This is a genomic window from Leifsonia sp. 10N434, from assembly GCF_056394405.1.
This window is the reverse complement of the sequence record NZ_JBFTHV010000001.1, coordinates 56,128-113,798: the sequence shown is the minus strand read 5'-3', so window position 1 is coordinate 113,798 and position 57,671 is coordinate 56,128. Positions and strand designations below refer to the sequence as shown.

The window sequence follows — 57,671 nt, the reverse complement described above, 5'->3', positions numbered from 1 at the left end:
CGTCGGTGCCGACGAGGATGTCCACCCCCGCCTCTCGAAGTGCCTGGACGGACGCGAGAACCGCTTCCAGGTCGCCGCTCGGGAACCGGTCGTAGCTACTCTCGAGCGTGGCAATCCATTGATCGTCCAGCTTCGTCCGGATCCGTGGGTCGGCCGCCAGGTCAGTTGCGGGAATTCCCATCATCGACGCATTCAGGACGACGCACGGAACCACGAACGCTCCCGATCGAGCGACGGCGTCGATGATGTCCGGAGTGTGCGGCTTATCCATGAAGAGGTGCACGAGCCCGTCGATCCCAGATGCAACGGCCGATGCGGTGGCGTCGATGGTGAGGGTGTGGGCAACAGTGAGAAGCCCTTCGCGCCGTGCCGCTTCCACACCAGCCTTGATCGTCGCGTCGTCGAGCATGGGCAGCCCCGGCGCTCCCTCGACGCTGCCGTCGTCGATCATGAACTTGATGTAGTCCGAGCCCGCCGCCTTGAGCTGAGGGACGAACGCAGCGGCTTCTGCCGGTGTCGACGCGAAAGGCATCACGACACCCGACCAGTCCGCGTGTTCGTCGCCGTCCTCCCAGGGGGCTTCCCCGTCGTCCGCGCCACCATCGCCCATCAGTTCACTCGGATGCCCGCCAGGAGGCGTGATCCCGAAGCCGGCCGATCGCACATCCGCCACCCGGTCGTTGTCGGTGACCTCGGCTCGCATTCCCTTGGTGAACACGCCCTGCATTTCCAGCTCTGTTGTCACACCGAAGGTGAGGGCAAGCTCGAGGCCCTCCATCGAGGTGTGAACGTGGGAGTCGATGAGACCCGGGAGCAGGAACGAACCGGCTGCATCGACGACTCGGGCGTCCGGGGGGACTGCGCCTCCGACTGAAGCGATCTGGCTTCCATCGATCACCACCGTGGTGGCGTCGACGACGTCGATCCCGTCGAAAACCCGCGCGTTCGCGATTGCTGTTTTGCCCATTGCGTGCTCCTTATTCGTCGATAGTCGACGCTATCACCATTCTGCAGTCACTACGGAATTGGTATGAATACTTTTCCGAGTCCGATACAGATTGAGATACACTAAGCCAATGGCAGCGGGAACCGGTCTCCGAGAGCGCAAGAAGGCTCAGAATCGTCAGTCACTACATCTGGCGGCATTGCGCCTGTTCCTCGAACACGGGTTCGACGACGTCACGGTCGCTCAGATCGCCGAAGAAGCGAACGTGGCGCTGACCACACTGTTCACGTACTTCCCCGCTGGCAAGGTCGCACTGGTCTTCGAGCAAGACGAAGACCGGTCTGCCGCCCTCAGGCATGCTGTCGAGAATCGCGCCGCGGGGACGGACGTGATCCGGGCGATCGAGGAGTTCATGAACAGTCGGCTGCCATTCGACACCGAGGACAAGCACTCCAGGGACGTGCTCGAGTTGATCTACTCCACCCCGCAGCTCCGGTCCTACGTCCGAGCGAAATGGACGGACTGTGAAGACGACGTCGCGTCGATGCTCGCCCCATGTCAGCCGACCGCCCCAGCGGCCAGCCTGCACGCCCTTGCGCTGTTCATCCTCGAATGCCCCGACCTAGCCGCGCGCGAACCCTCACCCCATGAAGCGCTGTCGATGCTGCTGGACAACCTACGCCGTGGATGGGGACTCGAAGCCAGCTCGAGTTGATAGCTGGCGATTTATGAGCGTCAGCGACGAAAATCAACCCTCTCCACAACGTCGAACACGACGCGACGCGCGCCAGCCAAATCGGTTCGTTTTGCTACCCGACGGGGACTCCGATCCGGTCCCGTTCCAGCGCCGCGCGCAGAGTTGCAAGCGCTGCCCCAACGGTGGCCACCTGGTCGGGCGTGAGCGTTGAGGACACGAGGTCGGACAGGCGCTTATGGAAGGTGGTCTCAGCGTCCGCGACGACCTCGCTGCCTGCATGAGTGAGGGTCACAAGAGAAGAGCGTCCGTCTGCGGGATTTGGGTACCGAATGACAAGGCCCCGCGCCTCGAGGCGGTCGACGCCTTTGCTGATGGCGCCAATGCCGGCGGCGAAGTTGAACGCGACATCGGCCACGCGCGACCCCGGATGGTCCCGGAAGTAGCGCAGGAACTCGACCTGGGAGGTTGCGAGGCCGTGCTCTCGACTCAGGCTGTCGCCCAGCGCGTTATAGAGACGCGTCTCAGCACGCACGAGATCGTCGAAGAAGGCGCCGAGCGCATCAGTTGTCGATTTGGTTGCCACGGCATGTAGTGTACAACTACATGCCGCGGCATGTAGTTCAGGTGTCGAGAGGGAGAACCGATGAGCAGGGAACAACGGCGCGCGCTCGACGCTCGCCTCCGGTCAGCGCCGCAGGTGAGCGGCCCAGTGCCCGTGAAGCAGATGCGGGAGGGGTTCGCGCGTTTCATGAGCACGTTTCCGGTCCCGCCTGGCGTCACCCGCACCCGGGTGGAGGTGGGCGGTCGACCGGCGGTGCGGGTGGATCCGGTCGGCGAGGGACTCCCCGGCACGATCCTGTACTTCCACGGCGGCTCGTTCTCGCTTGGATCTCCCGAGACGGCGATGGCGCTGACAGCGCACCTTGTTGAGCGGACAGGCGTCCGGGCGATCTCGATCGACTATCGACTGGCTCCGGAGCACCCGTTCCCTGCCGCCATCGACGACTGCCTCGCTGCGTACCGCGCCCTCCTCGCCGAGGGCGTCGCAGCACAGTCGATCGTCTTCGCCGGAGACTCAGCTGGGGGCGGGCTCGCCGTCACGACGACACTCGCCGCACGCGACGCGGGGCTGCCGATGCCGGCCGGGATCCTCGGCTTCTCGCCCGGTCTCGACCACACCCGGTCCGGTGAATCAATGACCACGAAGGAACGTGTCGACCCGCTCTTCACCGGGGACGGGATGAGGCGCACCGGAGATCTCTACCTCAACGGTCAAGACCCCGCCCAGCCCCTCCTCGCGCCTGCCGTCCTCGCGGACCTCACAGGATTTCCCCCGATCATGCTCCAAGTGGGCACCAACGAGCTCCTGCTCGACGACTCCGTTCGCCTGGCGGAGCGCGCACGCGAAGCCGACGTCGATGTGATCCTCGACATCACCGCCGACGTACCACACGTCTTCCCCGCCTTCATCGGCGTGATCGACGAAGCCGACGAAGCCGTGGACCGAGCCGCCCTATTCATCACGCAGCGAATTCGGCACAAGGAAGCTCGGAACCCTGGATGAAACGTCCTCCTGACAACAGCGAGCATCGGGCACCGCCCGATAGCCGACGGTCAATGGGTCTTCGGTGTCGTGTGCGTGGTCGCGCAGCACTCGGCGTACCGATTCAGGTGCCGACGCCGAGCGTCGTCGTTCGTTTCTCGAGTCGGGGGAGTGTCACACTGATCAAGATGCCGGGTAGGGCTCATGACGGAGAAGATGGGTGGCTTGTGGCGGGCACGGGTGAGCGGGTTGTGGTTGTGGGTGCCGGTATTACTGGTTCGTCGATCGCATATCACCTTGCCGAGCGGGGTGCGGACGTGGTTGTGCTTGATCAGGGCCTTCCAGCTAGCGGGGCCACGGGGTCATCTTTCGGGTGGGTTGGTCGGCCGGTCTCAAGCCGCCTTCCGTCTGCTCCGCTTCGCTATCTCGCCATCGATGACTGGCACCGTATCGCTCAGGCGCTTCCTGATTTCCCGATCTCCTGGCAAGGTTCCCTGGTGTGGGGTCACGAGGACCCCGACGAAATGGGCCTCGTGAACACGGTCGATGACACGTCGGAGCTTGAGCCATCTCTTCGGGTTGCGGCTCGCGATGTTCAGTACCGAGAGCAGGATGGCAGCATCGAACCTGTCGCGGCGACCGAATTAATGCTTGAAGAAGCCGCGAAACTCGGTGCGGATGTGCGGCTCGGGCAGGTGGTCGTCGGTCTCATCGAAGACGAGGGCGTCGTGCGAGGTGTGCAGACAGCATCGGAAGTGATCAGCGCATCGGTGGTGGTCCTCGCCTGCGGGCTCGGCAGTGTCGCGCTGTGCCGCGGGGTTGGGTTCGATCTTCCCGTGGATGCGTCCCCGACAGTTCTGGTCCGTCTAGACGCGCCCGCGGGACTCGTCCAACACGTACTGATGTCCCCGGACGTAGAAGTACGCCAACTTCCAAACGGTCAGCTTCTTGCGCCGGTCGACTACTCGGGCGAGCGATCCCGAGGCGACCTGACAGAAACCGCAACCGAGGCAGAACGACGGATCAACACCATGCTGGACAGCAACGACGAGGTCCGGGCACGCTCGGCCGAGATCGGATGGCGGCCCATGCCAGCAGATGGAGAGCCCATCATCGGACCGGTACCCGGCACCCCGGGCCTGTACGTCGCGGTTATGCACTCAGCCATAACGCTCGCGGCATCCGTTGGACGGTTAGTCACCGCCGAACTCCTCGACGGGCTCATGGCACGCGAACTCGAACACAGCCGCCCGGCACGATTCAGAACACGGTAAGTCCTCACGACCCAGGCAGCGGAGGGATCGGCTAGCGGTCAGTGTCCGCCTCTTGAAGGAGTCTCCGCATGTTTTCATGGGCTTCAGCCATCCCGGAGTTCCTTACTCGGGCGTCGTCGGATGTCCCTCGGCGTGACAGCTCATCGATGTAGCGGCGGTCTGCGTCTAGGCGAGCCCGCGCGTCGTTTCCAACGTTGCCATGGCCGGGGACAACGACCTTGGCTTGTTCGACGATCGGCGAGAGCAGATCCAGAGCATCGACGTACAACGGAAGGTTGTCCGGATGGTACGGCAGTGGTAGCTCCACATCGCTGAGCATGTCGCCGGCGATGAGCACCCGCTGCCGTGGCAGCCAAAGGGCGGTGTGGCCAGGGGCGTGGGCATCGTGGACGATGAGTTCGACTTCGAAGCCGTCAGGAACGGAGGCTGCCGGGATGCGGTCGTCGACCGCCCGAACCCTTCCCATCACAGTGACGAGCTGCCGGGGAAATCCCGCGCCGAGCTGCTTGACCAGCGCTGGTCGCTCGAGGTCTGCGAGTTGTGCGGTCGTGGCCGAAGCCCAACGTGGTGCCTCTCCGAACCCCGGGTGCCAGAGTAGGTGGTCGTAGTGAGCGTGGGTGGCGAAGCCGCCGACAACGTTGAGCTGTCGTTCGCGGATGCTCGCCGCGATCGCATCGAGTTCGTCGGGTAGCCACGCCGGATCGATGAGCAAGGCGTCGCCCTGCCCGACCAGCATGGTCGAAGTGGTCAACATCTTTCGACTGGTCGCGACGAACACCCCGGGCGCGACTTCACTGCAGCGCTTCATCCGTCCTCCTCGTCGAACGCCTCAACACTACCGACGCATTTCCAACACCTTCACCTCGTGCACCGTCGGCCCACGACCGGATGGTCATCAGTCGCCCGTCGTCAGAGTTCGCAGCAGTCGGAGGAGGGTCGCACGGTCCTCTTCAGCGAGCGGGCTGAAGAGGTCGGCAAGCACGCTGCCTGCGATAGCGTGCCCGTCTACGAGTATCTGGCGGCCCTCGTCCGTAAGGGTGTGCTCGATGCGCCGCCCGTGCCCGGCGGTCCTCGCGATCAACCCACGTTGGTCGAGCCGATTCGCTAGAGTCCCGAACGCCTGGTCGCTCTGGAACGTCGCAACAGCGAGGTCGTGACCGGAGGCGCCGGGCATCCGCTCGATCGCGCGCAGGGCGTCCCACTGTACGAGGGTCACCCCCAGCTCCCGCAGGGCCGCATCCATCGTCCGGTGGTTACGATACTGCGCCCGCTTGATCGTCTGCCCGAGCATTTCCAGACTTATCGCCATGGTGCTACTGTATCAACATTGTTAGATAAACATGTTTAGTTAGGTTGAATTCTCATGGCCCCTTCTATTCTCGACAGCCTCGAAGTCCTCCAGGTCGGTGACCCCGATGCCCGCATCGCGCTTGTCCTGCACGGCGGCGGCGGCCCCCAAACCATCGCTCCGATCGTCGGCCACCTCGCGCCCTCGTTCCACACCCTCGCGCCGACGCACCCAGGCTGGAACGGCACGTCTCGGCCAGACGACATCGACTCTGTCGCGGCCATCGCTGCCGCGTACCTCGACCGTCTCCTCGCCGAGGGCGGCCGCGACGTGACCCTGGTCGGCTCGTCCATCGGCGGATGGATCGCGCTCGAGATGGCCGCGCAGGCTGCCGCGGACGACAAGTACACGGGCGTGATACGTGCCGTGGTCGACATCGACGGCGTCGGTGTCGTCGTCGAGGGCGAACCGATCGCGGATTTCTTCGCCCTCGACGCCCGCGGACTCGCGGAGATCGCCTGGCACGACCCCGACCGCGGCTACCTGGACCCTGCCGGGTTCACCGAGCAGCAACGGGCGATGCAGCAGGCGAACGGCCAGACCATGGCCGCCGTCGCGGGACGGGAGATGAGCGACCCGTCACTGCTCGAAAGGCTCCGCACGATCAACGTCCCGACCCTCGTTGTGTTCGGCGAAAGCGACCGAGTCGTCGCCCCCGCCTACGGACGCGCCGTAAGCGAAGCGATCCCGGGTGCAGAATTCGCCGAGGTGCCCGCTGCCGGGCACCTGCCCCACCTCGAGAACCCCGAGGCGACCTGGGCGGCTATTGACCCCTTCTTGATTCGGGTCGGATGACTACGAGCAGAGAACACCGATGAGCGCTCAACGAACATCACCGGCCGCTGTGTCCTGATACATGAACTGTCAGGAACGTCCTGATGCAGAATCGTCAGAGATGTCTTGATACATCACGCGGATACGACGTCACAGGACGCGTGAGCGAAGAGCGAAGGCCCCGACTTCCGCATGATCACGCGGGTTTCAGGGCCTTCAACATCTACGAAAATTGGCGGAGAATGGGGGATTCGAACCCCCGAGGGCTTGCACCCAACACGCTTTCCAAGCGTGCGCCATAGGCCACTAGGCGAATTCTCCAGGCGTGTGCCGAACCTCGCGGAACGACGGCCACGAAGAATCTTACCGGGTCCCGGAGGCGCCTCGTGCCACGAGCATCCAGGTTCGTTCGGTATGCTGTTTTCCGGCTCCTCACGTGGCGCCATCCAGGCCAACTCCCCCAGGGCGGAAACGCAGCAAGGGTAACCGGGCTCTGGCGGGTGCGTGAGGGGTCTTTTCTTTTGCGCACGTAGATTCCCGACCGCTTGCTGTGGATCGGATTCCCGCGCGTAGCCTGACGGTAGGTTTGTGGGGATCACCACCGATACCGGAGGGGGCACGATGGCTCTTCAGCTCGCTGAGCTGGCGTCCGAGGCGTACGTCTTCGGCTTCCCCCTCGTGTTCGATCTCGAGCAGGTCGAGCGCTTCACCACCACCGGTCTCGGCAGCCTTGCGCCGGCCCCGTTCAACGTCTTCAGCCACGCACGCACCTTGGCCGGTCCCGACGACCGCTTCGTCTCGATCAACAACGACACCGTGTATTCGATCGCCCAGCTCGATCTCGGTGCCGGGCCGGTGCTCCTGAGCGTCCCCGAGGCATCCGACCGCTATCACGTGCTGCAGTTCGTCGATGCCTGGACCAACAACTTCGCCTACGTCGGAACCCGCGCGACCGGCGGACATGCCGGCGACTACCTCCTCGTTCCGCCGGGCTGGCAGCCCGACGCCGACGACGCCTCCGATCCTGAAGGAGACAACGCGACGGTCATCCGGTTCCCCACGCGCGTCGGCACCATCGTCGGTCGCTGGGCCGTCGAGGGCGAAGCCGACCTTCCCGCGGTCCGCGCGCTCCAGGATGCCCTCACACTCACTCCCGTGCTGCAGACCCTCGCGCCGCCCGAGGGACTCCCGGTCGTCGAGCTCTCGGCCGGTGGCAGCGAGGCCCTCGACTTCTTCGAGCGGCTCCGGGTCTGGTCTCAGGCATTCCCGCCAGCCGACCGCGACCGCGACGCTCTCGACTCGTACGCCGCGCTCGGGCTCACCGGTGCGCTCCCGCTCGCCGAGGCTCCGCCCGAGGTGATGGACGCGCTCGAAGAGGGGTATGCGGCGGGCAAGGAAGCGCTGCTCTCCGCCATGCGGTCGGGCAAGCAGATGCCTGAGGTGAACGGCTGGCTCGACACGCTTCACGTGTTCGACTACAACCTCGACTTCTTCGAGATCGGCACGATCGACAGTCCTCAGTGGAAGGCCGACGACCCCCGCACCCGTTACGCGCAGCGGGCGGCGGCGGCACTCGGCGGACTCTGGGGCAACCACGGTTACGAAGCCTCGTATCCGATGACCTACACCGATGCGGCGGGCGAGGCCCTCACCGGCGAGCATGTCTACACGCTCCGTCTGCATCCCACGCCGCCCGTCGGCGCCTTCTGGTCCCTCACCATGTACGACCTGCCCGAGTTCTATCTCGTCGACAACGAGCTGGCGCGGTATTCGGTCGGCGACAGGACGCGAGGGATCGTGTACGACGACGACGGAGGATTGACGATCACCATGAGCACCACCAGGCCGAGCGACCCGACGGCAGCCGCCAACTGGCTGCCGGCGCCGAAGGGGGCCTTCCGGCCCATCCTCCGCATGTATGCCCCGGGGGCGCAGGTCCTCGACGGGCACTACCTTCTCCCGGCGATCGAGCGGGCCGCCTGAACGTGGCGCGATCGATCTACATCACGTCCGCCGAAGGTCACACCGGCAAGTCGTCCGTCGCTCTCGGCGTCGTCGAGGCTCTGCGTCACGCCGTCGGGCGCGTCGGTGTGTTCCGGCCCATCGCCCGTTCCACACAGGAACGGGACTACGTGCTCGAACTCTTGCTCCAGCGCGTGACGGTGCCGCTCGACTACGAGCAGACGATCGGCGTCACCTACGACGACGTGCACGCGGATGCGGACGCAGCCCTCTCCGAGATCGTCCGTCGATTCCGTGCAGTCGAGGCGGAATGCGACACCGTGGTCATCCTCGGCTCCGACTACACGGATGTCGGCAGCCCGACCGAACTCGGCTACAACGCACGCATCGCGGCCAACCTGGGAGCGCCGGTGCTGCTCGTGCTCGGCGGGCGGGTCGGGCAGGGCCTCGGTGAGCGTCTCGGCCAGGCCGAACCGCGAACGGCGGACGACCTGCGCCAGCTCACCGAGATCGCGATGACAGAGCTCCGCGACGAACATGCAGCCCTCCTCGCCGTGATCGTGAACCGAGCCGACGAGTCGGAGCTCGACGCGATCGTAGCCACGGTCGCGACCTCGGTCGCCGCAACGGCGGCACCGGGAGCGGGCGGGGCGCCGGTCTGGGCCATTCCCGAAGACCCGTTCCTCGTCGCCCCGAGCATGCGCTCCATCATGGAGGCCACGGGCGCCACGCTGCTGGCCGGCGACGAGACGCTGCTCGCCCGCGAAGCCCTCGGCGTGGTCGTGGCGGCGATGTCGATGGACAACGTGCTCCCGCGACTGATCGAGGGATCGGTCGTCGTGGTGCCCGGCGATCGCACCGAAGTGCTGCTCGCCGTGCTGATGGCCAATGCGGCCGGCACTTTCCCGTCGATCACGGGCATCGTGCTGAACGGCGGATTCGAACTGCCGGAGCCGATCGACCGCCTTATCTCCGGCCTGCGTTCCACCGTCCCGGTCGTGAAGACCGCGCTCGGCACCTACGACGCCGTGGTGCGCATCACGCATGCCCGCGGTCGTCTCGCCGCGGATTCGCAGCGCAAGTACGACACGGCGCTCGCTCTGTTCGAGCGTCACGTCGACGCCAAGATCCTGCTCGATCGACTCGACGTGAGCCCGCGCGATGTCGTCACGCCGCTCATGTTCGAGTACGACCTCCTCGAGCGCGCACGGGCGGCCGACAAGCACATCGTGTTGCCCGAGGGCGAAGACGACCGCATCCTGCGCGCGGCCGCGACCCTTCTCTCGCGCGGTGTCGCTCGGCTGACGATCCTGGGCGAGCCGATCGAGGTGCGCGCCCGCGCGGTCGAGCTCGGCCTCGACCTCTCGGGAGCCGAGGTGCTCAGCCCGTTCGACGACGTGCTGCGGTTCCGGTTCGCCGAGGAGTACGCCCGACTCCGGGCTCACAAGGGGATCACGCTCGACCAGGCATCCGACACGGTGACCGACTCCTCGTACTTCGGCACCATGATGGTGCATCTCGGACTCGCAGACGGCATGGTCTCCGGTGCGGCGCACACGACAGCGCACACCATCCGGCCGGCGTTCGAGATCATCAAGACCCGGCCGGAGGTGTCGGTCGTCTCCAGCGTGTTCCTGATGGCGCTCGCCGACCGCGTGCTCGTCTACGGCGACTGCGCGGTCATCCCGGACCCGACGGCGGAGCAGCTGGCCGACATCGCGATCTCATCGGCCGAGACGGCGTCGCAGTTCGGCATCGAGCCGCGCGTTGCGATGCTGTCGTACTCCACCGGTGACTCGGGGGCCGGAGCTGACGTCGAGAAGGTGCGCGCTGCCACCGCGCTCGTTCACGAGCGGAGCCCGCAGCTCGCCGTCGACGGGCCGATCCAGTACGACGCCGCGGCGGACGCCGCCGTCGGGGCGGCCAAGCTGCCGGGCTCGGCGGTGGCCGGTCGGGCGACGGTGTTCATCTTCCCCGACCTCAATACGGGCAACAACACCTACAAGGCGGTGCAGCGCAGTGCTGGCGCCGTCGCGATCGGGCCGGTCCTCCAAGGATTGCGGAAGCCGATCAACGACCTCTCGCGCGGTGCGCTGGTCGAGGACATCGTCAACACGGTGGCCATCACGGCGATCCAGGCTGCGCTGTCATGAGCGCGGTGCTGGTGGTCAACAGCGGTTCATCGTCGTTCAAGTACCAGTTGATCGATTTGGACACGGAGGAGGCGCTCGCGAGCGGGTTGGTCGAGCGCATCGGCGACGCGTCCGGGCAGACGACCCATCACGGCCCGCACGGAACCAGCGAGCGCACGCTCGCGATCCCGGATCACACGGCCGGATTCCGCGCGATGCTCGACGCTTTCGACGCCGACGGCCCGAGCCTGACCGAATACCCGCCCGTCGCGGTCGGCCACCGCGTCGTGCACGGCGGAAAGCGGTTCTTCGAGCCGACGGTCGTCACGCCGCTGGTCGAGATCAATATCGAAGACCTCGCCGATCTCGCTCCGCTGCACAACCCGGCCAACCTGCAAGGGATCCGCGCGGCCGAGAAGGCGTTCCCCGACGTTCCGCATGTCGCGGTCTTCGACACGGCCTTCCACCGGACGCTCCCTCCGGCGGCCTACACGTACGCGATCGACGCGGAGCTCGCCGAGAGGCACCGCGTGCGCCGCTACGGCTTCCACGGCACGTCGCACAAGTACGTCTCCGAGACGGTGGCGCAGTACCTCGACCGCCCGCTCGGCGATCTCAAGCAGATCGTGCTCCATCTCGGAAACGGGGCCTCGGCCTGCGCTGTCGACGGCGGTCGTTCGGTCGACACCTCCATGGGGCTGACGCCGCTCGAGGGGCTGGTGATGGGAACCCGGTCGGGCGACCTCGATCCGGCCGTCCTGGTGCACCTCTCCCGCCGCGCCCAGCTCTCCACCGACGAGCTCGACGAGCTCCTCAACCGACGCAGCGGCATATTCGGGCTCTCGGGGCACCGGGACATGCGGGATCTGCACGCAGCCATCGTCGACGGCGACCAGGGTGCCCGGCTAGCGCTCGACACGTACCTGCACCGACTCAAGCACTACATCGGCGCATACGCTGCCCTGCTCGGCGGACTCGACGTGGTGACCTTCACCGCCGGTGTCGGCGAGAACGACGCGGCGGTGCGGGCCGGTGCGCTTGCCGGCCTCGAATTCCTGGGCATCCGCATCGATGAAGGACGCAACGCCGAACGGTCGAAGAATACGCGGATCATCTCCGCCGACGACTCGGCGGTGACAGTGCTGGTGGTTCCGACCAACGAGGAACTGGAGATCGCGCGGCAGACGCTCGCGGCGATCGGGGAGAGCGCGGCCGCCGGGTGACCTCCGGCCGGTGAGGATGACGGTGAAGTCATGCGGTGGCGACGGCGCAACGGTCGAACGGCGATCCTGGTCGCCTGCGCGCTGACCGTCGCCGCGCTGCTCGGCGGTTGCGGCGCCTCGCCGGGCCCGGACGTGGGGCCGCACTTCGTGACCCCGCCGCTCATCCGCTACACCACCGTGCTCTGGCCGGTTCCACTCCAGCTCGTCGGAGCGGAGCCGGGAAGTCGGCTCCGGCTGGTGGCGACGGTCCCGACGAAGCGCGGAGTGTGGAGTTCGAGCGCGACCTACACGGTGCCGGGCACGGGCACGGTGGACCTGGCCATCGAGCGCCCGCAGCTCGCCCGGTTCACCGAGCCCGACTCCGCCGGACTCTTCTGGTCGTTGCGCGGACCGAGCCTGACGCCATCGGAGGTTCTGAAACTCTGGATGCGCACGACTCTTCCGGTGACGATCGATGTGTACGACGCGGGGCGGGTCGTGGCGAGCAGGGTCTTCCGCCTCGACGGTCTCGGCACGACGCGTGGTCCCATCACGGTCTACAGCAGCGATCTCGACGCCGCGTCCGCCCGGGCAGGCGACCGGCGACCGCCGCTCGGCCTGCCCGACCCGCCCCCGCCCACGACCCACGAGAACGGTCCCATCGGCCGGTTCTACAGTGCCACCTCCATCGAAAGGCCCCGCACGCCGGCGGTCGTCGTGTTCGATGATCCGGCCCTTGGCGCCTCGGCCGACTACGTCGCGCCGCTGCTGGCCCAATTCGGGGCATCCGTCTTCATGCTCCCGATGGCGCGCGACGCCGATGGGCTGCACGCGGCCGGGGCGATCGACTCCTCGACGGTCGCCGCCGTGCTCGACTGGCTGCAATCGCGCCCCGATGTGAATGCGCGCAGCATCTTCGCGTACGGAACGTCGCAGTCCGAGCAGTTCGCGCTCTGGGCGGCGGCGCGGTTCGGCGGCCGGTTCGCGGGCGCGATCGGGGCGGGAGGGGTCTCGGCGCACCTCTGCCTCGCAGCCGGCGACTTCGCCCCGGTCTTCGAGAACGGCGTCGGTCTCCGGTGCGTTCGCGACGCGACGCAGGTCGATGCGCGCTCGGTCATCCCGCTCGGGTCGGTGAGGGGTCCGGTCGTCCTGGGCTGCGCGGGTCACGACGCCGTCCTTCCGAACTCGTGCGCGTGGCAGCGCGCCGTGCTCGCCACGCACACCGCCCGAGCCTCCGATCGCCTCGTGGAGGCGCCGGCCTCCACCCACGCCATGACCGTGCCGCCCGGCCTGCCGATCGCTCTCCCGTCCGGCGACGGACAGTCGACCCAGAAGGCGCGCATCGCGTTCTGGGATGCGGTGGGCGCCGTGCTGCTGAGAGCCGCGCGTCAATGACCGGCGGCATCCAGAGCCGGCATATCCGATGGCGTCGTGCCTCGACGATCGCAGCCTCGGCGGTCGCGATCGTGCTCACGTCGGCGCTCGCCGGTTGCGTCGGGGGCTCGGCATCCGTTCCCGCCCACTTCGTCATCGATCAGCCGCGCTCAGGCATCACCGACCCGGTCGCGATCTCGCTGGTCGGCCTGCAGCCGGACGAGACCGTGGTGCTCACCGCGACGACCAGGACGACGACCGGTCCGTGGGAGTCGCGCGCGGTGTACTCCGTGCCGCCCTCCGGCATCGTCGACCTCCACTCCGATAAACCGCTCATCGCGCCCTATGCGCGCGCCGACCAGGCGGGCCTGCTGTGGACGATGCAGGGGCCGTCTCTGAGCCAGGTGCAGCTCGAAGACGTGTGGGCGATCAGCGACAGGGACATCCGGCTGGTTGCCACGCAGGGCGGACGGGAGGTCGCCGCCACCACCGTCTACCGCACGGGCTTCGGCCACCAGGTGTCGGTGCAGTTCGTGTTCGCCGGCGACCTCATCCGCGGCGCGCAGAACACGGCGCCGGGCGGCACCACCTTCGACGTCAGGATCGGCACCTTCTACGATCCAGACCCGCGGCTCGTCTCCCGGAGGCCGGCCGTGCTGCTGATCGACGGAGACGACGGTGGCGGGAGCGCCGCCTTCGTCGCCTCGCAGCTGGCGAGTTCCGGATACCCGACGTTCGTCGTCACGGCGTTCGGGCCGGAGGGGCAGATCCCGGGGTCGGCGGCGCTCTCGGCCGAGAACCTGGACAACGGCCTCACCTGGCTGCAACGCCAGCACGACGTCGATCCCGCGCGCGTCTTCACGTACGGCACCTGGCGTGCCTCGCAGCTCGCGCTCTGGTACGCGACGCACCGGCCGGGAGCCGTCTTCGGGGCGTTCGCGGCGAGCGGGACGACCGCCCTCCTCTGCACGTCTTCGGCGGGATCGGCCGTGCTCACGGAGGACGGCGAACCAGTGCCGTGCGAAGACCCGCAGCGCACGATCGCCGACACGGCGCAACTGCGACTCGACCGCATCCCGGGCCCGTTGCTGCTGGCTTGCGGGGAGCGCGACGAGATCCTCGCCAATGCGTGCGAGTGGCTCGGTGCCGGCCGCATCGCCCGCGGCGAGCGGCCGGGCGATATCTACCTCGTCGCCCGGGGAGCGGCCCACTCCATCTCCACACCGCCGGTCGTCCCCGTCGGCCTGCAGGGACTCTCGCCGGCGGTCGCACAGGCGACGGAGGACGCGCGCGCGCAGTTCTGGGCCGACGTGCGGGGCATCCTCAGTGCGGAGACGCGCCGATGACCGGGGGAGTACTGACCGGGGGCGTGCGCCGCATGCTGTCCCGGGTCGCCGGGGCCGCGGCACTGGCCCTTGTCGCGCTCGCCGCATTGTCCGGATGCTCGGTGCCGGGGAACGCGTCGCACGGCGTGGGGCCGCGGTTCTCGCTGAGCAGCGACCCGAGCCCCGTGTGGCAGCCGGTGGGCATCCGGATGCTGGCGCTGCCGCCGGGGGAGCACGTGACGGTGACCGCCACGGTCACGTCGGGAGCGGTGTGGACGTCGCGAGCGGTGTACGCCGTGCCGCCCGACGGCGAGGTCGACCTGGCCACCCAGGCGCCGCTCTCCGCCGCTTTCCACGGCGCGGATGGGATGGGACTGTTCTGGTCGCTCGCTAACAGCGCCGGAACCCAGGCGACCTCGGACGAGACCTGGGGCGAATCCGGGATGGCGGTCGCGCTGTCCGCCCTGATCGACGGACGCAGGGTCGCGCACACGACCGTGCACCGCACGGGGCTCGCCTCTGCCGCCCCCTCGCGCGCCGTATTCGACGACGGCATCAGCGGGGACTTCTTCGAGCCGAAGACCTCGTCGGCCGGGCTGCGGCCGGCCGTGATCGTCTTCGACGGAACCGACAGCGGAACCCCCACCGGAGTGCTGGCCGCATCGGAGATCGCAGCGCTCGGCTATCCGGCGCTCGCGCTCTCGGCCTTCGGATCGGCCGGTCAGGTCGATCTCACGCACGTCTTCCCGGCGGAACGGTTCGTGTCGGCGCTCAGCTGGCTGCGCGCGCAACCCGGTGTCGATCCCGAACGCATCCTGACGTTCGGCACGTCCCGCGGCGCACAGCTCGCGCTCTGGACGGCGGTGGCCTACTCGGACACGGTGTACGGCGCGATCGCCCCGGCCGGGACGACCGGGCTGATCTGCAATTCACCCGTCCCGAACCCGTCGGTGACGATCAACGGCAGCTGGGTGCCGTGCAACTCCGGGACGCGCACCGTGAATGCGGCGGCCGTGCTCGATCTGTCGGGCATCCGGGGGCCGCTCGTGCTCGGCTGCGCAGGCCACGACGAGCAGCTCGACAACGGATGCGCGTGGCTGGCCGCCGGCGCGAAGGCGCGCGGTCAGCACCCGGGCGACACGATGCTGGTCGCACCCGACGCGACCCACCTCTTCTACGTGCCGCCGTACACGCCGCTGTACCTGCCGGGCACGCCCTATGCGCAGGCCACCGAGAACGCTCGCGTGCGATTGTGGACGGCGATCGCCGCCACACTGCGCGCCTCCCGTGAAGGCTGAACGGACCGGACCGACTGTCAGTGGGGACAAGTAGCATGAGGGGGTGGTTACCGCACTGTATCGCCGCTATCGGCCAGACACCTTCGCCGAGATGATCGGGCAGTCGCAGGTGACCGAGCCGCTGATGACGGCACTGCGCACCAACCGGGTCAATCACGCCTATCTGTTCAGCGGTCCACGCGGATGCGGCAAGACGACGTCGGCGCGCATCCTGGCCCGCTGCCTCAACTGCGCGGAGGGGCCGACGGACACCCCGTGCGGCAAATGCTCGAGCTGCATCGAGCTGAGCCGCGACGGCAGCGGATCGCTCGACGTGGTCGAGATCGACGCGGCCAGCCACAACGGCGTCGACGACGCCCGCGACATCCGGGAGCGCGCCATCTTCGCCCCCGCCCGCGACCGCTACAAGATCTTCATCCTCGACGAGGCGCACATGGTGACGCCGCAGGGCTTCAACGCGCTGCTCAAGATCGTCGAGGAGCCGCCGGAGCACGTCAAGTTCATCTTCGCCACCACGGAGCCGGAGAAGGTCATCGGCACCATCCGGTCGCGCACGCACCACTACCCGTTCCGCCTGGTTCCGCCGGCGCAGATGCTGGAGTACGTGCAGACCCTCTGCGACAGCGAGGGCGTCACCGTCGCGCCCGGCGTGCTGCCGCTGGTCGTGCGGGCCGGAGGCGGCTCGCCGCGCGACACCCTCTCGCTGCTCGACCAGCTCATGGCGGGCTCCGACAACAACACGGTCGACTACGAGCGCGCGGTCGCGCTGCTCGGGTACACGCACGCCGCCCTCCTCGACGAGGTCATCGACGCGATCGCCGCACGGGATGCCGCGGGAGCGTTCGCCGCTGTCGACCGCGTCGTGCAGACGGGGCAGGACCCGCGACGGTTCGTCGAAGACCTCCTCGAGCGCCTGCGCGACCTCATCGTCGTCGCCGCGACCAGCGCGGAGGGCGCCGCTGCGGTGCTGCGCGGGGTGCCCCAGGACGAACTCGACCACATGAGCATGCAGGCCATGAAGTTCGGTGCCGCTGAGCTCTCCCGGTCCGCCGACATCGTGAACGCCGCGCTCACCGAGATGACCGGCGCCACGTCGCCGCGACTCCACCTCGAACTCATGATCGCGCGCGTGCTCGTGCCGTCGAGCGACGAGTCCGAGCGCGGGGCGCTCGCGCGCGTCGAGCGTCTCGAGCGCCGGGTCGGCGTCAGCGACGCGGTGTCCGGTGACTCCACGGCGGCACCGGAGGCTGCGCGTATCGCTACGCGGGCCACGCCGGCACCGGCCGCTGCGCCGGCAGCCGGGGCGTCCGCCCGTGCCGAGGCCACTCCTGCTGCCGCGCCGACCCCCGCTCCGACGGCCGCGACGTCGACGACTTCCGAACCGGGAGCGGCGCCGGAGTCCGCACCCGCCGATGTCACACCCACCGACTCCGCGGAGCCGACCGCCGCTCCCTCTCCGTCCGCCGCCGCTGCGGCGCCCGCTGCATCCGTCGCGCCCGTCGGCCCGGTCAGCACGCAGCAGGTCAAAGACGCGTGGCCCCAGATCCTCGACGCGGTGCAGCGGGCCAAGCGCAGCGCCTGGATGGTCGTGTTCACCGCCCAGGTGCGCTCGCTCGTCGACGACGTTCTCACCCTGTCGTTCCCGAGCGACAACGATGTGGCCGGGTTCCGGCAGCAGCAGACGGGCGACGCGCTCGGCGTGAGCGAATACCTGCGTCAGGCGATCGTCGACGTGCTCGGCATCCGGGTCAAGTTCATCGCCCGCGCCGACGGAGCGGCCTCGAGCGGCCCGTCTGCGCCGACGCAGACTCCGCTTGCGGGCTCGACGCCGGCACCGCAACCTGCCGCCTCGCGCGGTGGCGCCGTATCCGGGGACTCGGGAGCGTCGGGCGCATCCGGTGGCTCCGCCGCCGCGGGATCGCCTGCCTCCGCGCCAGCTGCTGCGGCACCAGCGGCGGCTCGCGCCTCGGCGCCGTCGTCGCCGGCTGCTTCGGCGTCCGCTTCGGCATCCACCTCGGCCGCATCCACCACCGAATGGGCGACCGTCGCCATCCCCGGCGCCGGTGACGCGGCAGCCTCCGCGGCCCCGCTGCCGCCGTCGGCGGTCGAGGCACCCGCGGGAGCATCCGCCCGATCGTCGGCACCGGCCGGCGCGGTCGCGACCCTCGAGCGGGAAGTTCCTTACGACGACGTGCCGCCGCCCGAGATCGAGCCGCCCTACGAGCCGCCGCTGCCGCCCGAGCCGGAAGGCGAATGGGCAGAGCCGACCGACGACGGAGGAATCCCGCCCCGCGCATCCGCAGCGGGCACTCCCTCCACGTCGGCACCGGCCTCGGCCGCACCGTCGGCCGCCGCAGCAGCGCCGGCACCGGCCGCCCGCGCCCAGCGCACTCCCGCGTCGGCGTCGTCGAACTCCGCTCCGGCATCCGGCGCGCGAACCCCCACCTTCCAGGCGCCGCAGCGCTACGGGGAGGCCGTGGTGCGTGAGATCCTCGGCGCCACATTCATCGAAGAGCAGGCGGCACCGCCTGCCGGGTCGAGGTAATACGTGTACGAAGGAATCGTCCAGGAACTCATCGACGAACTGGGCCGCCTTCCCGGCATCGGGCCGAAGTCGGCGCAGCGCATCGCGTTCCACATCCTGCAGACGGAGACGTTCGACGTCACCCGTCTCGCCGAGGTGCTCCTCGAGGTGCGCGACAAGGTGCGGTTCTGCGAGATCTGCGGCAACGTCTCCGAGCAGGAGACCTGCACGATCTGCCGGGACCCCCGCCGTGATCCCGCCCTCATCTGCGTCGTCGAAGAGGCGAAAGACGTGGTCGCCATCGAGCGCACCCGCGAGTTCCGTGGGCTCTACCACGTGCTCGGGGGAGCGATCAGCCCGATCGACGGCGTCGGACCCGACGACCTGCGCATCCGGCAGCTGATGCAGCGCCTCGCCGACGGCACGGTGCAAGAGGTCATCATCGCCACCGACCCCAACCTCGAAGGCGAGGCGACGGCCACCTATCTGAGCCGCCTCCTCACCACGCTCGAGATCCGCGTCACCCGCCTCGCCTCCGGCCTGCCCGTCGGCGGCGACCTCGAGTACGCCGATGAGGTCACACTCGGCCGCGCGTTCGAGGGCCGGCGCATCGTCTCCTGAGGCCCGTCCCGCGTCCACGTCATATTCCGGAGCCAGCAAGCGACGCCGGATAGAATGGACGCTCCGGCTTCTCAGCCGCCGATCCCAGGAGTGTTCGTGGCCCTAATCGTGCAGAAGTTCGGCGGGTCCTCCGTCGCCAACGCCGAGAGCATCAAGCGCGTCGCCAAACGCATCGTCGAGACCCGCAAGGGCGGGAACGAAGTGGTCGTCGCGGTCTCCGCCATGGGCGACACCACCGACGAACTGCTCGACCTCGCGCACGACGTCACGCCCATCCCGGCGCCGCGCGAACTCGACATGCTGCTGACCGCCGGCGAGCGCATCTCGATGGCCCTGCTCGCCATGGCGATCCGCAGCATGGGCTACGACGCCCGGTCGTTCACGGGCAGCCAGGCCGGCATGATCACCGACGCCCAGCACGGTGCCGCCCGCATCGTCGACGTCACCCCCGGCCGTATCCGCGATGCCCTCGACGAAGGCGCCATCGCGATCGTCGCCGGGTTCCAGGGGTTCAACCGCGACACCCGCGACATCACCACGCTGGGTCGCGGCGGCTCCGACACGACCGCCGTCGCCCTCGCGGCCGCCCTCGGCGCCGAGGTGTGCGAGATCTACACCGACGTCGACGGCGTCTTCACCTCCGACCCCCGGGTCGTGCCCAGCGCGCGCAAGATCGACCGGATCAGCAGCGAAGAGATGCTCGAGCTGGCCGCAGCGGGCGCGAAGGTGCTGTATATCCGCGCGGTGGAATATGCGCGCCGCCACAACGTGACACTCCACGTGCGCTCGTCGTTCAACAACAACGAGGGAACGCTCGTGCTCAACGAAGCAGCGGTCGAGGCCGCGAAGAAGAAGGATGGAACCGTGGAAGAGCCCATCATCGCCGGTATCGCCACTGACCTCAGCGAGGCCAAGATCACGGTCGTCGGTGTTCCCGACGTGCCGGGCAAGGCGGCACAGATCTTCAAGATCGTCGCCAAGACCGAGGCCAACGTCGACATGATCGTCCAGAACGTCTCTGCTGCGGCGACCGGTCTCACCGACATCTCGTTCACCCTCCCGAAGTCGGAGGGCCAGCGGGTGCTGACCGCCCTCAAGGCGGAGCAGCAGGACGTGGGCTTCCAGTCGCTGCAGTACGACGACCAGATCGGCAAGCTCGCTCTCGTCGGCGCAGGCATGCGCACCAACACCGGCGTCTCCGCGAAGCTGTTCGAGGCGCTGTTCGACGCGGGCATCAATATCGAGATGATCTCCACGAGCGAGATCCGCATCTCGGTCGTCACCCGCGCCGACAGCGTCAACGAGGCCGCGCGGGTCGTGCACTCCGCCTTCGGTCTCGACGGCGACACCCAGGCCATCGTCTACGCCGGCACCGGCCGCTAGGCGTCAAGCGGCGCCGGCGGGGAATGGCCGGCGTCCTCCCATCGTTCGACTCATCAACACCATCCACCGGAAGGGCCCATCGTGACCGAGACACCCGCGTTCACCGTTGCCGTCGTCGGCGCCACCGGCCAGGTCGGAAGCGTCATGCGCCGCCTGCTCGAAGAGCGCGATTTCCCCGTGAAGGCGATCCGCTTCTTCGCCTCCGCGCGTTCGGCCGGCACGACCCTCCCGTTCAAGGGCGAGAGCATCGTGGTCGAGGACGCAGCGACGGCAGATGTCTCCGGCATCGACATCGCGCTCTTCTCCGCGGGCGCCACCGGTGCCAAGGCACAGGCCCCGCGGTTCGCCGAGGCGGGTGCGATCGTGATCGACAACTCGAGCGGCTGGCGCATGGACCCCGACGTCCCGCTGGTGGTCAGCGAGGTGAACCCCGAGGCGATCGCGGATGCGCGCAAGGGCATCATCGCCAACCCGAACTGCACCACGATGGCGGCTATGCCCGTTCTCAAGGTGCTGCACGAGGAGGCCGGCCTCGAGCGCCTCATCGTGAGCACGTACCAGGCGGTCTCCGGTTCGGGCCTCGCCGGCGCCGAGGAGCTGGCCGGCCAGATCCGCACCGCGGTCGCCGACGAGAACCTCCTCCAGCTGGTGCACGACGGCTCGGCTGTGGCCATGCCCGAGCCGGTGAAGTACGTGCGCCCGATCGCCTTCGATGTCATCCCGCTCGCGGGATCGATCGTCGACGACGGCGCCAACGAGACCGATGAAGAGAAGAAGCTCCGCAACGAGAGCCGCAAGATCCTCGGTCTCCCCGACCTCCTTGTGAGCGGAACCTGCGTGCGCGTCCCTGTGTTCACCGGCCACTCGCTCTCGATCAACGCCGAGTTCTCGCGCCCGCTATCAGCAACCCGCGCCGAGGAGCTGCTGTCGAACGCACCCGGCGTGGTGCTCACCGACGTGCCGACCCCGCTCGAGGCCGCAGGAAAGGACCCGAGCTTCGTCGGCCGCATCCGTCAGGACGAGGGCGTGCCGAACGGCCGTGGCATCGCGCTGTTCATCAGCAACGACAACCTGCGCAAGGGTGCGGCGCTGAACGCCGTGCAGATCGCCGAGCTGGTCGCCGAACGTCTCGCGTCGCCTGTCTCGGCGTAGCGTTCACTCCTCTAGCGTTCACTCCTCCGGCGTTCACTCCTCCGGCGTGAGCATCCGGGCAGCGATGTCCTGGTGCGCAAGACGGCGGAGCGCGGCGACGATCGGTTCGTAGAGGGCGGTGCCGAGCACCGCGTACTCGACCGCCGCTTCGGCATCGGCCGGCATCTGCGCGAGGTCGTACGCCGCGATCGCCCGGAGATGCTCGGCATAGACCGACAGCCGATCGGACGTCATCGGGATGCCGGCGGTCTCCACCGCCTCGAGCGCGCGTTCGAGCTGCGCCACCGCGGCGTAATGAGGATCGAACACCTGGCCGACCTCCGCCAGCGCAGCCTGCGCCCGCGGATACGGCGGCGCGGTGTCGAGGTAGGGCGGAAGGGCGGCGACGGCTTCGCCGAGGGTGTCGAACAGCGAAGCATCCGGATGCTCGATCAGCGCGAGTACGACCTTCACCTTCTGCAGGGGGAGTCCGGCGACGTCGGAGAGCGCCCGGATGAGGGCGATACGTCTCTCGTGCGCCTCACCGTAGAGCGCCTGGGTCGCGCTGGTGGCCTCACCCTGCATGAGCATGCCCTCACGCAGGTAGAACTTGATCGTCGCGACGGGAACCCCGGTCGTCGATGACAACTGCGAGATCCGCATGCCCTGCTCCTCCGCCGCTCGATCGATGACGCGGCTCTTGACTTGGATAGTAACACTATCTACGCTACTGGATACCAACACTATCCAGTAGGAGGACGTCATGCTGCAGCCCGCCAGCGCCATCACCGCCGGAATCGTCGTGCTCGCGGTCATCACCATCGCGTACGGCGGAACCTTCATGCTCCGCGTCGTCACCGGCAAGCAGGGGGCGAACGATCTGCAGAAGAGCTTCTTCCGCGCGGGGCACGCCCACGCCGGCGTGCTCGTCATCCTCGGTCTCGTGGTGCTTCTGCTGCTCGATGCGGCCGGGATCACCGGCTGGGCCCATTTCGGCGCCGTCGGCGTGCTCGTGTCGGCCATCCTGATCCCCGCCGGGTTCTTCCTCTCAGTCATCGGCCACGACCCGCAGCGCCCGAACGGCGTCAAGGCGCTGATCTGGGTCGGGTTCGGACTGCTCACGGTGAGCCTGCTCGTCGCCGGCATCGGCCTGATCGTCGCCGGCGCGAACGCGCTCTCCTGACGAGAGCGAACGCTCTCCTGACGAGAGCCGTCCCGGACGGCGTGAGGGGCGGATCGCGGGTCGGGCAGGTGCACAGCGAGGGCACCGTAGGATTGTCTGGTGAGTAATTCTCCCATCGACGTCGTCCTGATCGGCGGGGGCATCATGAGCGCAACGCTCGGAGCCCTCATCCAGCGTGTACAGCCCGACTGGACCATCCGCCTCTACGAGAACCTGGGCGAAGTGGCCCAGGAGAGCTCGAACCCGTGGAACAACGCCGGGACGGGCCACGCCGCCCTCTGCGAGCTCAACTACATGCCGGAGGCGGCGGACGGCTCGGTCGACCCGGCCAAGGCGATCAGCATCAACGAGCAGTTCCAGCTGAGCCGTCAGTTCTGGGCGAGCCTGGTGACCGCCGGCGATCTGCCCGAACCGAACACGTTCATCAACTCGACCCCGCACATGACGTTCGTGCGCGGCCGTGACAACGTGCGCTATCTGCGCAAGCGCTACGAGGCGCTCAAGGACCAGCCGCTGTTCGCCGGCATGGAGTACAGCGAAGACCCCGCCGTCATCGGCGAGTGGACACCGTTGCTGACGAAGAAGCGGAACGCCAAGCAGCGCATCGCCGCGACTCGCGCCGCCTCCGGAACCGACGTCGACTTCGGCGCCCTGACCCGGGCGCTCGTCGACGACCTCTCGCGACGTGGCGCCGACATCGCCCTGAACCACAAGGTCCGCAGCATCAAGCGCACCAAAGACGGGCTCTGGCGGCTCAAGGTGCTCCACATGGTCGGCCACACGCCGCACGAGGTGAAGGCACGCTTCGTGTTCGTCGGGGCGGGCGGCGGCGCGCTGCACCTGCTGCAGAAGGCGGGCATCCCGGAGATCAAGGGGTTCGGCGGCTTCCCGATCTCGGGGCAGTTCCTCCGCACCAGCGACCCGAAGATCGTGGCGCAGCACCAGGCCAAGGTCTACGGAAAGGCAGCGGTCGGAGCGCCGCCGATGTCGGTGCCGCACCTCGACACCCGCGTCGTCGACGGCGAGGCGTCGCTGCTGTTCGGCCCGTACGCCGGGTTCAGCCCGAAGTTCCTCAAGACGGGCACCTGGTGGGACCTGCCCGGCTCCGTGCGCCCGAGCAACCTCATCCCCATGCTCGCCGTGGCGAAAGACAACTTCGACCTCATCAAGTACCTGGTCGGCGAGCTGCTCGCCAATCGCGCGAAGAAGATGAAGGCCCTGCAGGAGTTCATGCCCACCGCCAAGAGTGAGGACTGGGAGCTCATCACGGCCGGTCAGCGCGTGCAGGTGATGAAGAAGGACGCCAAGAAGGGCGGCGTGCTGCAGTTCGGCACCGAGGTCATCGCGTCGGCCGACGGCTCGATCGCGGGTCTGCTCGGAGCATCGCCGGGTGCGTCCACGGCGGTGCCGATCATGCTGGATGTCCTCAAGCGCTGCTTCCCGGAGCAGTACAACGGCTGGGTGCCGACGCTGACCGCGCTCATCCCCACGATGGGCAGCACGCTCAACGACCGTCCGAAGGACGCGCAGAGGGTCATGGCGTCCACAGCGGAGACCCTGCACCTGACGCAGTAACGCTGAAAACACGCCACCAGCATGCGAGTTCGGCGGGAATGCTGGACAGGTGCGTCGCGGGACTGCTAGCCTCGACGACGCTATGAAGTAGGAATCTCCTTTCGTCCCGCGCCCGAGGCTCGACCTGACGATGTCGCTCATGACATCGTGGCGCCGCCGACATAGCCAGATGGTCTTCCGATCATCGCTCTTCAGCGCTCCGGCGCGGCTGTCGGTGGTCATGCCCGGCGGGAACCGGCTCCTCGGAGCGCTCGAAAAGGCGGTTCACATGCCACAAACCATCCCATCAACGTCACACATCGCCGCGTCGACGGCTGACTACCTGAAGGCCGACGGGGTGTCCCAGAGCTACGGCGACCGCCGGGTGCTCACGGATGTCTCGCTGACCGTCGCGCCGGGCTCCCGGCTCGGCCTCATCGGCGAGAACGGCGTCGGCAAGTCGACGCTCCTGCGCATCCTCGCGGGTGCGGAGGCGCCCGACTCCGGCGTGCTCGCGCGGCCGGCGCGCACCGGCATCCTCTGGCAGGAGGTGCGGTTCGACCCGTCCGAGACCCTCTCGGCGCTGATCGAGAATGCGCTGGCCGACGTGCGCGCCATCGAGCGCACGCTCGAACTCGCCGCGCACCAGCTCGCCGGAGACGATCCGGATGCGCCGGCGCGCTACGAGCGCGCGCTTGCTGCGGCCGAACGCGCCGAGATCTGGAGCGCGGATGCGCGCCGCGACGAGCTGCTCGACGGGCTCGGTGTCGGAGACATCCCGCTCGACCGCACCCTGGCGGAGGTCTCGGGCGGTCAGCGGAGCCGGTTCGCCCTGGCGGCGCTGCTGCTGGAGCGGCCGGATGCGCTGCTGCTCGACGAGCCGACCAACCACCTCGACGACGCCGCGGCCGCGTTCCTCGAACGGCAGTTGTCGTCGTGGCGCGGTCCGGTGGTGTTCGCCAGCCACGACCGCGCCTTCCTCGACGCTGTCGCGACAGGACTGCTCGATCTCGATCCCTCGCGGTCGGGCACGACGGTCTTCGGCGGCGGCTACAGCGCCTATCTCGCGGCGAAGGCCGACGAGCGCGCGCGCTGGGAGAAGCAGTTCGCCGACGAGCAGGACGAACTGAAGGCGCTGAAGTTCGCGGTCGAGGTCACCGCGCGCGACATCGCGTGGAGCGGCAAGGTGCGCGACAACGACAAGTTCGCGAAGTCGTTCAAGGGAGGTGCTCTCGACAAGCAGATCAGCCGGCGGATCAAGAACGCCTCCGGTCGCCTCGACGATCTCCGCGAAAACCAGGTGCGCAAGCCCCCGGCCGTTCTCAGCTTCGCGGGCATCCCGACCGGCTCGCACACCCTCGGCGAGGAGACCGGTCTGCTGGTGCAGGTGACGGATGCGCGGATCGGCGACCGCCTGCGGGTCGAGGCCTTCCGGGTCGAGCCGCAGTCGCGCATCCTGATCACGGGGCACAACGGCGCCGGAAAGTCGACCCTGCTCACGGCGATGGCGGGGCGGCTCGCGCTGGACTCGGGAGCGATCTCGCGTCGCAAGGGTCTGCGGGTCGGTCTGCTCGAGCAGGATGTGCGGTTCGCCGATCCGTCGGCGAGTCCGCGCCGCATCTACGAGGAGCAGCTGGGGGAGCGTCGTGCCGAAGCGCAGCCGCTCACCGGTCTCGGCCTCATCGCCCCGCGCGATGTGGACCGCGAGGTCGGCCGGCTCTCGATCGGGCAGCAGCGCCGGCTGGCGCTGGCGCTCATCCTGGCGAAGCCGCCGCACGTGTTCCTGCTCGACGAGCCGACGAACCACCTGTCGCTGTCGCTGGCCACGGAACTCGAGGAGGCCCTCGGAGGCTACCCGGGCGCCGTGGTGGTGGCGAGCCACGATCGCTGGCTGCGCGGCAACTGGAGCGGGGAGCGCATCGAGATGTCGGCCGGGCGCCTCGTGTCGTGAGGGCCGCGCGCCGCTCGGTCGCTTGCTTAAGGTTCGAACGTATGTTCGAATATCAGCATGAGATGGAGCGGGCAAGAACTCACGGCTGAGGAGCCGTCGACCCTGCCGGGGCTCGCGCGGCTCAACAACCTCGTGCGCTCCGTGCGCACTCCCGACTTCGCGGGCATCACGTTCCACGAGGTGCTCGCGAAGTCGGCGCTCAACAAGATCCCGGGCGGCGGGGGAGCGATGCCGTTCGGCTGGACGATCAACCCGTACCGCGGGTGCAGCCATGCGTGCGTCTATTGCTTCGCCCGGCCGACGCACTCCTACCTCGAACTGGACGGCGGCAAGGACTTCGATCAGGAGATCATCGTCAAGGTCAACGTGGCCGAGGTGCTGCATAAGGAGCTGACGAAACCGAGCTGGGGACACCATCCGGTGGCACTCGGCACCAACACCGACCCGTATCAGCGGGCGGAGGGACGCTACGCGCTGATGCCGGGGATCATCGATGCGCTCGCCGACTCGGGCACGCCGTTCAGCATCCTGACCAAGGGCACCCTGCTGCGGCGCGATCTCGATCGACTGGCCGAGGCGGCGACCAGGGTGCCCGTCGACATCGCGATGTCGATCGCCGTTTACGACGACGAGCTGCAGCAGTCCGTCGAGCCGGGCACGCCGACCACCAAGGCGCGGCTGGCGACGGTCACCGCCGTTCGTGAGCACGGTCTCGACTGCTCCGTGTTCCTGATGCCGATCCTTCCGTACCTCACGGATACGCGTGCTCATCTCGACGACGCGCTGCGACAGGCGAAGGAGGCGGGCGCCACCTCGGTGCTCTACACCGCTCTGCACCTCAAGCCGGGGGTGAAGGAGTGGTACTACCTGTGGCTCGAGCGCGAGCATCCGCAGTTGCTTCCGCTGTACCGGAAGATGTATCTGGGAGGCACGTACCCGCCGAAGGACTACCGCCGCTGGCTGGCGGCGAAGATCAAGCCGCTGATCCGTGCGCACGGGCTCGAACGCGGCGTCGAGGATCCCGTGACCGGCGGGGTGCGGTCGACGGCGCTCGGCACGATGCGCGACGCCGATGGGGAGCGCAGGCGCACGGCGGCCACGGCGGATGCGGGCGCCGGCGTCATCGCCGAGGAAGTGGGCGGGGAGACGCTCGGCGTCACCATGCTCGGAGTCCAGCCGACTCTGTTCTGATCCCTCATGGGGTGGCGCGTTACGGTCCGCCGAAGTGCACATCGGCGTTCGGCCGGGGTACATGTCCCCGGAATTCGGGGTACACACGGGACCTATTCGATGGCATAATTCCCGGTGGTGAAGCCCCGACCGGAGCGTCACCGTCGGCCGACCCGGACCCCGTCGACCGGACGCATGCCGGCGACGCCACCGGGCGAACGCCGACAGCAGGCACGGCGGCCCGATCGTTCGGTGACGTCGAAGCGATGCGACCAGCGAAGGGGGTGCGTCTCATGTCACTCGGCCTGCCGAGCCATCTGTCGATCCGAGCGAACGCGCGCGCCATCGCGGTCGCCGCCCGCTGGGCCGGCGCGGTCTGCCTCGGCGCAGCGCTCGTCAACGTGGTCGTCTCGAGCGCCGGTTCGGGCGATCGCTACGCCTGGCTGGCGATCCTGGCGCTGGTCCCCATGGTCGGCCTGCTCATCATGCTCGGTCGCCGGCGGACCGTTGCGCTGACCATCGCCTATCTGCTCGTCGGCGCGATCTGCACCTTCTTCTATGTGCTCGCGCTGCTCACCGCCACCCCGAGCTACCACGACACCAACCTGTTCGTGATCGCGCTGCCGATCGTCGCGATGACCCTCGTGGGCGGAACCGGGACGGGCGCGCTGTCGGGGGTGCTGTGGGCGACCGTCGGCTTCGCCCTGGCGGAGGCCGCGGTGTTCTTCGCGGCGACGGTCGCCGGCCGCACGTTCCGCACCGACGCGATCTCGCTCGGCGCCTACCTGCTCCTCATCGGCATCCTGACGTTCGACGGCCTCACCCGTGGGTCCAGGGGCCGCACGCAGTCGGCCATCCACCGGGCGGTTCGCGACATGCGGCTCATCGAGCTGCGCCGCGACCTGATCGCCGACTCGACCGCCGAGCTGCACGACACGGTGCTCAGCGAGCTGCTGGCGATCGCCGGATCGGAGCCGGGTCCGCTCTCACCGCGACTCCGCGAACGGATCGAAGCCGACCTGCTGAGCCTCGGGCGCGACCGGTCGGCCGCGGCCGGCGACGTGCGGCGCGAAGACTGGTACGAGAGCGAACTGCTCGAAGCCGTCGAACTCGCGCGCGACGAGGGTCTGACCGTCGACCTCTCCGGAGAGCGCGGTGCACTCGGACGCCTGAGCGCCGACCGCAGGCGCGCCCTCGGGCTCGCGACCCGGCAGTGCCTGGTGAACGTGCTGAGGCACTCGGGGAGCGCGATCGCCGAGGTCGCCATTTCGGCGTCCGGCGATGTCGTCACGGTGATGGTCGTCGACGAGGGTCATGGCTTCGTCCCGTCGTCCACGGCGTCCGACCGCCTCGGGCTGCGCCAATCGGTGCACGATCGCATCGAGCGGGTCGGCGGCACGGTCACCATCTTCTCGAGTCAGGATGTCGGGACGACGGTGTTGCTCGCCGTGCCGATCGACCACGACGAAGAGGCGATCGCATCGTGAGCGCGCTCGACGACGCCGCGATCATGCGGCTGCGGACCAACCCGCTCGAACGCACCCCCCAGCGTCTCGACCCGCTCGGGGCGCAGTCCGCCTGGCTGCTGGTGCCCGTGCTGAGCGTGATCTCCCTGACGTACGCCGTGTACTCGACCGTGTCGCATGCGGCACAGATCGTGCATCCGTCACTGGCCTGGTGGGCGATCATCGTGCTCGCGGTCGGGGGAGTCGTCTATTCGCTGCGATCGTATCCGGGGCTCGCGCCGTTCGGGCGGTGGTCGCATCTGTCGGTGGTCGCCGTGACCGTCGTCGCCGCCTGTCTGTTCACGGCGTCGATGTGGGGGCACAATGAGCGCATCCAAGACGACTGGGGTCAGATCGCTGTCGCGCTCGTCGTCACCACAATGAGCCTGTACCGCCCGATCTCCGAGGTCATCTCGGTCGCGGCGGTCGCAGCGGTGATCCTGGGCATCGCGGCAGCAGTGCAGGCCCCCTTCCTGACGATCACCAACGCCTCCCTCGTGTACGCCTCGGTCGCGGCGACACCGATCATCGCGCTCGCCTGCGGCGGGGCCGGTTACGCGTGGACGATGACGGGCGAGACGCTCGCCTGGCGCGAAGTCGCGCGCGACGGGCAGGCGCGTTTGGAACCGGAGCTCCGCGACACCGCGCAGCGCATGGTGAGTCAGGAGACCAACACCACTCTCAATGAGGCGACGGCTCCGTTCCTGGCGGCGGTGCTGGAACGCGGCGAGATCACCGCGGCCGATGCGGAACGCGCGCGCGACCTGGCGACGGCGCTGCGCAACGCGTCGATCGCCGCCGTCGACCGCACCTGGCTGGGTGAAGCGCTCGCGCAGGCCCTGGCAGCGCGCGGGGAGGATCCGCGCGCCGTGCCCGACTCGTCGCGGGTCTCCGACCCGGATCGGCTCGAGCGCGCGCTGAGCGACGAGCAGCGGGCCATCGTCGGTGCGATCATCAGCACCGTCGCCAAGCTTCCGTCCCTGGATCCCGCATCGGTGCGGATCGCCGCCGCCGACCCGTCGCATCCGGCCTTCGCGCTCACCTGCCGCACCGCGGAGCCGCGGCGGCAGCTCCGGCGCGAGCTGCTCCCGTTCCTCAGCGCGCTGCGCTCCGTCGGGCTGAATGCGTCCCTCCACCTCGCCGGTGACGAACTGACGCTGCGTTTCTCGTACCCTGGAGGCGAGAACCGATGAGTACAGCACCCTCCGAAACCCCCGCCCCACCGATCCGCCTCGCCCTCCTCGACGACCACGAACTCCTGCTCGACAGCCTCGCCAGCTGGATCGAGAAGCATGCGCCGGAGTTCGATCTCGTCCTGCGCGCGAGCACCTGGCTCGAGCTGGTGCACAGCGACGCGTTCCCCACCGACCTGGTCATCATGGACCTGCAGCTGCGGGAGTCCGTCTCGATCGGGGCCCGCGTGCGCACCTGCCGGGCGGCGGGTGCCAAAGTGATCGTGCTCAGCGCGATGGACACGCAGGACGACCGGGATGCGGCACTCGCCGCGGGCGCGGTCGCCTACCTCACGAAGACGCAGCCGATGAGCGAGGTGCTGGAGGCCGCGCTCGCCGCGATGGGCCGCGGTCCGGCGGGTTCCGCAGAGGGTGGCGCTGTGTCGTCGAAGGCTCCCGAGACGGCCTGGCGACCCCGGCCGATCATTCCGGAAGCCCAGAAGCCCCACCTCAGCGATGGCGAGCGGCACGCGCTCACGCTCTACGCGGACGGTCGCACGACATCCGAGGTCGCACGCGAGATGAACGTGCAGTACGAGACGGCGAAGACCTACCTGCGCCGGGTCCGCGAGAAGTACGGAAAGGTCGGACGCCACACGAGTTCGAGAGCGGATCTCATCCGGCGCGCGGCAGAAGACGGGTATCTGACCTGACGCCACCGGTGCCTGCAGTGCCGGCGGTGCCTGCGGTGCCTTCGGTGCCTGCCCGGCGTTGAACCGAGCAGTCTGTACGACCGAATAGGATCGTCTGGTGGCAAAACTCTATTTCCGGTATGGAGCGATGAACAGCGGTAAGAGCACCGCGATGCTTCAGGCCGCCTACAACTACGAAGAGCGCGGTCACCGTGTGCTCCTCACCAAGCCGTCGATCGACACCAAGGGCGACCTCGGCATCCTGTCGCGCCTCGGCGTCACGCGCGAGGTCGACTTCCTGATCGCGCCGGAGACCGACGCCTACGGCAAGTTCCAGCAGCACCGCGAACGCACCATCAAGCGCTACGACCGCGATGTGAGCGCGCTGCTCGTCGATGAGGCGCAGTTCCTCACCGAAGGTCAGGTCGACGACCTGCTGCGCATCGCGCTTCTCGAGAACATCCCCGTGCTCGCCTACGGCATCCGCACCGACTTCCAGACGGTCGCGTTCCCCGGCAGCAGGCGACTGCTCGAGATCGCCCACAGTCTCGAAGAGCTCAAGACGATCTGCCGTTGCGGCCGCAAGGCGATCTTCAATGCGCGCAAGATCGACGGAGTGTTCGTGTTCGACGGCGACCAGGTCGCCATCGACGGAGCCTCCGTCAGCTACGAATCACTCTGCGGCGCCTGCTACCTGCAGGAGAGCCAGGGAGTGCTGAACAACGGACGATGGCCTTTGGAGAGTGCAGTGTATTCGAGCGAACCCGACGCGGACTTCAGCTGAACCATGAAGATCTCAGTCATCGGATGCGGCTACCTCGGAGCCGTGCACGCGGCCTCCATGGCCGAAATGGGTCACGACGTCGTCGGAATCGACGTGGACGAAGCGAAGATCGCGCAGCTGGCAGCGGGAACGGCACCGTTCTTCGAGCCGGGTCTGCCAGAGATCCTGCGTGCGGGACTGGCCTCGGGCCGGTTGCGATTCAGCACCGACTTCGCCGACGCCGCGAGCGCTGATGTGCACTTCGTCGCGGTGGGCACGCCTCAGGTGGCGGGCGGCGACGCGGCCGACATGCGTTACGTCGACGCGGCCTTCTCCTCGCTCCTCGCCCACGCCAAGTCCGGCGACCTCCTGGTCGGCAAGAGCACGGTGCCGGTCGGGACGGCGGCCAGGCTCGCCGACCTCGTCGCATCGACGGTGCCCGGCGCGACGCTGGTCTGGAACCCCGAGTTCCTCCGCGAGGGTTTCGCGGTTCAGGACACGATCCAGCCGGATCGCCTCGTCTACGGCGTTCCGGAGGGGGCTGCCGGGGAGCACGCGGCGCGCGTGCTCGACAAGGTGTACGCGAGCGCAGTATCCGAGGGCACTCCCGTGATCGTCGCCGACTACGCCACGGCCGAACTGGTGAAGGTGTCGGCGAACGCGTTCCTGGCCACCAAGATCTCGTTCATCAACGCGATGGCCGAGATCGCCGAGGTCACCGGAGCCGATGTCACGAAGCTCGCCGACGCCATCGGCCACGACGCCCGCATCGGCCGCCGCTTCCTCAACGCGGGGGTCGGGTTCGGCGGCGGGTGCCTGCCGAAGGACATCCGCGCCTTCAGCGCCCGGGCTCGCGAGCTGGGCAAGGGCGAGGCGATCGCCTTCCTCGACGAGGTCGACAAGATCAACCTGCGCCGCCGCACCCGCGTGGTGCAGCTCGCCTCCGAGGCCGTCGGCGGCGACCTGGCCGGCAAGCGGATCGCCATGCTCGGCCTGGCGTTCAAGCCGCATTCCGACGACGTGCGCGACTCGCCGGCACTCGACGTGTCGATGAAGCTCGCCGACGCGGGTGCCGACGTCGTCGCGACGGACCCGCAGGCGATCGAGCGTGCCCGGATGCTGGCGCCGCACTTGACCTACGAGTCGTCGATCGAGGAGACGCTCCGCGGCGCCGACGTCGTCGTGCTGCTCACCGAGTGGCCCGAGTTCGTCGGTCTCGACCCGGTGGCGGTCGGCTCCCTCGTGGCGGGCAAGCGCGTGATCGACGGGCGCAACAGCCTCGACCCCGCCGCCTGGCGCGAGGCCGGCTGGGAGTACCGCGGCCTGGGGCGCTGAGCGCCCTCTTACGCGTCCCCGGTTTGGGGGTATGAAAACCTCACCCAAAAAGTGAGGAATTGTTAGATTAGTCGTATGGCGACCGACGGTCTCACTCCAGCAGGCCCCGGCGGGCCCTCCCGCCGCCGCCCGAACACGCGTCGCATCGTGGGCTGGTCGATCGCTTTCGTCGTGCTCATACTCCTCATCATCGTCGCCTGGGTGAGCATCCGGGGGCTCATGGCGAAGCGCGAGCTCGACAGTGCCGCGCCGTACGTCAGGACCGTGCAGGCGTCCATCACGACCGGTGACACGGCCGCCGCTGCCACAGCTGCAGAGCACCTGCGTGGCCATGCGGCGCAGGCGGCCTCGCTCACCGGGGATCCGGTCTGGCGCGTGGTCGAAATCGTCCCGGGCATCGGCCAGAACCTCTCGGCCGTGCGCACGGCGGCCGCCGCGACCGACACGCTCGCGACCCGGGTGATCGCGCCGCTCGTGAGCGTCGCAAAGGATGCCGACCCGTCGCGGATCAAGCCCGTCAACGGGGCGATCGACCTCACCCCGCTCGAACGCGCGCAGCCGGTGGTGGAACGGGCGCAGATCGCCTTCCACGAGGCGGAGGCGTCGGTCGACGGTATCGACGTTGACGCCACCATCGGGCCGGTGCATGACGCCGTGAAGCACCTGAGAGGCATGCTCGAGAACGCGGCGCCGGCCGTCGACGCCGTCGGCAACTCCGCGCGCCTCCTGCCGGCGATGCTCGGTGCCGACGGTCAGCGCAGCTATCTCCTTCTCGCTCAGAACCCCGCCGAACTGCGGGCGACGGGCGGGCTGATCGGCGCGCTCGCGCTGATCCGAGCGGACCACGGCAAGATCTCGCTGATCTCGCAGGCGTCGGGTTCGAGCTTCCGGCCGCTTGCCCAGCCGATCGCGGTCGTCCCCGCCTCGTCGACGGGGCTGTACGGACCGTTCCTCGCGAACGCGATCCAGGCGGTCAACCTGACCCCGGACTTCCCGCTGGCGGCGAAGAACGTGTCTGCGCTCTGGACGGCCAAGTTCGGCGGGAAGATCGACGGCGTGCTCACCATCGATCCTGTGGCGCTGAGCTATCTGCTCAAGGCGACCGGTCCCGTCCCGTTGTCGACCGGCGACATGCTCTCTGCTTCCAACGCGGTTCAGCTGCTGCTCAGCGATGTCTACCGCCGCTGGAGCGATCCCGCCCAGCAGGATGCCTTCTTCGCGTCCGCAGCCGGGTCCGTGTTCAGTGCTGTGGCCTCGGGGTCGGCGGACGGCACGGAGCTCGTCAAGGCGCTGGCCCAGGCCGGGGGAGACCACCGGATGCTCATCTGGAGCGCCCACGCCGCCGAGGAGAAGGTGCTCGCGTCGACCACGCTCGCGGGGCGACTGCCGGAGTCTGATCCGTCGACCGCGGGCATCGGCGTCTACTTCAACGACGCGACCGGCGCCAAAATGGACTACTACCTGACGGCGTCCGTCGCGGCAGGCACTGCTCTCTGCCGCACCGACGGCACCCCGTCCACGCAGGTCAGGGTCACCCTCGCCAACAACGCTCCGGCCGATGCGGCGACGACTCTGCCGGCGTACGTCACCGGCAACGGCTACTTCGGGCTCGCTCCCGGGAACATCCGTACCCGGGTGGCCGTGTACGGCCCCGAGGGCGGTCTGCTGACGGCCACCCGCAGTGGCGATGTCAACTACCCGACGATCGCCGGTACCGACGATCAGCGGCCGGTCAGCGTGTTCACGGTGGATCTCGCGCCCGGTCAGTCGAAGACGGTCACCGTCGATCTGCTCAACATGAAGCAGACCGAGACGGGGATGTCGCTCACGATCACGCCGACCCTCCACGCGGCTCGAACCACGGCTTCCACCCCCGGTATGGGGGGCGCGTCGGTCATTGCTCTCGATTGCGGCGACACGGTAAAATGAGCAATATTCACGTTCAAACCCTCCGGTGATACGCCGGACTGCGAAAGGCTTCGAAATGGCCAAGAAACTCCTGGCGGCACTGATCGTCGGTGCTGCCGTCGCCCTCGCGGCACCGGCAGCAGCAAATGCCGCACCGGAGACGGCGGGCGGCACCTGCAGCATCAGCCCAACCACCGTCCCGGCCGGCGGCACCACGACCCTGACCTGTGAAGACGGCACGTTCGGCGCCAACGAGTCCGTGGCCTACACGGTCTCGGGCGAGAACGGCGCGGACGCCTCCCTCGCCTCGTACCGCACGTCGGTGGGCTCCGCTCACGCCACTAAGGCCGCGTCCAGCACCGGAGGCTCGGTGCTGCAGATCACGGTGCCGAGCGACGCGAGCGGCGCGTACACGGTGACGGGAACGGGCGCGTCCAGCCACGCGGAAGCCGCGGCGACCGTCACGGTCATCCCGGCCGACACGGCGGCCGGCGCATCCAGCACCGGGTCCTCGAGCACGTCGAGCGGGAGCAGCATCGCCTCGACGGGCTCCATCGTCGCCGGCTACCTCGCCTGGGTCGGCGGAGGACTGATCGTCGCGGGCCTGATCGCCCTCGCCATCATCGCGGCGGTCCGCCGTCGTCACGCCAACTCCTGACACGTACCTGCGAATCACACGCCGACGCCCTTCCCGCAGCTCGCGGGGAGGGCGTTCGCGTCACGATGTCGGAATGGTCCGAACCGTCGGAATCATCCGAACCGTCGGAATCATCCGGGCGCCTGCCCGGTTGCCATAGAGGTGAGTACCGAGTCCCGCATCCCCCTGAACGTCCTCGACCTGGCCAGCCGCCCCCACGGCGGTAGCAACGCGGATGCCGTCGCCGGCACCATCCGCCTCGCACAAGCCGCGGAGTCCCTCGGCTACCAGCGCTTCTGGGTCGCCGAGCACCACGGGATGCCCGCGATCGCGTCGAGCGCTCCCGCCGTGCTGATCGCCGGCATCGCGGGCGCGACATCGCGCATCCGGGTCGGCAGCGGGGGAGTGATGCTCCCCAACCACGCGCCGCTGGTGGTCGCCGAGCAGTTCGGCACGCTGCGTGCCCTCTACGGCGACCGCATCGACCTCGGCATCGGGCGCGCGCCCGGCACCGACGGGGCGACGGCGATGGCGCTGCGCCGCAGCACGGAGGGCCTCGGCGTCGAGGACTTCCCTCAGCAGTTGCTCGACCTCTTCGGCTTCTTCTACGGCGGCATGAGCGACGCCAACCCCCTGCACAGCATCACGGCGGTGCCGGGGCTCGGAGACGCGCCGCAGATGTGGCTGCTCGGCTCGAGCGGATACAGCGCGCAGGTCGCTGCGGCGCTGGGGCTGCCCTTCGCCTTCGCGCACCACTTCGCGGGCGACAACACCGAGGCGGCCCTCGACCTGTACCGCTCGCGGTTCGAGCCGAGCGACATCCTGCGTGAGCCGCACTCGATGATCGCCGTCAACGTGATCTCCGACGAAGACCCGGAGCGGGTGCGAGCCCTGTCGCTGCCGGGCCAGCTCTCGTTCCTCCGGATGCGCCAGGGGGCGAAGCCGCAGCCGGTCAGCATCGAGGAGGCACTCGCCTACGAGTTCTCGCCGATGGAGGAGGAGTTCATCGCGTCCCGCAACGCGCGCCAGGCGATCGGCACGCCCGACGAGGTGAGGACCCGGCTGGATGCGCTGCTCGCCTCGACCGGCGTCGACGAGCTGATGGTGTCATCAGGCGCGGCGACGATCGAGGGGCGCGTGCGCTCGCTCGAGATCGTGGCCGACGTTCTCGGCTGAGGCCGGCGCCCGGGGCCCCTCGCGGCGGGGGCCCCGATAGACACCAGCGTCGGGGTGCGCCCCGCGCGCTCCCCCGAACCCCGCTTCGCGGCGCCCGGGGCCCCTCGCGGCGGGGACCCCAATTGACACCAGCGAGCATGGTTAGAGACAGATAGAGGCGGGTCGCTGGGCGACCCGCCTCTATCTGTCTCTAACCATGCGTCGGGGTGACAGGATTTGAACCTGCGACCTCTTCGTCCCGAACGAAGCGCGCTACCAAGCTGCGCCACACCCCGATGGCCCGAGGGCCTCAATAAGAATACACGAGCCTGAGGGGGATCGCTGACCACTCGAGGCTCGAAGTGGGTGCCGACCGGCGTCAGCTCGGCGGCCTCACACTGACGGCGTCAGAGTGACCAGCGTCGCCTCCGGACGGCACGCGAAACGCACCGGCGCGTAGATCGACGTTCCGAGGCCGGCGGAGACGTTGAGGAACGCCGAACGGAACGCATGCCGCCAGATGCTGAGGCCCTTCACCTGCGAGCGAGGGATGTCGCAATTGGTGACGAGTGCACCGAAACCGGGAACGCACACCTGGCCGCCGTGCGTGTGGCCGGCGAAGATCATCGACGCACCGTAGGTGACGAACGCGTCCAGCACCCGGCGGTACGGCGAGTGGGTGACGCCGATCGTGACGGTGCCGCGCTCGGCACGTGGGGCATCCTCCGGCCAGGTCGCGTCGTCGGAGTACGGGTCGTTCTCCCGCAGCTCGTCCAGCGCGCCGGGGATGGCCTCGACCCGGTCGAACCGGATGTGCGGATCGTTCACTCCGAAGAACTCGAGGTGGGTCCCTTTGATCTCGATCGCACCTGCGGCGTTGTTGAGGTTCACCCAGCCGAGGCCGTCGAAGTACGACGTCAGCGCCGCGTTGTCGAGACGCGGAGCGGTTGACGAACCGCTCTTCGACGGCCCTGTGAAGTACTTGAGGGGGTTCTTGAGCTGCGGACCGAAGTAGTCGTTCGACCCGTGCACGTACACTCCCGGAACGCCGCGGAACGGCTCGAAGGAGCGCTCGATACCCGTCAGCCCATCGGCGTGGCCGAGGTTGTCGCCGGTGTCCACGATGAGATCGGGCTCGAGGTCGGCGAGGCTGCGGATCCACTCCTGCTTGTCATGCTGCCACGGCGCCATGTGCAGATCGGAGAGGTGCAGCACCCGGATCGGCGCGGAGCCGGCCGGGAGCACGGGCACCAAGACGCGTCGCAATGTGTAGAGCTTGCGCTCGACGAGCGAGCCCCAGGCGAACGCGGCGGCACCGGCCGCGGCGAACACCGCGAGTGCGGTGCCCGCCGCGTGCAGACCGGAAGCGCGGGCCACTACTTCTTCGGCCCTGGGCTCGGTGTCGAATCGGCGGCCTTCAAGGTCAGCTTGACCTTCGACCCCTTCTTCACGGCTGTTCCGGCGGCGGGTGACATCGACTTCACGATACTGTCGCCGTTTCCCTCGCCGGAGAACGATACATCGAAGCCTGCGAGCGCCGCCTGGGCGTCGGAAGCCTTCTTGCCGACCACATCGGGCAGTGCGACGAGCGCGCCGTTGCTGGTGTAGACGGTCACGATCGCGCCCTTGCTGACGCTGGAGCCTGCGGCGGGATCGCTGATCGCGACGGTGCCGGCCGGCTGCACGCCATCACGCTGACCGCCGTCGGCGAACTCCAGCCCGAGACCGTTCAGCGTCGTCTTCGCCTCGGCGGGGGACTTGCCGGCGAGATCAGGGATCGTCACCTGGATGCCGCGCAGGAGCGTGCTTCCGGGCTGCGGGAAGTCGTCGCCGCCGTACTTGCCATTGGCGGTGCGCATGATGTCCTGGATGATCGGGTTGCGGAGGGTCGACGCGAGCATCCCGCTCTCATAGAACGAGCGGAGCGACACGTGACCGTCGATGTTGCCGGTCCACGAGGCGGCGGCGACCTTGGTGCTGGACTCGACCAGCCAGAGCTGCTCGTTGTCCTCGGACGTACCGGTCTTGCCGAGAACGTCGATGCCGTCTCCGAGCGCGGAGCTCGACGCGGTTCCGCTCGTGACCACTCGCTTGAGGGCGAAGGCCATCGCCGCGGCCACCTCAGGACTCACCGCTGATTTGCATGTCGACTTGGGCACGGCCTTCGCCTTGCCCTCGGCGTCGAGGATGCGGTCGATCGCGACCGGCGTGCACGCCACGCCCTTGTTGGCGACGGCGGCGTACGCGGTCGCCATCGTGAGCGGGGCGACCTCGTTGGTGCCGAGGACGCTCGACGGGTTCTCGCCGAGCGGCTTGCCGTCGGCGCGGTGCACGTCGAACGCCTGAGCGGTCTTCATGATCTCGCACAGGTCGAGCTGGTGCGCCATGGCAACGAATGCCGTGTTGATCGACAGCTCCGTCGCCTCGATCGCCGAGCGGATGCCTTCCTCGCCGCCGGAGTCGTTGGTCGGCTTGTAGGGGCCGCCGTACTGCGTCGGGCAGGTGTTGGGGAAGCTCGACTGGTCGTAGGTGCGGATGTTCGCGTTGACCGTCTCATAGAGCGAGTGGCCCTGCTTCAGCCACTCGGCCAGGGTGAACGCCTTGTACGTCGATCCGACCGAGAACCCGGTCGAGCCGCCGTACGCGTAGTCGGTGTTCCAGTTGACGGCCGTCGCGCCCGGGTTCTTGGCGAGGACCTCGGGGTCCTGGCTGAAGTCCCTGCTCTGCGCCATGAACAGCACACGTCCGGTGCCCGGCTGCACGCCGACCGCGGACGAGCCCAGGTTGGCGTTGGTGCTGACCTTCGGCACGCGCGAGTGGATGGCGTTCTCCGCGGTTGCCTGGAGGTCCATGTCGAGCGTGGTGTAGATCTTGTAGCCGCCGCGGTTGAAGTTCGAGGCGCGGTCATCCTGGGTGGCGCCGAACGACGGGTCGTTCAGGATGATGCGCTGCACGTAGTCGCAGAAGTACGCGGCACCCGCGGCGGTCTGACAGCCGCGCACCGACGGCGTGATCTTGGGGACCACCGGCGTCTTGATCGCCAGGTCGTACTGCGCCTTGGTCAGCTTCTTGTACTGGTACATCTTGGTGAGGATGTAATCGCGGCGGTCTTTGTTGGCCTTGTAGCCGTTCGCCTTGCCGTTGGTCTTGCTGTCGGGCATGTCGATCTTGAGCGAGGTCGGCTCGTTGACCATCGCCACCAGGCTCGCGGCCTGAGCCGGCGTGAGCTGGATGGCCTTCACTCCGAAGTAGTACCGGGCAGCGGCTTCGATGCCGTAGACCGAGCCGCCGAAGCCGGCGATGTTGAGGTATCCCGCGAGGATCGTGTCCTTCGAGTACTTCTTCTCGATGCCGATCGCGTACTTCATCTCCTTGACCTTGCGGTCGGGCGATACACCTGTGGAGTCGTCGACACAGGTCTGGTAAGCGACCTTGTCCTCCTTGGTCTTGACCGACTTCGCCTCGCACTTCTGCAGCAGCACGTTCTTCACGTACTGCTGAGTGATCGAGGAGCCGCCCTGCACGTCGTGTCCGACGACGGTGGAGAGGACACCGCGGATGGTGCCCTGGACGTCGACACCGCCGTGGCTGTAGAAGCGCGGGTCCTCGCCGGCGATCGCGGCGTCTTTCGCGGCCTGCGAGATCTTGTCGAAGGTGACGGGCAGACGGTTCTGCGCGTAGAACGTGGCGAGGGCGACGTCTTGCGCGCCCTTCTTGGCGTAGATCGTGGTGGGCTGCGCGAGCTGGTCGATCTGAAGGTACTCGGGAAGACCCTCGAAGACGCCGATGCTGTCGTTGGCGGCCATGCCGGTGACCGCGATTGCGGGGGTCACGGCAGCCGTCACCAGAAGTCCCGCGACGGCACTCATGCCGACGAACGCGAAGAGCGCTCCGAGCAGACCTCTAGCCTGGGGTTTTTGGGCAGACATAAGATCAAGGGTAGGTGACGAACCTGACAAACCCCCTGAACGCAAGGAGCACAATGCCGCGCTGGGAATACCTCACGACCCCTCTCATGATCCACAACACCGCCGCCATCCTCAACAACTGGGGCTCAGAGGGGTGGGAACTCGTCCAGGTCGTGACGGGTCCCGAGGGCGGCCTGGTCGCCTACCTCAAGCGCCAACTGAGCGACGAGGCGGACGCCTGATGGCCGCGATCGAGGCTCGCCTGGCCGAGCTCGGCATCGACCTCCCGGATGTGGTGCCGCCCGTCGCCGCCTACACGCCCGCCGTCGTGGATGGCTCGCACGTCTACACGTCCGGTCAGCTGCCGATGGTCTCCGGCGCGCTGCCGGCGACGGGCAAGGTGGGCGACGGCCACGGCCTGGTGCCCGCCGACGACGCCAAGGCGTACGCGCGCATCTGCGCCCTGAACGCGCTGGCGGCGGCCAAGAGCGTCATCGGCTCGCTCGACCGGGTGACCCGCGTCGTCAAGGTCGTCGGCTTCGTCGCGTCCGAGCCGTCGTTCACGGGCCAGCCCGGCGTCATCAACGGCGCCTCCGAGGTCCTCGGCGAGATCTTCGGCGACGCCGGGGTGCACGCCCGCTCGGCCGTCGGCGTCGCTGTGCTGCCGCTCGACTCGCCCGTCGAGGTGGAGTTGATCCTCGCCTTCGAGTGAGCACGTGACGACACTGAGCACGTCACGACACTGAGCACGTCACGACAGTGAGAAGGGGCGGTGGCATCGATCGATGCCACCGCCCCTTCCACCGTGCCGGTGCGAGCGTCCTACGAGAGCTTGGCCTGGATCGAGCTCATCACGGCCGTGTCGGCCAGGGTCGTGGTGTCGCCGACTTCCCGGCCTTCCGCCACGTCGCGCAGCAGACGTCGCATGATCTTGCCCGACCGCGTCTTCGGCAGCTCCGTCACGATGAAGATGTCGCGTGGTCGCGCGATGGCTCCGATCTGCTCGGACACGTGCTTGCGCAGCACCGCCGCGATATCCGTCGCCTCGGCCGCCTCGAGCTGATTCTGCTTGATGATCACGAACGCCACGACGGCCTGGCCGGTGGTCTCGTCGGCGGCTCCGACGACCGCGGCCTCTGCCGTCATCGGATGCGCGACGAGCGCCGACTCGATCTCAGCGGTCGACAGACGGTGACCGGAGACGTTCATCACGTCGTCCACGCGGCCGAGGAGCCAGATGTCGCCCTCCTTGTCGTAGCGCGCTCCGTCTCCGGCGAAGTATTTGTCGCCGAACTTCTCCCAGTACGTCTCCTTGAAGCGCTCCGGGTCTCCCCAGATGCCGCGCAGCATGCTCGGCCACGGCTCGGTGGCGACGAGCAGACCGCCCTGGTCTTTGCCGACCGGCGTGCCGGTCTCGTCGAGGATGTCGATCGAGATGCCGGGCAGCGGCACCTGCGCGGACCCGGGCTTGAGGGTGGTCACGCCGGGGAGGGCCGAGATCATGATCGCGCCCGTCTCGGTCTGCCACCAGGTGTCGACGATGGGGGTGGAGGTGCCGCCGACCACCTCTCGGTACCACATCCACGCCTCGGGGTTGATGGGCTCGCCCACCGATCCGAGCACCCGCAGGCTCGACAGGTCGAAGCCCTGGGGGATTTGCCGGCCGAGCTTCATGAACGACCGGATGGCCGTGGGAGCGGTGTAGAAGATCGAGACCTTGTACTTCTCGATCAGTTCCCACCAGCGGCCAGGATGCGGCGTGTCCGGCGTTCCCTCGTAGAGCACCTGGGTGGCGCCGTTGGCCAGTGGGCCGTAGACGACGTAGCTGTGTCCCGTGATCCAGCCGACGTCGGCGCTGCACCAGTAGACATCCGACTCGGGGTGCAGGTCGAACACGTTCTTGTGGGTGAAGGCGACCTGCGTGAGGTAGCCGCCCGAGGTGTGCAGGATGCCCTTCGGCTTACCGGTCGTGCCGCTGGTGTAGAGGATGAACAGCGGGTTCTCGGCCGGGAACGCCTTTGCGACGTGGTCGGCGTCGACCTGCGCGATCTCGTCGTGCCACCAGAGGTCGCGCCCCTCGGTCCACTCCACGTCGTTCTCGCCGCGCTTGACGACGAGCACATGCTCGACGGTCGACTCGCCCGTCGCGAGCGCAGCATCCACGGCGTTCTTGAGCGGGAAGACCTTGCCTTTGCGCCAGCCGCCGTCCGCGGTGATCACGAGCTTCGCCTCGGCGTCGTCGATGCGGGAGCGCAGGCTCTCCGCGCTGAAGCCGCCGAAGACGACCGAGTGCACAGCGCCGATGCGCGCGACGGCGAGCATGGCGATGACCGCCTCGGGGATCATCGGCAGGTAGATGGCGACCCGGTCGCCGGCACGCACGCCCAGGCTGGTGAGCAGGTTCGCCGCCTTCTTCACCTCTGCGGTGAGTTCGGCGTAGGTGATGGAGCGGCTGTCGCCCGGCTCACCCTCCCAGTGGATGGCGACCCGGTCGCCGTTGCCGGCGAGTACGTGACGGTCGAGGCAGTTGTACGCGACGTTCAGCTCGCCGTCGTCGAACCACTTCGCGAACGGGGGGTTGCTCCAGTCGAGGGTCCGCGTGAACGGCGTGTGCCAGTGCACGAGCTCGCGCGCCTGGTCGGCCCAGAAGCCGAGCCGGTCGGCGGCCGCGCGCTCGTAGAGCTCGGCGGTGGCGACGGCATTCTGGGTGAATTCGTCGCTCGGCGCGAAGCGCCGTGTTTCGTGGAGCAGGTTGTCGATTGTGTTGCTCATGGGGAGTCTTTTCGCTCCTTTGCGATGCTGTTCTGACGGGTCGTGGCGCGACAATGCCTGACTCTACAACCACGCGGTGAAGCGGTTTGAACAGACTTGCGTTTGCATCGATTCTGCGTACACTAGAGCACGGCCGAATTTTTAATTCTGGCGTGCGGTGCAAACGATTCCCCCCAATCATGCACCGCAGTGGCCGCACCTGTTCCCCCCAATAGGTGCGGCCCCCCTTTTTTAACCGGACGGTTCCTCCGCGCCGGAGTCGCGCGGGCGACGGAGCCCCTGTGCCTCCTCCACAACGGCGGGCAACGCCGGTGTTTCCACCGATCCGCGTGCGATCGACCGGATGCGTGGAGCGGGTTCGTAGCGTCGCTCTATGAAGCGTCGTTCGAAGCCTCGATACCCTTCCGCCATCACTCCGCCGGCCTCACCGGCTACGCGGTTCGCGCCGTCGATCGACCGCGCAGCCGACACGGCGGTGGGCGTCGGATCGGGCCCTCCCAGCGTTACCGCATATGACGCACGCGCACCCCGGCCCGAGCGGCCACCGGATCGTGCTCGTACCCACGCCCGCGACGCCCGCACGCCCTGGCAGACGTTCGGCCCGCTCGCGCCCTACCTGCTGCGCGACGGCGTCACCGATCTGTTCGTGAACGGCGCGGGGGAGCTCTGGGGCGACGGAGGGCCGCGCGGGCTCCGACGACTCGAGGGATGGCTGGCCGACGAGCAGGCCACGAGGGAGCTTGCGGTTCGGCTCATCGCCCGCGGCGGCCGGCACATCGACGAGGCGAGCCCGTTCGTCGACGTCCGGCTGGAGGGGGGAGTGCGTGTGCACGCGGTTCTGCCGCCCGTGTCCACGCGCGGCACCGTGCTCTCCATCCGGATCCCGAGCGAGCACCAGCCGCATCTGCCCGACCTGGTCGAGAACGGATCGATACAGCCCGCGCAGCACGAGGTGCTCTGCCGAGCGATCCTGGCGCGCACCAACATGCTGATCACCGGTGCCGGCGGCACGGGCAAGACGACCCTGCTCGCGGCGCTGCTCTCGCACGCCTCAGTGCAGGAGCGTCTCGTTGTGATCGAAGACGTCGCCGAGCTCGACTTATGTATGGCTGTCAACAACTATTTGCTCCTACATGAGTCGAAACATAACCAGGCAGGAGTGAGGCACGAGAGTCACGTTGCGTTGATGTTGCGATGTCGGTTGGCTGACAAAGGAGCGGTTCGGGGGGTCGCAAACGCGTGCCTCGTCCTCTTTGAGGGGCAACACGAAAAGAAGCCGAGCTGGCCCGCTCCTAGCGAATTTCGATTGGCTGAGATCCCACCGGTACAGCCGTAGAAGCCCCGGTGAGATGAGGGGTTTTCTGGATTCAAGCTGGTTGCGTGGGAGTAGAAATGGTGCGGTTTGGGTGGGCTGATCACCGCGGGACCGCGCAAAGCGCACAACGCTTCGATGTGGGATTGCTTTGGATCGAGGCTTCCTCGCGTCCGGCTCGAGCGTGTACCCGTCTTGCCTCTCCGAGTTTCGGATATCGTTCGACGTGACTCGAAAGGGAACTCATTGACCGAGCCAGCTGGTAACCACGGCGAGAAGATCGCGCGATGGTCGGAGCGCATCTCCGATGCCTTTGACGTCGCAGCAACCTCGTTCAGCAACGAGATGGAACTCCGCGAACATGTCCACGGGTTGATAGTGGACGCCTTGCAAGAGATCTACGGGCTAGGTGTTTCAGCGTCGGCTGGTGAACTTAACACCCGCAAAGACGGCAAACGGAGCCCGCTTGATCGGCTCTACGGCGGAGTGGCCGTCGAGTGGGAATGGGCGATGGGTGACGCGCGTCGCGAGCATGGCGCGGGCCAAGCACTTGAGTACTTGGAGAATCTCCGAACGCATCACGCGGCCGAGGAGGCTTTTACAGCGGTTGTCGCAGACGGCCATCAGTGGGGGCTTCTTCGTTTCGATCCTCAAACGCCCGCTGATTTGTTTGTCGAACGGCCCGAAAGCGCAAGCGGGCACTTCCAGTGGTACGACAACTCCCCAGACGCCGTTCGCCAGTTCCTCGAGCTCGTAGGGGCTCACAAGAAGCAGCCGATAACCAGCCGTAACTTACGTTCAAAATTTGGCCCGGAGAGCGAAGTCGCGAGTTCACTCGTGACCCGCCTCACTGAGTCAATTGCTGGCCGAAGCCCTGGTGACCGAGTCGACACGCTGTACACGGAGTGGCGGAGAGCGCTGGATGTCGTCTATGGCGACCTCAACGAAACTGATAGCGACCTCGCGGTCGATGTACAGGCGTCATATCGAGCTCCAGTAGCTCGCCCACTGGGCGAAATGCTGTTTGTGTTGCACACGTATTTCGCGCTTGTCGGACGAGTGATCGCGGTCGAACTACTTGCCGTAGCGTCCGGTGAACTCGACGATGCTCCCTCAACATGGCGAGGTCTGCCCAATCAGGAGTTGCTCGAAGAACTGACGCAACTCGAGCGCGGCCGGCTTCCCGGCAACCTGGAGATCACGAATCTCTTTGAGGCGGACTTGTTCTCTTGGTGGTCGGAGCGCGCCGAGAGCAATCAGGACCTGCTGAACGCTGTGCGGGAGCTCTTGAGGCAGACGTCAGAACTCGCTTTCCCCTCTATTGCTTTCGGCCCTCAGCCGGGGGTTGACGTTCTTCGAGACTTGTACCAGGCGCTGATACCCAACACCCTGCGCAAGGCACTCGGCGAATTCCTGACCCCTCACTGGCTGGCCGAGGGCTGCCTGGGACGTCTACGAGAGATGGGGGCCGATCTTCGTGACGGGCGCGTTCTTGACCCGACGTGCGGAACAGGAACCTTCGTGGTCCCGATCCTGTCGGAGCGCATCAGCAGACTCCTGCGGGAAAAGGGGTCGTCGGCAACTGCAAACGATGTCCAGCAATTGCTTGACGGAGTTTGCGGGATCGACCTCAACCCCATCGCGGTAACCGCGACCAGAGTTAACTACGCTCTCGCACTTGGCGAGCTCGCGCACCTAGGGCCGTTGACCCTGCCTGTCTGGCGGGCTGACAGCCTTGTGGTCCCAGAGGCTTCCCCTCAGCAGGCTCAGTTTGGTGACCTAGCCGCCGTACCGCATCTTCGTCTTCGGACGAGTTTGGAGGACGATTTCACGATCCCACTCGGCTTGAATACTGCGGGTCAGATCGCAGAACTTCGAGGTGCTATTGAGTCGAACCTGGTCGCTCAGGGCGTTGACGACGAGGATGTCGTTTCCGCATCATTTGACGATTTCGAGGCCGCCTTCCGAAGGATCTTCGGGACATCTGGCGAAGAGACTACCGCGGAGGATGCTGCCGACCTCGAAGATCAAGTTGCGGTTGCCCGATCACTTTTCGCGCAGATCACCGACCTTGCGCTCGAGGGACGTGACGGGGTGTGGGCGAGACTCATCGAGAACGCTTATGCGCCCATCTTCGCTGGAAAGTTCGACGTCGTTGTTGGCAATCCGCCATGGCTCACCTGGACTAAGCTTCCAGCCGCATGGCGGTCCCAAAGCGAGTCCCTTTGGCGGCGAAGTGGTCTTTGGTATACCCCGAACGAGGCGAATGACTCCTTCTCGCTGCAGTCGGCAGACATCGCAACGCTGGTGTTCGCGGTCTCCATCGAGCGTTATGTGGCGGACGGTGGGCTGGTCGGGCTACTGACGCCCGCGGCGTTGATAAACGCAGATCCCGGAGGCCGGGGGTTTCGTCAGTTCCGAGTGCACCCAGATCCGCGTGATAGGGGGACCTTCCCGGACGTGGACGTACCGTTTAGGCCACTCTGGCTTGACGACTGGTCGGACGTGCTTCCCTTCAGTCCGGACGCCGCAAACAAGCCGGTCTTCCTAATCGTTCGCCGGGGCGAGCCTCATCACACCGAAACACCCGGCGCGGTGTGGCGACGTGCTACAGGTGTTCGGCTCGACAAGTCGAGTTGGCAAAAGGCGCGTTCGACGCTAGTGGAGTCGAAGGGTGCCTTTGCGCCGGTTGACCCCGCGACGCCGACGTCGGCATGGAGATTCCAGGACGCGTCCCGTCCGGCGCTGATCAAGGGAGGTTCAAATAACTACACCTTTGGCAAGGGACTCGACACTAGAGGTGCGAACGGCATCTTTTTTGTTGCCGTGGATCGGTACGCTGCGGCGCAGGGGAAAAAAAAGAGCACTGTCAGAGTTGTAAACCTCCCGAGCGAAGGTCGCACGAAGGGTGTGACTGAGATGAGCGGGCGCGTCGAATCCGAGCTTGTATACCCGCTGCTCCGGGGTAAAGACGTGACGTATTGGGTAGCTGAGCCTCAAACGTTCTTTCTCTTGCCGCACGACCCCAAGGCGTACGGAACTCCTTTGTCCTCGAAAAAGATTGGTTCGGAATTCCCAGAAACGCTGACATGGCTAAAGCGGCATCGAGACATCCTGAGCCGACGTAAGACCCCGCCAGCACGTAGCTGGGACATGACCCCCAGCGGCTCTGATTGGTATCGGGTCGACGGCGCCCTGCAGTTTATGCAGCGGGATCACATCGTCGTGGTGCGCGAACTTTCGGCACGTCCTGCGGCCGCGGTAGTCGAGGCGAAGGCGGTCCCAGCGCTAGGTGGACGCAAGGTTGCGCCGCTGATCGACCACAAGCTGATGCTCTGCGCCACCGCAAGCCGCGCAGAAGCGCTCTACCTCGCGGCCATGATCAACAGCACACCGATGCAGGACCTCCTCGAAAGCTTTGTCAACGACATCGCCGTATCTCCCAAAAGTCTGAAGCGCTTGCCTATCCCCGATTTTCGGGCTGATGACGATGACATGAAGGAGTTGGTCCGATTGGCGGGGCTTGTCGTCGAGTCCAATGGCTCGAGAGCGGCGGACCTTCTACCCCAGATGGATGCCTCTGTGTTGGCGATTATTTCCGCCGCCGCCGACTACAAACCACAGCCGGCGCGCCGCGCGGCGCGCCGAGGGCGCGCCACCGCCCCGACAGCAGGAGAACCTGCTCTCTTTGATCTGCAGGAAGGATGACGGTGACATGCGTTCATCGCAGAGAACGCGGTGAAAGAGTGCCTACCTACCGCCACTAGGTGCGGCCCCCGTTAGACGGAGAGGTTTGAATGACAAAGCGAAAGACGACCGGGGCTCCGGTTCTCCCCGCCCACCTTTTTGATGAGGTGTATCGGCTGTGGGGCGAAGATGCTGCCGTAGAAATTCTCGACAAAGTACAACTCGGCGAAATGACAATCGAGCAAGTCGAGACCGCGCTTCGCCGCCCGGAGATCGAACCGGAGGATTGGCAACGTTTCGAGGAAGGCTGGCGGCCAAACAACTGGTGATTGTTCGCTCGCTTAACACCGACTGTCGGTATCTGCTCGCATAGATAGTCTCAAGTCGTGGTGGATACCAAGCAGACTAAGACGATTGGCGAGCACCATGTCGCCGCGGAGTTAGCTAGGCGTGGCTGGGCACCAGCGCTCACACGCGATGGGCTCGAACGCACCGACATTCTCGCGGTACTGGCGGACGGTGCTGAGCGACTCCTGGTTGAGATACAAGTCAAGGCCGCTCGGGGTGCCCGGATGGACGGTATCAGCTGGCCACTCGGCACAAAGTCGCAGGCACCGAGTCTTCACGAGCGCGAGTACTTCGTCATGGTCGCGATCCCACTTGACCTTCAGGAGCACCCACGTAACTTTGTCGTGCCGCGCGTCCATGTGGCGGCGGCAGCATGGATCGAGCACATGAACTGGCTCACCACTCCCGATGCTCCTCCAGGGAAGAGAAACGCCCCGGTCGAACGCTCCCGTGTGCTGCTTCGGACATTCGCTGCGTATGAGGATCGATGGGACCTGCTTGAGGTGGATCAGAGCGCCGCCCCGATTCTTCTGCCTTCGAGCTATCGGATCCTCGCGCTCTCCGAGCGCGTCGGGTTGCCGCCCGGCCACGAGTGGCACGTACGCCTTCCCGAGTGGTGAGCGAAGCCGGCGGCGCGATTGCCTCCCCGTGCTTCAGGCGCGTCAACGGGCTCGCGACGTCACTCGTACGTTTTCACGCCCACGTGCTGTACGACTAGGCGGCCCTTCTTGGACTCGAGCGCGAAGTGAATCCGCCCACACTCATTGAATTTGACGGCGTCTCGAACTTTCACATGCGGCGTCGCATTGAGGGTTTCCCCCTCATGCTCAAACTCGTTTAGCCAACGCATCTCCTTCCTTTTCCATTTCGTAATGGTCTGGTCGGTCAGCGCGACGGCGAGCCCAAATTGCTCCTTCATCCAGTCGTCAAGGAGGGGGATGCTCCTCTCCTCTCCGTCGTATAGAACGACGGCAGCCCTTGCGAGCGCGACAAGCTTCTCGGTCATGTCCTCGGGTTCTGGGTAGTCGATATCCCCCCATGATTTTCGTGCCCGGTCGGTGAACACGATGTGCTCGGAAGCCGCGTCGGTGATTGCGAGGAAGGTCGCCTCTGGGTCGGCTCTCGAAACAAGTACTGGGATCGCAGACCACACATCATCAGGCTCGTGCGCCCCCACGGATTTGCCGGCCGAGAGATCGCGATATGAGGTCTGCCACATCCGTGCTTCGTCGCGTGCCTGGTTACGTTCTGACTCAAGCTGACGCGCCAGCTGCGCACTCGTCTCCGCTTGCTGTAGGGCGTCTTCGCCGATAGCTTCGAGCTCCGCCTTCGCCTCTTCGAGTGCCTCTACCTGCTGCTTCAAGGCCGATATTTCGCCGTCCTTGTCGCCTCCTTCACGCGCCCGCGACGCCCGTTCGGAGAGCTCAACCAGGCGGGCATTTTCGGACACGGAACGCAAGCGCCGCCACGTGCTGTCCTCTCCATGGCCGAGCGCCGCCAGTGCGCCAAGGCGCTGAGTGAGGAGCCGGCGGATTTCCTCGGCGCCAAGCTCCGCAAGACTTTCAGCGGAAAGCGTGAGCGAGGGAGCCCCCAGCCCGGGCCAGACGATCGCAAGTCCCCCAAACGGCACACGTGCCTCGGGATGTGCCTCTGCAATCAAGCGGGCGGTCTGGAAGTTGAGCGTCACCGTGCGGACTAGGCCCAGCAGCTTTTGAGACAGCTCCCTCGCAAGGTCCCAGGTTACGGTCGAGCGGACGTGGAGGAGCGCGAGGGGAAGACGATCCTCACGCGTAAGAACGTCTGCAAGAGCGCCAGCCTCCGCGGCCGTCCTCACCTGAATGTAGCGACGATTTACGAGCTGGCCCCCGGCGCGAAGCGTGAGGCTTTGATCCTGGTCGAGAAACCGAAGAATGCCCGGTTGGTAGATGTCAGTCGCATCGACGGGGATGAGTCGTTGTTTTGTAGTCTCGCGGCCGATGCCGACCCTGAACCGTACGACATCGTCGATGTCGCTTACGGTCACACGGGTCGTGAGTTCCAGATCAGTGCCTACGGCTTGCGACACGATGAGCTTGAGAGCTCGACCACCTGATGCCTCGAGCACCTCCCAATCGCCGTTTCGAGCAAAGGCGCCATTGGGTGTACGTGCTGGCGAGAGCTCGCGACTTCCATCCGAAGCTAGGTCTGATCCGGTGAGTTGAAGCTTCGGACCGCTCAGCCATTCAGCGACGTGCGCGGTGACCTTCTCGAACGCCAAGTCCCCCTCGACCACAAATTCCACGACGTACATCAGCTGCATCGGCGAGCCTTCCTCTGTGCCTACGCGTTCATCTTGCCGTTCCGATGGCTACCATTTGGAACTCGCCTCTCGGATTCCCGCTTGCTTGGCCCCAATATTGGGACCAGCGGTCAGTGGTGTGCACGCGCGATAGCCCGGATAGCTTTCGCATCGGGTATGTCGCTCCTCTCGATCCAAGCGAGATCTAGCTTGGATCGAGAGGAGCGACCACCGTCTGTACCTTACGCGAAGGCTGCCCCTCTTCCAGGCTGCCTGGCATCACTTGATCCACGACGAATGTTCTGTCGGACGCGATGATTGACGTTCCAAACAAGATCGAGGTGGCAGATGGGAAGCGCGACTGCATATCAATCAGCACACGGCCGTCGTTATCGGGCGCGCTGGCGCGACTCTTGGGGCGGCCAACACGAGAAGCGAGGGTTCCGCACCAAACGGGAAGCTCAGCGGTACACGCTGTCGGTGGAGGACCCAATCTTGGGTGACGGTTATCCCCCGACGCCCGAGGCGCGTGTCACAGTCGGGGAGCTTGCGGTCGATTGGCTCGCGAACAAGGAGCAGTTGCTGAAGCCCTCAAGTTTTGCGCCACTCCGCATAGCATGGCGGGTTTACGTCGCTCCGCGCTGGGCGACGACCCCGATTGGCGCGATCCTCCCCTCAGCCGTCGAGAAATGGGTTCGAGAACTTGGACAGGGCGTCGCAACGACGTCGAGGATTCGCGAAGCCGCGAACGGACAACAACGCTCGGCAAGCGTGGTGCTGCGGGCGGTTGGCGTGCTAGCCGGGATTCTCGATGTTGCAGTCAGGGACGGCCGAATACCCGCCAACTCCGCTCGCGGTCTGTCCAATTTACCTCGCTATAGCTGGAAACCGCGACGTCGTTACCTCAGCAATGAGCAAGTTTTCCGTCTTGCTCTCGCGGCTCCAGACGAGGTCAAACAGGCCCTGATCCTTACGCTCGCTTACACCGGCATTCGTTGGGGAGAGGCCGTGGCTTTGACGGTGGATGATGTCGACTCAGTGCGACGCAGGCTCAATATAAGTCGGACGGCAACAGAGGTGGAGGGAGCGATCCACGTTGGCTCACCGAAGAGTTGGCAGGCGCGGTCCGTCCCTTACCCTGAGTTTCTGGTGCCTCGGTTGGCCGCGCTTGCGAAGGCCGGACAGGGAGAAGCGCTGCTTTTCCCTTCGCCAACGGGAGGGTTTCTTCCCCGTCCCGACACTGCATCGCGAAGACCATCCTGGTGGAACAAAGCGCTGCGTGAGGCGCAGTTGGACCACTTGACGCCACATGCGTTGAAGCACACCGCGGCGAGCTTGGCCGTCAGCGCCGGCGCGAATGTAAAGGCCCTCCAAAGGATGCTTGGCCACAAGTCGGCGGCAATGACGCTCGATACGTACGCGGATCTATTTGAAGACGACCTCAACGCTGTGGCCGAGCGCCTTAATGAGCGGGTCATGGCCGATGTCGACGAGCGTTTGAGGCGAGGCATCAGCGAGGTTTTGGACCCCCGGAGGTAAGCAGCACCTCGGTATACTCGTGGGGCCGGCCTCTGTAGCTCAATGGAAGAGCAGTTCCGTCCTAAGGAAATGGTTGGGGGCTCGAGTCCCTTCAGGGGCACAAGTATTTGAAATATCAAATCAAAACGACCACTTCAGCGGGGGTCGTTTTTCGTCCGGTCGATACTCCATCGGCTGTGGCACGCGCCTTCAATAAACGCTCCGCCTCCTGATCGAATTGTTAGAGTCCCGTTAGGGTCGTTGCTCCGGTACGCGGTTTTCGACCGATTAGCTCCATGTGGGATGTACCGGCTCCGTTGTGAGGAATGCGACAAAGCGGACCTTGCTCATGCTTGACGTGTCGAACCGTGCTGTCATAATCAGTGCTGTAAATGGAGGAAAACTCAATGGCGGAGCCACTGCAAGTACTCGGCTCATTCACCACTGACTGGCAGCAGCTCGAACCCTCTGCTGATGAGGACGAGGCGGCAGCATCGACAAGGGTTGCTGCGACAAGCGCCCTCCGCGATGAACTCGGATTGATCGCCAACGCCGAGAACCTGTTGGTCCTTTCGGGCCTCGGCACGTCGCTGGATGTCACGAATAGCGTCTCCGACGCTAAGAAGGCGCCCTTGATGTCAGATCTCTGGACCCAGGTTCAGGCTCTCGAATCGTTCCCGGCGGCCTCATCGAAGCTGAGCGCGGACATCCTCGCGGAGGAGAACCTCGAGCACGTCCTCTCGGATGCACAAGCTCGCTACGCACTCAACGACGCCGATGAGGAGCTGAAAACCTTCATTGATGACGCCGAATCGGTGATCTGGGACAGCTGCAGCTTTATCGACGAGAACTCGAAAGTCGGAACCCATGAATTGTTCCTACGTAAGGTTGCCCGACGTTCGACGCGCCTCCAACGTACTCAGATCTTCACTACCAATTACGACCTGTCATTTGAAGCAGCCGCTCAGAGTGCCCGCTTCAACGTAATCGACGGTTTCGGGTATGGTGGGCAATTCTTCGACGGCGCGTCGTTCGATCTCGACTATGTTCGCCGACGCCCAAATGAACCATTGGCCCTTGAGCCCAGCGTCTTTCATCTTCTAAAACTCCACGGATCAGTCAACTGGACCGGCTCTGACAAAGAAGTGCGAAAGGTGACCGGGTACGCGAAACCAGAGAATCCGATTCTTATCTACCCATCAGCGGCTAAGTACCAACTTTCATACCAGCAGCCCTACTTGGAGTTCATGTCACGATTCCAGATTGGTCTGCGCCAGCAAGATGTCGGCCTCATCGTCGTCGGTTCAGGGCTCAACGACGAGCATCTGGTTGCACCAATCGAGGCCGCGCTACGTAGCAATGTGGGTCTTCGTGCAGTCTTCGTCACGCCTGGCGCTAAGTCGAAGAATCGATCCGAGACTTTCGCCTGGATTGAAGAGCTAATCAAACAGGGTGACAAGCGGTTGACGCTATTCTGCGGCACTTTTGCTGATCTCGTGAAGCAGCTTCCGGACATGCCGACCCGCGAAGAGCGGGACGCCCATGCAGAACGCATCGCCCAGTCCAGGAGCAAGTAGCGATGAAGCTACACCCGTTCACTCCCGAGCGCAGGCTTGGCCACGTCTACCAAATCGAGGGCTCCTTCGCGGATGTATCTTTCGCAGCGGGCAATCGTCTGCCCCAAACGCTCTTCGGTGAATACCTCGGACGTGGAGAGGTGGGGGAGTTCGTCGTCATAGACGTTGGCGGCATGGCCGCTTTCGGGAGGATCCTCAAAGTTGGGACGCCTGTCTCCAGCTCCGATGACTCAGCGACCGAAGTTGACCGACGGATTCGGGTTGAGGGCAGGGTGCAACTGCTCTCCACGCTGGAACTGAGCGGAAAGGCGACTCGGGGAATCGCGAAGTACCCGAAGGTCGGCGACGGCGTCTATGCAGCTAGCGCGGAAGCGATCCTGACTGTCATAGGGACCGCTATAGACGACACGGTGCCATCGCTGCAGCTCGGGCGATTGTCCGTGGATGAGTCAGTGGTAGTTGACGTTCCACTCACGAAGCTGTTCGGACGGCACCTTGCGGTTGTCGGCGCCACTGGATCGGGCAAGAGCTGGACACTAGGTCATCTGGCTGAAAGCGTTGCGGCGCTCAAGGGAAAAATGATCTTGATTGATGCGACCGGCGAGTTCCGAACGCTCGGGGACAAAGCGAAACACCTTTCGTTCTCATCGCTTGCCACGGAGTTCTCGGATGCCAAACTGGTCGGCATCCCGCACTTTATGATGCGTGAATCAGACCTCAACGCGTTCGTGAATCCGTCCGCAGGAACGCAGCTTCCAAAACTGCGGGAAGCGGTACGGAGCCTCAAGCTCGTTGGCGCAATCCAAGCAGATGCGAGTGCGGATGCAACTCATACCGCGCTCATCAACGCGACCGGCAACATCCGCAAGGCGACTCAGCCGCTGAGGCCATTTCACGATGCGATGGCTAAGTACCTCTCTGACGTCGACGGACCGAGCGCTCCGTTCGATATCAAGGCGCTGGCCACCCAAGTTCAGCTCGAATGCATTTTCCCTTTGGACAGGAACGACCCCCCACGCAACTTCGGCGACATCAACAACAACGAACTCGGGTGGATCTCCTCACTCGTTAGCCGCATTCGTGACCTCCTTCAGCTCCAAGAGGTGATGAACGTCATCGACCCGAGTGCGAGCACTGCGAACGTCATCGACGAGATCCGAGAATGGATCAACGACCCGGACCAACATCTCCTTCGGATCTCTCTGAAAAATCTGACCTTCGCAAACAACCTTCGCGAGATTGTCGTCAACATCCTCGGGCAAACACTCCTGGCTTGGGCACGCGAGGGGCTCTTTGGCAATGACAAGCCGCTTGTTGTCGCCATCGACGAGGCACACCAATTCTTCGATGTCACTGTCGGGGACGAGTTCGCCAGTACCCGCCTGAACGCTTTCGACTTGATCGCGAAGGAAGGTCGCAAATACGGGCTTACCGTGTGCGTCGCCACCCAGCGCCCGGGGGACCTGCCCGCCGGCGTCCTGAGCCAAGTGGGAATGACAATCGTCCACCGCCTCGCAGACGGGAGAGATCGCCAGCGCGTCGAGCAAGCAGCCGCCGAACTCGATCACTCCGCAACAAAGCTGCTCCCGGGGTTGGTGCCTGGAGAGGCCATCCTTATGGGAGTCGACTTTCCAGTCCCCGTCAGCGTCAAGATGCAACAGCCGGTCAGCCCACCCGACTCAGACGGGCCAACCTACAAGAATTGGAAGGCGTGACACGGTGCCAGAATCATCCTAATGAGGCACTCGTACTTGCAAAGATGAGCGAAGTTGTCACAATCGGCGCTACATGCCACGGATTCTAGCTATTCACCACCTCGGCCGTCGCGATCTCCTCGGCGCCTCTTGGCGCTATGTCCCCGAAGCGATCGGCCTGCTCGCGCCCAAACCCCAGGGGGAGCTCCATCGCTTCGATGCTCCAAGCCGCGACCTAACGGGCGACGAGTTTCTGGTCTGCGTGCAGCTTGACGGCTTTGGGATCTTGCTGGCACAGGCGCCTGGACTGTATTCGCAGTCGCACCACTGGGCCCGCGAACGATGGCCTTGATAATCGTCGCAACAGATGAAGTCGGGGAGGACACGGCTCATTTCCAATGTTCCTAGGAAACCATGTTGCACAGCGGAGAAGTGGTGGCGGCAGGTCGAGCCAGATTTGTTGGTGCGAACGTGGACCGTACCGCCCAAGGCCTAACTCGGTCGCCTCACGTCTCAAGCGGTTTTAGACGCACGCTGCGTGAAACCGAGTGCTCGCTGATTGCCGTGGGTGAGATGGTCAGCATTGGCGGGTGGTCATCTCCAAGGTTACGAGACAGCGCGATGCTCCGTCGTTCGTCTTGTGTTGGTGGATCCGTCATTACGTCGTCCCACGGTTCAGTGAAGAGCACAAAATTCTTGCCGCGTTTATTCGTTCGGGAAGGAAAGGCGATGCCGTCTATGCGGCGTTCGGGAACCCAGCGGAGGTATTCGGTCACGAGCTGAGTGGGAAGGTAGTCGACGCGCTCGCGACCGTCGAGGATCACCGGCCTCGTGATGGAATCGACGAAGTCGTCCACGAACTCAACAAACATCCGCCGGTACTCTTCGGCCGGCGCAAAGACACTGGGCATCTTTGGGCGGAGGGTGAAGTCAAGAATGGTCAGTGGCCGCTGTGTGATGAACTCACCAACAATTGCATCGTCGTAGGGCGAATGAAGCGAGATCTCTGCGACCGCAGTACGGACGTTGTCCGCCCCATAGAAAAGTGGGACGCCTTCGCCGGACATGCGACCGGGCGCGGCAAGGTCGGGTGGCGCGGCGCCGAGCTGCTTGGCCGGGTCATGTCGTATTTGGGTTCGAAGCGCTACTAGGTCGTCGGTCATTCGCCCTCGATATATTTTCGTGCCGACGGGTAACGGGTGCAGCATCCTGGTGCTTTTGTCGGCGTATGCGAGAAGGCCCTCGAGAAAGCGGGCGAGACGGGCGGGTGGTTCGTTCTCTCCGCCGGGCCGCGGCTTGGCTACCAGCACGAAGCGGGCCTCATGACGCACAGTTTCGGCGAACTGCTCCCATGAATAGGAGAAGTGACCACGAGCATCGTCTTCGAACCATAATTCCGGCGATGCGATTGCTTTGACGATGTCGTCAAGCACGCGCTCGCTAACTGCATCATCAAATGTCCCGGCCGCGATGCCCGCGACAACTTCATCCGTGTAGAGCTCTGTCTCCCACGCTTCACCCTCGAAAATGCTCGCCTCCGCAAAGTCTCGATAGCGAACGAGTATCGCCCCATACACGCACTCGGCGACGGCATCCATCTCAATTACCCACGTGGCCGAATCGCGGTTAGGTCGACGACCGCAATAGGAGCAGGGTTGATTGCTCCGCCCCGAAGCACGTTCTGCCCGGGCGCGGAGGACGCGGTCGGTGATATGAGATGGACACAGCCTCGCATCAATGGGCTTGAGGCCTTCAGGAGGTTCCACAACGCTGATGCTCCCATGAACAGACGCCTGAGTCGTCGAAGTGCCCGCGTTTTGTCTGGACGCCTTCCACTGGCAGCTCTTCTCGTCCGACCTACAGGCGATGAGAAAAGCGCGATCGTCGGCGCGTCGCATGGTTGCAAGCATGGGTAGGGTCCATGCTTGCAAGTGACCCCGATGCAAGCATCTTTGCCGGATCTCTGAGCGAAAGGCCGAGCAGAAATAACATGAACACGACTGGGAGAGCGGCCGGCG

The 57,671-nt window shown here is 66.3% G+C and carries 46 protein-coding genes, 3 tRNA genes and 1 other RNA gene (2 of these 50 only partly in view); 38 read left to right on the top strand and 12 right to left on the bottom strand.

What is annotated here, in order from left to right; all coding sequences use genetic code 11:
* Positions 1–967, bottom strand: the 5' portion of a protein-coding gene (locus AC1DB1_RS00520) for an amidohydrolase family protein (protein ID WP_477199390.1). Its footprint begins 278 nt before the window's first position; only the first 967 of its 1,245 coding nucleotides appear in the window; the start codon lies at positions 965–967; its stop codon lies off the left edge, out of view.
* A gap of 109 nt (positions 968–1,076) precedes the next feature.
* On the opposite strand from AC1DB1_RS00520, the gene AC1DB1_RS00515 reads away from it, so the two are divergent.
* Positions 1,077–1,661 (top strand): TetR/AcrR family transcriptional regulator, encoded by a 585-nt coding sequence (locus AC1DB1_RS00515; RefSeq protein ID WP_477199389.1) that lies wholly within the window; start codon positions 1,077–1,079, stop codon positions 1,659–1,661.
* A gap of 94 nt (positions 1,662–1,755) precedes the next feature.
* Here AC1DB1_RS00515 and AC1DB1_RS00510 read toward each other — a convergent pair whose 3' ends face one another.
* Positions 1,756–2,226 carry a MarR family winged helix-turn-helix transcriptional regulator gene (locus tag AC1DB1_RS00510; protein WP_477199388.1) on the bottom strand — a complete coding sequence of 157 codons (471 nt, stop codon included), beginning with the start codon at positions 2,224–2,226 and terminating at the stop codon, positions 1,756–1,758.
* A gap of 165 nt (positions 2,227–2,391) precedes the next feature.
* On the opposite strand from AC1DB1_RS00510, the gene AC1DB1_RS00505 reads away from it, so the two are divergent.
* Together AC1DB1_RS00505 and AC1DB1_RS00500 are read left to right on the top strand one after the other, a co-directional pair.
* On the top strand, positions 2,392–3,207 hold the full coding sequence (locus AC1DB1_RS00505) for an alpha/beta hydrolase (RefSeq protein WP_477199387.1): 816 nt from the start codon (positions 2,392–2,394) through the stop codon (positions 3,205–3,207).
* 206 nt (positions 3,208–3,413) lie between these two features.
* Complete coding sequence (locus AC1DB1_RS00500; RefSeq protein ID WP_477199386.1) at positions 3,414–4,460, top strand: NAD(P)/FAD-dependent oxidoreductase; 1,047 nt, start codon at positions 3,414–3,416, stop codon at positions 4,458–4,460.
* 31 nt (positions 4,461–4,491) lie between these two features.
* Here AC1DB1_RS00500 and AC1DB1_RS00495 read toward each other — a convergent pair whose 3' ends face one another.
* The gene (locus AC1DB1_RS00495) at positions 4,492–5,268 is read right to left on the bottom strand and encodes an MBL fold metallo-hydrolase (RefSeq protein WP_477199385.1); all 777 of its coding nucleotides are present in this window, start codon (positions 5,266–5,268) and stop codon (positions 4,492–4,494) included.
* A gap of 87 nt (positions 5,269–5,355) precedes the next feature.
* Complete coding sequence (locus AC1DB1_RS00490) at positions 5,356–5,769, bottom strand: MarR family winged helix-turn-helix transcriptional regulator (RefSeq protein WP_477199384.1); 414 nt, start codon at positions 5,767–5,769, stop codon at positions 5,356–5,358.
* Positions 5,770–5,823: 54 nt separating this feature from the next.
* Between AC1DB1_RS00490 and AC1DB1_RS00485 the strand changes: the two genes are divergently transcribed.
* On the top strand, positions 5,824–6,603 hold the full coding sequence (locus AC1DB1_RS00485) for an alpha/beta fold hydrolase (protein ID WP_477199383.1): 780 nt from the start codon (positions 5,824–5,826) through the stop codon (positions 6,601–6,603).
* Positions 6,604–6,815: 212 nt separating this feature from the next.
* Here the strand turns inward: AC1DB1_RS00485 and AC1DB1_RS00480 are convergent.
* Positions 6,816–6,903: transfer RNA gene (locus AC1DB1_RS00480), tRNA-Ser, on the bottom strand.
* Between the two features lie 102 nt (positions 6,904–7,005).
* On the opposite strand from AC1DB1_RS00480, the gene ffs reads away from it, so the two are divergent.
* The 11 genes from ffs (at position 7,006) to AC1DB1_RS00425 (ending at position 21,555) form a co-directional block, all read left to right on the top strand.
* Positions 7,006–7,102, top strand: an RNA gene (ffs, locus tag AC1DB1_RS00475) — signal recognition particle sRNA small type.
* Positions 7,103–7,203: 101 nt separating this feature from the next.
* Positions 7,204–8,565 (top strand): DUF1254 domain-containing protein, encoded by a 1,362-nt coding sequence (locus AC1DB1_RS00470; RefSeq protein ID WP_477199382.1) that lies wholly within the window; start codon positions 7,204–7,206, stop codon positions 8,563–8,565.
* 2 nt (positions 8,566–8,567) lie between these two features.
* A complete protein-coding gene (pta, locus tag AC1DB1_RS00465) occupies positions 8,568–10,697 on the top strand; it encodes a phosphate acetyltransferase (protein ID WP_477199381.1) in 2,130 nt (709 codons plus the stop codon).
* Positions 10,694–11,899: an acetate/propionate family kinase gene (locus AC1DB1_RS00460; protein ID WP_477199380.1), complete on the top strand. Its 1,206-nt coding sequence runs from the start codon at positions 10,694–10,696 to the stop codon at positions 11,897–11,899. The genes pta and AC1DB1_RS00460 overlap by 4 nt, the downstream gene beginning before the upstream one ends.
* Before the next feature lie 30 nt (positions 11,900–11,929).
* Complete coding sequence (locus AC1DB1_RS00455) at positions 11,930–13,273, top strand: acyl-CoA thioesterase/bile acid-CoA:amino acid N-acyltransferase family protein (RefSeq protein ID WP_477199379.1); 1,344 nt, start codon at positions 11,930–11,932, stop codon at positions 13,271–13,273.
* A complete protein-coding gene (locus AC1DB1_RS00450) occupies positions 13,270–14,598 on the top strand; it encodes an acyl-CoA thioesterase/bile acid-CoA:amino acid N-acyltransferase family protein (protein ID WP_477199378.1) in 1,329 nt (442 codons plus the stop codon). Before AC1DB1_RS00455 ends, AC1DB1_RS00450 begins: the two co-directional genes overlap by 4 nt.
* Positions 14,595–15,875: an acyl-CoA thioesterase/BAAT N-terminal domain-containing protein gene (locus tag AC1DB1_RS00445; protein WP_477199377.1), complete on the top strand. Its 1,281-nt coding sequence runs from the start codon at positions 14,595–14,597 to the stop codon at positions 15,873–15,875. The genes AC1DB1_RS00450 and AC1DB1_RS00445 overlap by 4 nt, the downstream gene beginning before the upstream one ends.
* Before the next feature lie 43 nt (positions 15,876–15,918).
* Positions 15,919–18,420, top strand: a complete 2,502-nt coding sequence (locus AC1DB1_RS00440; protein ID WP_477199376.1) for a DNA polymerase III subunit gamma and tau — start codon at positions 15,919–15,921, stop codon at positions 18,418–18,420.
* 3 nt (positions 18,421–18,423) lie between these two features.
* Positions 18,424–19,020: a recombination mediator RecR gene (recR, locus tag AC1DB1_RS00435; protein ID WP_271177449.1), complete on the top strand. Its 597-nt coding sequence runs from the start codon at positions 18,424–18,426 to the stop codon at positions 19,018–19,020.
* Between the two features lie 96 nt (positions 19,021–19,116).
* Entirely contained in the window at positions 19,117–20,403 is a 1,287-nt protein-coding gene (locus AC1DB1_RS00430; protein WP_271177448.1) for an aspartate kinase, read from the top strand.
* A gap of 78 nt (positions 20,404–20,481) precedes the next feature.
* Positions 20,482–21,555, top strand: coding sequence for an aspartate-semialdehyde dehydrogenase (locus AC1DB1_RS00425; protein WP_477200061.1), 1,074 nt, complete (start codon positions 20,482–20,484; stop codon positions 21,553–21,555).
* Between the two features lie 33 nt (positions 21,556–21,588).
* Here the strand turns inward: AC1DB1_RS00425 and AC1DB1_RS00420 are convergent, their stop codons facing one another.
* Entirely contained in the window at positions 21,589–22,197 is a 609-nt protein-coding gene (locus tag AC1DB1_RS00420) for a MerR family transcriptional regulator (RefSeq protein WP_477199375.1), read from the bottom strand.
* A 100-nt stretch (positions 22,198–22,297) separates the two neighbouring features.
* Between AC1DB1_RS00420 and AC1DB1_RS00415 the strand changes: the two genes are divergently transcribed.
* The 12 genes from AC1DB1_RS00415 (at position 22,298) to AC1DB1_RS00360 (ending at position 36,580) form a co-directional block, all read left to right on the top strand.
* Complete coding sequence (locus AC1DB1_RS00415; RefSeq protein WP_477199374.1) at positions 22,298–22,717, top strand: hypothetical protein; 420 nt, start codon at positions 22,298–22,300, stop codon at positions 22,715–22,717.
* A 99-nt stretch (positions 22,718–22,816) separates the two neighbouring features.
* The gene (locus AC1DB1_RS00410) at positions 22,817–24,292 is read left to right on the top strand and encodes a malate:quinone oxidoreductase (protein ID WP_477199373.1); all 1,476 of its coding nucleotides are present in this window, start codon (positions 22,817–22,819) and stop codon (positions 24,290–24,292) included.
* Positions 24,293–24,560: 268 nt separating this feature from the next.
* Complete coding sequence (locus AC1DB1_RS00405; RefSeq protein ID WP_477199372.1) at positions 24,561–26,222, top strand: ABC-F family ATP-binding cassette domain-containing protein; 1,662 nt, start codon at positions 24,561–24,563, stop codon at positions 26,220–26,222.
* Positions 26,223–26,279: 57 nt separating this feature from the next.
* Positions 26,280–27,413: an Rv2578c family radical SAM protein gene (locus AC1DB1_RS00400; RefSeq protein ID WP_477199371.1), complete on the top strand. Its 1,134-nt coding sequence runs from the start codon at positions 26,280–26,282 to the stop codon at positions 27,411–27,413.
* A gap of 272 nt (positions 27,414–27,685) precedes the next feature.
* A complete protein-coding gene (locus tag AC1DB1_RS00395; RefSeq protein ID WP_477199370.1) occupies positions 27,686–28,879 on the top strand; it encodes a sensor histidine kinase in 1,194 nt (397 codons plus the stop codon).
* Entirely contained in the window at positions 28,876–30,090 is a 1,215-nt protein-coding gene (locus AC1DB1_RS00390; RefSeq protein WP_271177440.1) for a hypothetical protein, read from the top strand. The genes AC1DB1_RS00395 and AC1DB1_RS00390 overlap by 4 nt, the downstream gene beginning before the upstream one ends.
* The gene (locus AC1DB1_RS00385; protein WP_271177439.1) at positions 30,087–30,782 is read left to right on the top strand and encodes a helix-turn-helix transcriptional regulator; all 696 of its coding nucleotides are present in this window, start codon (positions 30,087–30,089) and stop codon (positions 30,780–30,782) included. Before AC1DB1_RS00390 ends, AC1DB1_RS00385 begins: the two co-directional genes overlap by 4 nt.
* A gap of 97 nt (positions 30,783–30,879) precedes the next feature.
* Complete coding sequence (locus tag AC1DB1_RS00380; RefSeq protein WP_271177438.1) at positions 30,880–31,545, top strand: thymidine kinase; 666 nt, start codon at positions 30,880–30,882, stop codon at positions 31,543–31,545.
* Positions 31,546–31,548: 3 nt separating this feature from the next.
* On the top strand, positions 31,549–32,859 hold the full coding sequence (locus tag AC1DB1_RS00375; protein ID WP_477199369.1) for a UDP-glucose dehydrogenase family protein: 1,311 nt from the start codon (positions 31,549–31,551) through the stop codon (positions 32,857–32,859).
* Positions 32,860–32,934: 75 nt separating this feature from the next.
* Entirely contained in the window at positions 32,935–34,788 is a 1,854-nt protein-coding gene (locus AC1DB1_RS00370) for a DUF4012 domain-containing protein (RefSeq protein WP_271177436.1), read from the top strand.
* Between the two features lie 55 nt (positions 34,789–34,843).
* Positions 34,844–35,425 (top strand): hypothetical protein, encoded by a 582-nt coding sequence (locus tag AC1DB1_RS00365; protein WP_271177435.1) that lies wholly within the window; start codon positions 34,844–34,846, stop codon positions 35,423–35,425.
* 141 nt (positions 35,426–35,566) lie between these two features.
* On the top strand, positions 35,567–36,580 hold the full coding sequence (locus AC1DB1_RS00360) for an LLM class flavin-dependent oxidoreductase (protein WP_477199368.1): 1,014 nt from the start codon (positions 35,567–35,569) through the stop codon (positions 36,578–36,580).
* A 201-nt stretch (positions 36,581–36,781) separates the two neighbouring features.
* Here AC1DB1_RS00360 and AC1DB1_RS00355 read toward each other — a convergent pair.
* The 3 genes from AC1DB1_RS00355 to AC1DB1_RS00345 form a co-directional block, all read right to left on the bottom strand.
* A tRNA-Pro gene (locus tag AC1DB1_RS00355) sits at positions 36,782–36,855 on the bottom strand.
* Positions 36,856–36,952: 97 nt separating this feature from the next.
* On the bottom strand, positions 36,953–37,936 hold the full coding sequence (locus AC1DB1_RS00350) for a metallophosphoesterase (protein ID WP_477199367.1): 984 nt from the start codon (positions 37,934–37,936) through the stop codon (positions 36,953–36,955).
* A complete protein-coding gene (locus AC1DB1_RS00345) occupies positions 37,936–40,488 on the bottom strand; it encodes a transglycosylase domain-containing protein (protein WP_271177432.1) in 2,553 nt (850 codons plus the stop codon). The genes AC1DB1_RS00350 and AC1DB1_RS00345 overlap by 1 nt, the downstream gene beginning before the upstream one ends.
* A gap of 53 nt (positions 40,489–40,541) precedes the next feature.
* Between AC1DB1_RS00345 and AC1DB1_RS00340 the strand changes: the two genes are divergently transcribed.
* Together AC1DB1_RS00340 and AC1DB1_RS00335 are read left to right on the top strand one after the other, a co-directional pair.
* Positions 40,542–40,709 (top strand): DUF4177 domain-containing protein, encoded by a 168-nt coding sequence (locus AC1DB1_RS00340; protein ID WP_271177431.1) that lies wholly within the window; start codon positions 40,542–40,544, stop codon positions 40,707–40,709.
* The gene (locus AC1DB1_RS00335; RefSeq protein ID WP_477199366.1) at positions 40,709–41,179 is read left to right on the top strand and encodes a RidA family protein; all 471 of its coding nucleotides are present in this window, start codon (positions 40,709–40,711) and stop codon (positions 41,177–41,179) included. Before AC1DB1_RS00340 ends, AC1DB1_RS00335 begins: the two co-directional genes overlap by 1 nt.
* Before the next feature lie 110 nt (positions 41,180–41,289).
* On the opposite strand, the gene acs is transcribed toward AC1DB1_RS00335, so the two are convergent.
* Positions 41,290–43,239: an acetate--CoA ligase gene (gene acs, locus AC1DB1_RS00330; protein WP_477199365.1), complete on the bottom strand. Its 1,950-nt coding sequence runs from the start codon at positions 43,237–43,239 to the stop codon at positions 41,290–41,292.
* Positions 43,240–43,612: 373 nt separating this feature from the next.
* Here acs and AC1DB1_RS00325 point away from each other — a divergent pair, with 373 nt between their 5' ends.
* The 4 genes from AC1DB1_RS00325 (at position 43,613) to AC1DB1_RS00310 (ending at position 49,206) form a co-directional block, all read left to right on the top strand.
* The gene (locus tag AC1DB1_RS00325) at positions 43,613–44,575 is read left to right on the top strand and encodes an ATPase, T2SS/T4P/T4SS family (RefSeq protein WP_477199364.1); all 963 of its coding nucleotides are present in this window, start codon (positions 43,613–43,615) and stop codon (positions 44,573–44,575) included.
* Positions 44,576–44,797: 222 nt separating this feature from the next.
* The gene (locus tag AC1DB1_RS00320) at positions 44,798–48,259 is read left to right on the top strand and encodes an Eco57I restriction-modification methylase domain-containing protein (RefSeq protein WP_477199363.1); all 3,462 of its coding nucleotides are present in this window, start codon (positions 44,798–44,800) and stop codon (positions 48,257–48,259) included.
* 89 nt (positions 48,260–48,348) lie between these two features.
* Positions 48,349–48,567 (top strand): hypothetical protein, encoded by a 219-nt coding sequence (locus AC1DB1_RS00315; RefSeq protein WP_477199362.1) that lies wholly within the window; start codon positions 48,349–48,351, stop codon positions 48,565–48,567.
* Positions 48,568–48,624: 57 nt separating this feature from the next.
* Positions 48,625–49,206: a hypothetical protein gene (locus AC1DB1_RS00310; protein WP_477199361.1), complete on the top strand. Its 582-nt coding sequence runs from the start codon at positions 48,625–48,627 to the stop codon at positions 49,204–49,206.
* A 59-nt stretch (positions 49,207–49,265) separates the two neighbouring features.
* On the opposite strand, the gene AC1DB1_RS00305 is transcribed toward AC1DB1_RS00310, so the two are convergent.
* Positions 49,266–50,885, bottom strand: a complete 1,620-nt coding sequence (locus tag AC1DB1_RS00305) for a hypothetical protein (protein ID WP_477199360.1) — start codon at positions 50,883–50,885, stop codon at positions 49,266–49,268.
* Between the two features lie 474 nt (positions 50,886–51,359).
* Between AC1DB1_RS00305 and AC1DB1_RS00300 the strand changes: the two genes are divergently transcribed.
* The 4 genes from AC1DB1_RS00300 (at position 51,360) to AC1DB1_RS00285 (ending at position 55,674) form a co-directional block, all read left to right on the top strand.
* Positions 51,360–52,403 carry a tyrosine-type recombinase/integrase gene (locus tag AC1DB1_RS00300; RefSeq protein ID WP_477199359.1) on the top strand — a complete coding sequence of 348 codons (1,044 nt, stop codon included), beginning with the start codon at positions 51,360–51,362 and terminating at the stop codon, positions 52,401–52,403.
* 28 nt (positions 52,404–52,431) lie between these two features.
* A tRNA-Arg gene (locus AC1DB1_RS00295) sits at positions 52,432–52,503 on the top strand.
* Positions 52,504–52,789: 286 nt separating this feature from the next.
* A complete protein-coding gene (locus tag AC1DB1_RS00290) occupies positions 52,790–53,959 on the top strand; it encodes an SIR2 family protein (protein WP_477199358.1) in 1,170 nt (389 codons plus the stop codon).
* Between the two features lie 2 nt (positions 53,960–53,961).
* On the top strand, positions 53,962–55,674 hold the full coding sequence (locus tag AC1DB1_RS00285; RefSeq protein WP_477199357.1) for an ATP-binding protein: 1,713 nt from the start codon (positions 53,962–53,964) through the stop codon (positions 55,672–55,674).
* Between the two features lie 485 nt (positions 55,675–56,159).
* Here the strand turns inward: AC1DB1_RS00285 and AC1DB1_RS00280 are convergent, their stop codons facing one another.
* Positions 56,160–57,551 carry an RES family NAD+ phosphorylase gene (locus AC1DB1_RS00280; protein ID WP_477199356.1) on the bottom strand — a complete coding sequence of 464 codons (1,392 nt, stop codon included), beginning with the start codon at positions 57,549–57,551 and terminating at the stop codon, positions 56,160–56,162.
* Between the two features lie 92 nt (positions 57,552–57,643).
* On the opposite strand from AC1DB1_RS00280, the gene AC1DB1_RS00275 reads away from it, so the two are divergent.
* Positions 57,644–57,671, top strand: the beginning of a protein-coding gene (locus AC1DB1_RS00275) for a P63C domain-containing protein (RefSeq protein ID WP_477199355.1). The gene runs 989 nt beyond the window's last position; 28 of the gene's 1,017 nt are visible here — the first part of the coding sequence; it begins with the start codon at positions 57,644–57,646; the stop codon falls past the right edge of the window.

Excerpts from the sequence above, each read along its gene's own strand:
- AC1DB1_RS00290 (WP_477199358.1), top strand. The coding sequence starts at position 52,790 with ATGGCGGAGCCACTGCAAGTACTCGGCTCATTCACCACTGACTGGCAG.
- AC1DB1_RS00315 (WP_477199362.1), top strand. The coding sequence starts at position 48,349 with ATGACAAAGCGAAAGACGACCGGGGCTCCGGTTCTCCCCGCCCACCTT.
- AC1DB1_RS00450 (WP_477199378.1), top strand. The coding sequence starts at position 13,270 with ATGACCGGCGGCATCCAGAGCCGGCATATCCGATGGCGTCGTGCCTCG.
- acs (WP_477199365.1), bottom strand. The coding sequence starts at position 43,239 with ATGAGCAACACAATCGACAACCTGCTCCACGAAACACGGCGCTTCGCG.
- AC1DB1_RS00325 (WP_477199364.1), top strand. The coding sequence starts at position 43,613 with ATGAAGCGTCGTTCGAAGCCTCGATACCCTTCCGCCATCACTCCGCCG.
- AC1DB1_RS00485 (WP_477199383.1), top strand. The coding sequence starts at position 5,824 with ATGGCCCCTTCTATTCTCGACAGCCTCGAAGTCCTCCAGGTCGGTGAC.
- AC1DB1_RS00455 (WP_477199379.1), top strand. The coding sequence starts at position 11,930 with ATGCGGTGGCGACGGCGCAACGGTCGAACGGCGATCCTGGTCGCCTGC.
- AC1DB1_RS00395 (WP_477199370.1), top strand. The coding sequence starts at position 27,686 with ATGTCACTCGGCCTGCCGAGCCATCTGTCGATCCGAGCGAACGCGCGC.
- AC1DB1_RS00335 (WP_477199366.1), top strand. The coding sequence starts at position 40,709 with ATGGCCGCGATCGAGGCTCGCCTGGCCGAGCTCGGCATCGACCTCCCG.
- AC1DB1_RS00470 (WP_477199382.1), top strand. The coding sequence starts at position 7,204 with ATGGCTCTTCAGCTCGCTGAGCTGGCGTCCGAGGCGTACGTCTTCGGC.
- AC1DB1_RS00385 (WP_271177439.1), top strand. The coding sequence starts at position 30,087 with ATGAGTACAGCACCCTCCGAAACCCCCGCCCCACCGATCCGCCTCGCC.
- AC1DB1_RS00515 (WP_477199389.1), top strand. The coding sequence starts at position 1,077 with ATGGCAGCGGGAACCGGTCTCCGAGAGCGCAAGAAGGCTCAGAATCGT.
- AC1DB1_RS00370 (WP_271177436.1), top strand. The coding sequence starts at position 32,935 with ATGGCGACCGACGGTCTCACTCCAGCAGGCCCCGGCGGGCCCTCCCGC.
- AC1DB1_RS00345 (WP_271177432.1), bottom strand. The coding sequence starts at position 40,488 with ATGTCTGCCCAAAAACCCCAGGCTAGAGGTCTGCTCGGAGCGCTCTTC.
- AC1DB1_RS00375 (WP_477199369.1), top strand. The coding sequence starts at position 31,549 with ATGAAGATCTCAGTCATCGGATGCGGCTACCTCGGAGCCGTGCACGCG.
- AC1DB1_RS00460 (WP_477199380.1), top strand. The coding sequence starts at position 10,694 with ATGAGCGCGGTGCTGGTGGTCAACAGCGGTTCATCGTCGTTCAAGTAC.
- AC1DB1_RS00305 (WP_477199360.1), bottom strand. The coding sequence starts at position 50,885 with ATGCAGCTGATGTACGTCGTGGAATTTGTGGTCGAGGGGGACTTGGCG.
- AC1DB1_RS00340 (WP_271177431.1), top strand. The coding sequence starts at position 40,542 with ATGCCGCGCTGGGAATACCTCACGACCCCTCTCATGATCCACAACACC.
- AC1DB1_RS00365 (WP_271177435.1), top strand. The coding sequence starts at position 34,844 with ATGGCCAAGAAACTCCTGGCGGCACTGATCGTCGGTGCTGCCGTCGCC.
- AC1DB1_RS00280 (WP_477199356.1), bottom strand. The coding sequence starts at position 57,551 with ATGCGACGCGCCGACGATCGCGCTTTTCTCATCGCCTGTAGGTCGGAC.
- AC1DB1_RS00490 (WP_477199384.1), bottom strand. The coding sequence starts at position 5,769 with ATGGCGATAAGTCTGGAAATGCTCGGGCAGACGATCAAGCGGGCGCAG.
- AC1DB1_RS00405 (WP_477199372.1), top strand. The coding sequence starts at position 24,561 with ATGCCACAAACCATCCCATCAACGTCACACATCGCCGCGTCGACGGCT.
- AC1DB1_RS00445 (WP_477199377.1), top strand. The coding sequence starts at position 14,595 with ATGACCGGGGGAGTACTGACCGGGGGCGTGCGCCGCATGCTGTCCCGG.
- AC1DB1_RS00495 (WP_477199385.1), bottom strand. The coding sequence starts at position 5,268 with ATGAAGCGCTGCAGTGAAGTCGCGCCCGGGGTGTTCGTCGCGACCAGT.
- AC1DB1_RS00400 (WP_477199371.1), top strand. The coding sequence starts at position 26,280 with ATGAGATGGAGCGGGCAAGAACTCACGGCTGAGGAGCCGTCGACCCTG.
- AC1DB1_RS00505 (WP_477199387.1), top strand. The coding sequence starts at position 2,392 with ATGAGCACGTTTCCGGTCCCGCCTGGCGTCACCCGCACCCGGGTGGAG.
- AC1DB1_RS00285 (WP_477199357.1), top strand. The coding sequence starts at position 53,962 with ATGAAGCTACACCCGTTCACTCCCGAGCGCAGGCTTGGCCACGTCTAC.
- AC1DB1_RS00420 (WP_477199375.1), bottom strand. The coding sequence starts at position 22,197 with ATGCGGATCTCGCAGTTGTCATCGACGACCGGGGTTCCCGTCGCGACG.
- AC1DB1_RS00415 (WP_477199374.1), top strand. The coding sequence starts at position 22,298 with ATGCTGCAGCCCGCCAGCGCCATCACCGCCGGAATCGTCGTGCTCGCG.